This is a genomic window from Streptomyces sp. SM10 (assembly GCF_002910915.1).
GTDB lineage: Bacteria > Actinomycetota > Actinomycetes > Streptomycetales > Streptomycetaceae > Streptomyces.
This window is the reverse complement of record NZ_NEUF01000126.1, coordinates 1-43,232: the sequence shown is the minus strand read 5'-3', so window position 1 is coordinate 43,232 and position 43,232 is coordinate 1. Positions and strand designations below refer to the sequence as shown.

The 43,232-nt window shown below is 71.2% G+C and carries 37 protein-coding genes and 3 pseudogenes; 16 read left to right on the top strand and 24 right to left on the bottom strand.

All coding sequences use genetic code 11. The features are described 5' to 3' along the window. Window positions 1-263 precede the first annotated feature (263 nt). Complete coding sequence (locus B9S57_RS20110) at window positions 264-1,904, bottom strand: ABC-F family ATP-binding cassette domain-containing protein (protein WP_103516945.1); 1,641 nt, start codon at window positions 1,902-1,904, stop codon at window positions 264-266. Between the two features lie 60 nt (window positions 1,905-1,964). On the opposite strand from B9S57_RS20110, the gene B9S57_RS20105 reads away from it, so the two are divergent. Further along, a complete protein-coding gene (locus B9S57_RS20105) occupies window positions 1,965-2,945 on the top strand; it encodes an FAD-dependent oxidoreductase (RefSeq protein WP_374935967.1) in 981 nt (326 codons plus the stop codon). A 13-nt stretch (window positions 2,946-2,958) separates the two neighbouring features. Here the strand turns inward: B9S57_RS20105 and B9S57_RS20100 are convergent, their stop codons facing one another. Beyond that, complete coding sequence (locus tag B9S57_RS20100; RefSeq protein ID WP_103516943.1) at window positions 2,959-4,698, bottom strand: BCCT family transporter; 1,740 nt, start codon at window positions 4,696-4,698, stop codon at window positions 2,959-2,961. 261 nt (window positions 4,699-4,959) lie between these two features. On the opposite strand from B9S57_RS20100, the gene B9S57_RS20095 reads away from it, so the two are divergent. Next, window positions 4,960-6,012: a LacI family DNA-binding transcriptional regulator gene (locus tag B9S57_RS20095; RefSeq protein WP_103516942.1), complete on the top strand. Its 1,053-nt coding sequence runs from the start codon at window positions 4,960-4,962 to the stop codon at window positions 6,010-6,012. A 54-nt stretch (window positions 6,013-6,066) separates the two neighbouring features. Here the strand turns inward: B9S57_RS20095 and B9S57_RS20090 are convergent, their stop codons facing one another. Beyond that, the gene (locus B9S57_RS20090) at window positions 6,067-6,951 is read right to left on the bottom strand and encodes an oxygenase MpaB family protein (RefSeq protein ID WP_103516941.1); all 885 of its coding nucleotides are present in this window, start codon (window positions 6,949-6,951) and stop codon (window positions 6,067-6,069) included. 307 nt (window positions 6,952-7,258) lie between these two features. Between B9S57_RS20090 and B9S57_RS20085 the strand changes: the two genes are divergently transcribed. Next, entirely contained in the window at window positions 7,259-8,143 is an 885-nt protein-coding gene (locus tag B9S57_RS20085) for an oxygenase MpaB family protein (protein ID WP_103516940.1), read from the top strand. A 137-nt stretch (window positions 8,144-8,280) separates the two neighbouring features. Here the strand turns inward: B9S57_RS20085 and B9S57_RS20080 are convergent, their stop codons facing one another. Beyond that, window positions 8,281-8,913, bottom strand: coding sequence for a TetR/AcrR family transcriptional regulator (locus tag B9S57_RS20080; protein WP_103516948.1), 633 nt, complete (start codon window positions 8,911-8,913; stop codon window positions 8,281-8,283). Window positions 8,914-9,085: 172 nt separating this feature from the next. On the opposite strand from B9S57_RS20080, the pseudogene B9S57_RS36455 reads away from it, so the two are divergent. After that, window positions 9,086-9,235, top strand: a pseudogene (locus B9S57_RS36455) (acyl-CoA dehydrogenase family protein); the annotation flags it as partial. A gap of 18 nt (window positions 9,236-9,253) precedes the next feature. On the opposite strand, the pseudogene B9S57_RS20070 reads toward B9S57_RS36455, so the two are convergent. After that, window positions 9,254-9,496, bottom strand: a pseudogene (locus B9S57_RS20070) (Appr-1-p processing protein); the annotation flags it as partial. A 215-nt stretch (window positions 9,497-9,711) separates the two neighbouring features. Between B9S57_RS20070 and B9S57_RS20065 the strand changes: the two are divergent. Further along, window positions 9,712-10,338 (top strand): hypothetical protein, encoded by a 627-nt coding sequence (locus B9S57_RS20065; protein WP_146057777.1) that lies wholly within the window; start codon window positions 9,712-9,714, stop codon window positions 10,336-10,338. On the opposite strand, the gene B9S57_RS36450 is transcribed toward B9S57_RS20065, so the two are convergent. After that, window positions 10,316-10,828, bottom strand: coding sequence for an AMP-binding protein (locus B9S57_RS36450; protein ID WP_374935968.1), 513 nt, complete (start codon window positions 10,826-10,828; stop codon window positions 10,316-10,318). The two genes, B9S57_RS20065 and B9S57_RS36450, sit on opposite strands and share 23 nt — an antisense overlap. A 65-nt stretch (window positions 10,829-10,893) precedes the next feature. On the opposite strand from B9S57_RS36450, the gene B9S57_RS20055 reads away from it, so the two are divergent. Next, entirely contained in the window at window positions 10,894-11,634 is a 741-nt protein-coding gene (locus tag B9S57_RS20055; protein ID WP_103516935.1) for a MerR family transcriptional regulator, read from the top strand. Window positions 11,635-11,655: 21 nt separating this feature from the next. Here B9S57_RS20055 and B9S57_RS20050 read toward each other — a convergent pair whose 3' ends face one another. Genes B9S57_RS20050 through B9S57_RS20030 form a run of 5 tightly spaced genes read right to left on the bottom strand, consistent with a single transcriptional unit; the run spans window position 11,656 to window position 18,444 of the window. After that, window positions 11,656-13,827 carry a 3-hydroxyacyl-CoA dehydrogenase NAD-binding domain-containing protein gene (locus B9S57_RS20050; RefSeq protein WP_103516934.1) on the bottom strand — a complete coding sequence of 724 codons (2,172 nt, stop codon included), beginning with the start codon at window positions 13,825-13,827 and terminating at the stop codon, window positions 11,656-11,658. A gap of 36 nt (window positions 13,828-13,863) precedes the next feature. Next, the gene (locus B9S57_RS20045) at window positions 13,864-15,078 is read right to left on the bottom strand and encodes an acetyl-CoA C-acetyltransferase (RefSeq protein ID WP_103516933.1); all 1,215 of its coding nucleotides are present in this window, start codon (window positions 15,076-15,078) and stop codon (window positions 13,864-13,866) included. 36 nt (window positions 15,079-15,114) lie between these two features. Continuing rightward, the gene (locus B9S57_RS20040) at window positions 15,115-16,257 is read right to left on the bottom strand and encodes an acyl-CoA dehydrogenase family protein (RefSeq protein ID WP_103516932.1); all 1,143 of its coding nucleotides are present in this window, start codon (window positions 16,255-16,257) and stop codon (window positions 15,115-15,117) included. A 1-nt stretch (window position 16,258) separates the two neighbouring features. Next, entirely contained in the window at window positions 16,259-17,293 is a 1,035-nt protein-coding gene (locus B9S57_RS20035; RefSeq protein WP_103516931.1) for an LLM class F420-dependent oxidoreductase, read from the bottom strand. Further along, complete coding sequence (locus tag B9S57_RS20030) at window positions 17,293-18,444, bottom strand: CaiB/BaiF CoA-transferase family protein (RefSeq protein WP_103516930.1); 1,152 nt, start codon at window positions 18,442-18,444, stop codon at window positions 17,293-17,295. The genes B9S57_RS20035 and B9S57_RS20030 overlap by 1 nt, the downstream gene beginning before the upstream one ends. A 205-nt stretch (window positions 18,445-18,649) precedes the next feature. Here B9S57_RS20030 and B9S57_RS20025 point away from each other — a divergent pair, with 205 nt between their 5' ends. Next, window positions 18,650-19,840 carry a trans-acting enoyl reductase family protein gene (locus B9S57_RS20025; RefSeq protein ID WP_103516929.1) on the top strand — a complete coding sequence of 397 codons (1,191 nt, stop codon included), beginning with the start codon at window positions 18,650-18,652 and terminating at the stop codon, window positions 19,838-19,840. Window positions 19,841-19,866: 26 nt separating this feature from the next. Here B9S57_RS20025 and mmpA read toward each other — a convergent pair whose 3' ends face one another. Both mmpA and B9S57_RS20020 read right to left on the bottom strand, forming a co-directional pair. Then, window positions 19,867-20,013, bottom strand: coding sequence for a morphogenic membrane protein MmpA (gene mmpA / locus B9S57_RS35610; RefSeq protein WP_374935966.1), 147 nt, complete (start codon window positions 20,011-20,013; stop codon window positions 19,867-19,869). A gap of 83 nt (window positions 20,014-20,096) precedes the next feature. Beyond that, the gene (locus B9S57_RS20020; RefSeq protein ID WP_103516928.1) at window positions 20,097-20,774 is read right to left on the bottom strand and encodes an endonuclease V; all 678 of its coding nucleotides are present in this window, start codon (window positions 20,772-20,774) and stop codon (window positions 20,097-20,099) included. 36 nt (window positions 20,775-20,810) lie between these two features. Here B9S57_RS20020 and B9S57_RS20015 point away from each other — a divergent pair, with 36 nt between their 5' ends. Next, window positions 20,811-21,113: a YciI family protein gene (locus B9S57_RS20015; protein WP_103516927.1), complete on the top strand. Its 303-nt coding sequence runs from the start codon at window positions 20,811-20,813 to the stop codon at window positions 21,111-21,113. A 118-nt stretch (window positions 21,114-21,231) separates the two neighbouring features. Here B9S57_RS20015 and B9S57_RS20010 read toward each other — a convergent pair whose 3' ends face one another. The 3 genes from B9S57_RS20010 to B9S57_RS20000 all read right to left on the bottom strand — a co-directional run bounded on the left by B9S57_RS20010 (window position 21,232) and on the right by B9S57_RS20000 (window position 23,350). Then, window positions 21,232-21,519, bottom strand: coding sequence for a hypothetical protein (locus B9S57_RS20010; RefSeq protein ID WP_103516926.1), 288 nt, complete (start codon window positions 21,517-21,519; stop codon window positions 21,232-21,234). Between the two features lie 81 nt (window positions 21,520-21,600). After that, window positions 21,601-22,206, bottom strand: coding sequence for a sugar O-acetyltransferase (locus tag B9S57_RS20005; RefSeq protein WP_103516925.1), 606 nt, complete (start codon window positions 22,204-22,206; stop codon window positions 21,601-21,603). Between the two features lie 58 nt (window positions 22,207-22,264). Further along, window positions 22,265-23,350, bottom strand: coding sequence for a WD40/YVTN/BNR-like repeat-containing protein (locus B9S57_RS20000; RefSeq protein WP_374935965.1), 1,086 nt, complete (start codon window positions 23,348-23,350; stop codon window positions 22,265-22,267). Window positions 23,351-23,531: 181 nt separating this feature from the next. Between B9S57_RS20000 and B9S57_RS19995 the strand changes: the two genes are divergently transcribed. From B9S57_RS19995 to B9S57_RS19980, 4 genes are all read left to right on the top strand, one after another. After that, window positions 23,532-23,948 (top strand): SsgA family sporulation/cell division regulator, encoded by a 417-nt coding sequence (locus B9S57_RS19995; protein WP_103516924.1) that lies wholly within the window; start codon window positions 23,532-23,534, stop codon window positions 23,946-23,948. 191 nt (window positions 23,949-24,139) lie between these two features. After that, complete coding sequence (locus B9S57_RS19990) at window positions 24,140-25,786, top strand: ABC-F family ATP-binding cassette domain-containing protein (protein ID WP_181011412.1); 1,647 nt, start codon at window positions 24,140-24,142, stop codon at window positions 25,784-25,786. Between the two features lie 155 nt (window positions 25,787-25,941). After that, entirely contained in the window at window positions 25,942-26,919 is a 978-nt protein-coding gene (locus B9S57_RS19985; RefSeq protein ID WP_103516923.1) for an acyl-ACP desaturase, read from the top strand. Between the two features lie 146 nt (window positions 26,920-27,065). Next, a complete protein-coding gene (locus B9S57_RS19980; protein WP_103516922.1) occupies window positions 27,066-27,956 on the top strand; it encodes a chitosanase in 891 nt (296 codons plus the stop codon). A gap of 153 nt (window positions 27,957-28,109) precedes the next feature. Here B9S57_RS19980 and gap read toward each other — a convergent pair whose 3' ends face one another. From gap to B9S57_RS19960, 4 genes are all read right to left on the bottom strand, one after another. After that, window positions 28,110-29,105 carry a type I glyceraldehyde-3-phosphate dehydrogenase gene (gene gap, locus B9S57_RS19975; RefSeq protein ID WP_103516921.1) on the bottom strand — a complete coding sequence of 332 codons (996 nt, stop codon included), beginning with the start codon at window positions 29,103-29,105 and terminating at the stop codon, window positions 28,110-28,112. 102 nt (window positions 29,106-29,207) lie between these two features. Beyond that, window positions 29,208-30,167 (bottom strand): GlxA family transcriptional regulator, encoded by a 960-nt coding sequence (locus B9S57_RS19970; protein WP_103516920.1) that lies wholly within the window; start codon window positions 30,165-30,167, stop codon window positions 29,208-29,210. Window positions 30,168-30,317: 150 nt separating this feature from the next. Further along, entirely contained in the window at window positions 30,318-30,560 is a 243-nt protein-coding gene (locus B9S57_RS19965) for a WhiB family transcriptional regulator (protein WP_103516919.1), read from the bottom strand. A gap of 108 nt (window positions 30,561-30,668) precedes the next feature. Further along, a complete protein-coding gene (locus tag B9S57_RS19960; RefSeq protein WP_103516918.1) occupies window positions 30,669-31,457 on the bottom strand; it encodes a VOC family protein in 789 nt (262 codons plus the stop codon). A 189-nt stretch (window positions 31,458-31,646) separates the two neighbouring features. On the opposite strand from B9S57_RS19960, the gene B9S57_RS19955 reads away from it, so the two are divergent. After that, the gene (locus tag B9S57_RS19955; RefSeq protein WP_103516917.1) at window positions 31,647-33,827 is read left to right on the top strand and encodes a DEAD/DEAH box helicase; all 2,181 of its coding nucleotides are present in this window, start codon (window positions 31,647-31,649) and stop codon (window positions 33,825-33,827) included. 6 nt (window positions 33,828-33,833) lie between these two features. Here the strand turns inward: B9S57_RS19955 and B9S57_RS19950 are convergent, their stop codons facing one another. After that, a complete protein-coding gene (locus tag B9S57_RS19950) occupies window positions 33,834-34,823 on the bottom strand; it encodes a multicopper oxidase domain-containing protein (protein ID WP_103516916.1) in 990 nt (329 codons plus the stop codon). Between the two features lie 232 nt (window positions 34,824-35,055). On the opposite strand from B9S57_RS19950, the gene B9S57_RS19945 reads away from it, so the two are divergent. Both B9S57_RS19945 and B9S57_RS19940 read left to right on the top strand, forming a co-directional pair. Then, window positions 35,056-37,554, top strand: a complete 2,499-nt coding sequence (locus B9S57_RS19945) for a ThuA domain-containing protein (protein ID WP_258036471.1) — start codon at window positions 35,056-35,058, stop codon at window positions 37,552-37,554. Then, window positions 37,551-39,791 (top strand): OmpL47-type beta-barrel domain-containing protein, encoded by a 2,241-nt coding sequence (locus B9S57_RS19940; RefSeq protein WP_103516914.1) that lies wholly within the window; start codon window positions 37,551-37,553, stop codon window positions 39,789-39,791. The genes B9S57_RS19945 and B9S57_RS19940 overlap by 4 nt, the downstream gene beginning before the upstream one ends. Window positions 39,792-39,803: 12 nt before the next feature. On the opposite strand, the gene B9S57_RS19935 is transcribed toward B9S57_RS19940, so the two are convergent. Both B9S57_RS19935 and ligD read right to left on the bottom strand, forming a co-directional pair. Then, window positions 39,804-40,883 (bottom strand): hypothetical protein, encoded by a 1,080-nt coding sequence (locus B9S57_RS19935; protein WP_103516913.1) that lies wholly within the window; start codon window positions 40,881-40,883, stop codon window positions 39,804-39,806. Next, window positions 40,880-41,890, bottom strand: a complete 1,011-nt coding sequence (gene ligD, locus B9S57_RS19930; protein WP_103516912.1) for a non-homologous end-joining DNA ligase — start codon at window positions 41,888-41,890, stop codon at window positions 40,880-40,882. The genes B9S57_RS19935 and ligD overlap by 4 nt, the downstream gene beginning before the upstream one ends. A 94-nt stretch (window positions 41,891-41,984) precedes the next feature. Between ligD and B9S57_RS19925 the strand changes: the two genes are divergently transcribed. Next, complete coding sequence (locus B9S57_RS19925) at window positions 41,985-43,046, top strand: ATP-dependent DNA ligase (RefSeq protein WP_103516911.1); 1,062 nt, start codon at window positions 41,985-41,987, stop codon at window positions 43,044-43,046. A gap of 3 nt (window positions 43,047-43,049) precedes the next feature. Here B9S57_RS19925 and B9S57_RS19920 read toward each other — a convergent pair. Continuing rightward, window positions 43,050-43,232, bottom strand: a pseudogene (locus B9S57_RS19920) (hypothetical protein); the annotation flags it as partial.

The following is a 43,232-nucleotide window of genomic DNA, read 5'->3' as shown; positions in this document are numbered from 1 at the left end:
ACACCGTGACAGGACGGCTGAACCGGCCGCGGCTGACCATGGTCGCCATGCCCACGGCTCCGGCCGGGCGGACGGCGGTCGACCTCCTGATCCAGAGGGTCGAGACGGAGAGCACCAGACGAGCGGCGCGCCCAGCAAGATCGGTTCGGGCGCCGACAGCACGAACTGCCTCTGCTCCTCGTCCGACATCGGCTACGTCGACTGAGGCGCCCGGTACACCTGACGCCTGCCCGTCCCGTTCCCGGGGCGGGCAGGCGTTCGTGTCAGTCGGACTCGGTGACCTTGCCGTCGGCGACCTCGACCCGGCGGGTCGTGCGGACCGCCTCCAGCATCCGCCGGTCGTGCGTGACCAGCAGCAGCGTCCCGCTGTACGCCTCCAGCGCAGCCTCCAGCTGTTCGATCGCCGGAAGGTCCAGGTGGTTCGTCGGCTCGTCCAGGACCAGCAGGTTGACGCCCCTGCCCTGGAGGAGGGCGAGGCCGGCCCGGGTGCGCTCGCCGGGCGAGAGCGTGGTGGCGGGGCGCAGCACATGGGCGGCGCGCAGGCCGAACTTGGCGAGCAGGGTGCGCACCTCGGCGGGCTCGGTGTCGGGGACCGCGGCACAGAAGGCGTCCAGCAGGCTCTCCGTGCCGTGGAACAGCTTGCGTGCCTGGTCGACCTCGCCCACCACCACGCCCGAGCCGAGCGAGGCGTGGCCCGCGTCGAGCGGAAGCCGGCCGAGCAGAGCGGCGAGCAGGGTGGACTTGCCGGCGCCGTTGGCGCCGGTGATGGCGACCCGGTCCGCCCAGTCCACCTGAAGGGTGGCCGGGCCGAAGGAGAAGCCGCCCCGGACCACGGCGGCATCGCGCAGCGTGGCCACGACGGAGCCGGAGCGCGGTGCGGAGGCGATCTCCATCCGCAGCTCCCACTCCTTGCGGGGCTCCTCGACGACGTCGAGGCGCTCGATCATGCGCTGCGTCTGTTTCGCCTTCGCGGCCTGCTTCTCGCTGGCCTCGCTGCGGAACTTACGGCCGATCTTGTCGTTGTCGGTGGCCTTGCGGCGGGCGTTCTTGACGCCCTTGTCCATCCAGCCGCGCTGCATCTGGGCCCGGCCCTCGAGTGCGGAGCGCTTGTCGGCGTACTCCTCGAACTCCTCGCGGGCATGCGTACGGGCGCGTTCACGCTCCTCCAGGTAGGAGGCGTAGCCGCCGCCGTAGAGGTTGATCTGCTGCTGGGCGAGATCCAGCTCCAGGACCTTGGTGACCGTGCGCATCAGGAACTCGCGGTCGTGGCTGACCACGACCGTGCCCGCCCGCAGTCCGGACACGAAGCGCTCCAGACGCTCCAGGCCGTCGAGGTCCAGGTCGTTGGTCGGCTCGTCCAGCAGGAAGACGTCGTAGCGCGAGAGCAGCAGCGAGGCCAGGCCGGCGCGGGCCGCCTGGCCGCCGGAGAGGGCCGTCATCGGGAGGTCGAGGCCGACGGTCAGGCCGAGGTCGGCGGCGACCTCCACGGCACGTTCGTCCAGGTCGGCGCCGCCGAGGGAGAGCCAGCGCTCCAGCGTCTCGGAGTACGCGTCGTCCGCGCCGGGTGCTCCGTCGACCAGGGCCTGGGTCGCGGCGTCCATCGCGGCCTGGGCGTCGGCGACCCCGGTGCGGCGGGCCAGGAACTCCCGTACGGACTCCCCCGCCCGGCGCTCGGGCTCCTGCGGAAGGTGTCCGACGGTGGCGGTGGGAGGGGAGAGGCGCAGCTCGCCCTCCTCCGGCCGGTCGAGCCCCGCGAGCAGGCGGAGCAGCGAGGATTTGCCCGCGCCGTTGGCTCCGACGAGACCGATCACGTCGCCGGGCGCGACCACGAGGTCGAGTCCCGCGAAGAGTGTGCGGTCGCCGTGACCGGCGGCGAGTTCCTTGGCGACGAGAGTGGCAGTCATCAGGGTGACGATCCTAACGACTCCCGGGGGCCGTCCTCGCCCCGGACCTCGGATGCGACGATGGCCGGTCCCGTCCCACGACGGGGGCGGGAGCACAGGGAGACTGGGGTGAGCGCGGTGGCGGACGCGATCGTGGTGGGTGGCGGTGTCAGCGGGCTGACCACGGCACTGCTGCTGGCGGAGCGCGGTGTGCGGGTGCGGGTCTGGTCCAAGGACCCGGCGTCGGCGACGACCTCGGCCGTGGCGGGTGCACTGTGGTGGCCCTACCGGATCGAGCCCGCGGCTCTGGTCGGCGGGTGGTCGCTGGAGACTCTCCGGGTGTACGAGGAGCTGTCGGCGGACCCCGGGCGGACCGGTGTGCGCATGGTCGCGGGGGTGCACGGGGGCGAGCGCCTGGCGGCGCTCGGCCCGTGGGCCCGCCGGCTGGAGGGCGCGACCGAGGTGGCCGGGGGGCTGCGGGTGACGCTGCCGCTGATCGACATGCCGACCCATCTGCGCTGGCTGGAGGACCGGCTGGCCGAGGCAGGTGGCGTGGTCGAGCGGCGTGCGGTGACCGGCTTCGCCGAGGCGGCCGCCGAGGCGCCGGTGGTGGTCAACTGCGCCGGGCTCGGTGCCCGCGAACTGGTCCCTGATTCCGGGGTGCGGCCGGTCAGGGGCCAGCTCGTGGTGGTGGAGAACCCGGGCGTCGACGAGTGGTTCACCCTGGCGGATCCCGCGTCGAGCGCCACGACGTATCTCTTCCCGCAGCCGGGCGGGCTGGTGCTGGGCGGCACGGCGGAGGTGGACGATCCGCGGACCGCACCCGATCCCCGGACGGCCGAGGAGATCCTGGCGCGTTGTGCGCGGGTGCGGCCCGAGGTCGCGGGAGCTCGGGTCATCAGCCACCGGGTGGGGCTGCGGCCGGCCCGGGACGCCGGGGTGCGGATCGAGGCGGAGCCGCTCCCCGGCGGCGGTCTGCTGGTGCACAACTACGGCCACGGCGGTGCCGGGGTGACGGTGGCCAGGGGCTGTGCGCGGGCTGCGGCCCAGCTGGTGGGCTGAGCCGCAGCTCCGGTCAGGCCGGGGGATCGTGCTTGTGGCGCTCGTCCGACGTGACCTCCGCGGGCCCGGGTCCGATCCGGATCTCGAAGTCCCCGTCGTACTTCGCGTGCCCCTGGATGACCGCGCTCTCGACGGCCTCCACGCCGAACTCCCTGCGGACGATCATCGGGTCCTGGCGCAGGTCCCTCATCAGGGACACACACATGCCGATCATGACGATGGTGAAGGGCGCGGCCACGAGAATGGTCAGGTTCTGCAGCCCGGCGAGCGCGTCGCCCTGGCCGTCGCCGATCAGCAGCATGACGGCCGCCACGGCGCCGGTGACGACGCCCCAGAAGATCACGACCCACCTGGCGGGTTCGAGGACACCCTTCTGGGAGAGCGTGCCCATGACGATCGACGCGGCGTCGGCACCCGAGACGAAGAAGATGCCGACCAGGACCATCACCAGGATGCTCATGAGTGTGGCGACCGGGAACTGCTGCAGGACACCGAAGAGCTGCGCCTCCGGGGTGTCCCCCACGTCGCCGAGCCGGCCCGCCTCCTCGAGCCGGATCGCCGAACCGCCGAAGACGGCGAACCAGATCAGGCTGACCGTGCTGGGGACCAGGATCACTCCGCCGACGAACTGACGGATCGTCCGGCCACGGCTGATCCGCGCGATGAACATGCCGACGAAGGGCGTCCAGGAGATCCACCACGCCCAGTAGAAGACCGTCCAGCTGGCCAGCCAGTCGGCCACGTCCCCCTCCCCGGTCGCCTCCGTGCGCCCGGCGAGCTGGGCGAGGTCGCCGAAGTAGGCGGCGATGGAGGTGGGCAGCAGGTCGAGCACGATGATGGTCGGTCCCGCGATGAAGACGAAGACCACCAGGACCAGGGCCAGCACCATGTTGATGTTGGACAGCCACTGGATGCCCCTCTCGACCCCGGAGACGGCGGAGGCGACGAAGGCGACCGTCAGTGCGGCGATGATGGCCACGAGCAGGCCGGTGCCGGTCTTCTCCATCCAGTTGAGCTCCTGGAAACCGCTGCCGATCTGGAGCGCGCCGAGCCCGAGTGAGGCCGCTGAGCCGAAGAGGGTCGCGAAGATGGCGAGGATGTCGATGATCCTGCCGGCCGTCCCGTGGGCGCGCTTCTCCCCGATGAGCGGTACGAAGACGGAGCTGATCGTCTGCCTGCGGTGCCTGCGGTAGGCGCTGTACGCGATGGCGAGCCCGACGACCGCGTAGATCGCCCAGGGGTGCAGGGTCCAGTGGAAGAGGGTGGTCGCCATCGCCGTCTGCATCGCCTCGGCGGCGTCCTCGGGGCGGGTGCCCGGCGGCGGGTCGACGAAGTGCGCCAGCGGCTCGCTGACGCCGTAGAACATCAGGCCGATCCCCATGCCGGCGCTGAACATCATCGCGACCCAGGAGATCGTACGGAACTCGGGCTTCTCGCCCTCCTGACCGAGCGAGATGTTCCCGTAGCGGCTGATCGCGAGCCAGAGGGCGAAGACCACGAAACCGGAGGCCGCCAGCATGAAGGCCCAGCCGCCGTTGTGGATGAGGCCGTTGAGCAGCGTGCTGGAGGCGCTCTCCAGCGAGTCGGTGGCTGTGGCGCCCCAGACCACGAAGGCGACGGTGAGCACCGCCGTGACGCCGAAGACCACCCGGTCGGTCGTGGCGCGCCGGCCATGGTGCGGATCGCCGGGTAGCTCGGCCGTGACGGGGAGATAGTCCCCCCGCCCGCCGGTTCCCTGCTCGTCGTGTGACACAGATGGCACCTTTCACGCAGTGCGAAATTTCGCTCTCCGTAGGCAGTACCACACGCGGCGTGTGTCTCGCGGGACCAACAAGCCGTTCCGCATTGTCCGCATATGCAGCGATATGGCACCGGTCCCGGGGGATCGTCCGTCCGGGCTCCGTGACCGGGCGGTTAGGCTGACGGCGTTCGCGCCGAACCCGCGGGTCCGTCCGCGCCGAACCCGCCAGTTCCAGCCGTTCCCCGACGGGGCGCGCGTGTCCGAGGAGCACTCTTGCCCGACCTGATCCCCGATCCGCAGCGTGACGTCCGGCCCACCCTGGAGGCCGTGGCGGCCCGTGCCGGCGTGTCCAGGGCGACGGCCTCCCGTGTGGTCAACGGCGGTGCGGGGGTGCGGCAGCCCTTGGTGGACCAGGTGCGCAAGGCGGTCGACGAGCTCGGCTACATCCCGAACCACGCGGCACGGACACTGGTCACCCGGCGCAACGGCGCGGTGGCCGTGATCATCGACGAGCCCGAGTTCCGGATCTTCTCCGACCCGTTCTTTTCCCGCCAGATCCGCGGGATCAGCCGGGAGCTCAACGCCCACGACGCGCAGCTGGTGCTGCTCCTCGTGGAGGGGAGCGGTGACTTCGAGCGGGTCACCCGCTACCTGGCCGGTGGCCATGTGGACGGCGTGCTCGCCTTCTCGCTGCACACCGACGACGAACTGCCCGCGATCATCCGGCGCTTCCGTGTCCCGACGGTCTACGGCGGCCGGCCGGAACGCTCCGCGGCCGAGGCCGGGGACGTGCCGGAGGTGCCGTACGTCGACTGCGACAACCGCGGGGGCGCCCGCGAGGCCGTGAGCCACCTCGTCTCGCTCGGGCGGCGTCGCATCGCGCACATCGCCGGTCCCCGTGACCAGACCTCGGCGCTCGACCGGATCGGCGGCTACCACGACGTGCTGCCGGGCGCGGGGCGGGAGCTGATGGCCGAAGGGGACTTCACCGTCGAGGGCGGGGCGCGGGCCATGGGCGAGCTGCTGGACGCCTGCCCCGACCTGGACGCCGTCTTCGTGTCCAACGACATGATGGCCTCGGGTGCGCTGCGGGTACTGCGCGAGAGGGGCGTCCGGGTGCCGGAGGACGTGGCCGTGGTCGGATTCGACGACATGGCGTCGGTGGCGGAGGCCACCGAGCCGCCGCTGACGACGATCCGTCAGGACGTGGAGGGCATGGGGCGGCTGATGGTGCGGCTGCTGATGGAGCGCCTGAACAGCGGCACGGGGGCCTGGCCGGAGTCCGTCGTCACCCCGACCCGACTGATCCGCCGGGCCTCTGCCTGAGGCCGAGGCCTTCCGGTTCCGCACCCCGATCCGCCGGCCGCGGGACCGTCCCGTTCATCCCGGCGCGTCGACCCCTCCTCGCCCGCCCCGGGCTGCCCGCCACTCGGCCCGCGCCGCCCTGGCCCTCGGCAGATAGCGCAGCCGCTCCGGGAGCAGCGGCACGATCCGCCGCACCACTGCGCCGAGGCGCCGCAGGCGCCGCTCCTGCTCCGGGGTCCAGTCGAGCCCGATGGCCTCACGGGCGTCGGGCGGCATCAGCCCGACGGTGATGAAGCCGCGGAACCGGGCCAGTGGCGGGAGAAGCACCGGCCACAGCGCCTTCAGGAGCAGCCTCAGGGGACGGGGCCCCCGGTCGGGCGGGGGCACGGGGCTGTCCGTGGCCACCAGCTCCCGTACGACGACGGTCGCCTCCACCTCGTCGGCGAGCATCGCGCGGTAGTAGGGCCAGAACTCCTCGATGGTCTGCGGCATGTCCCGGTCGTGGATGCCCAGGATCCGGCCGACCTGGAGCCACTCCCGGTACAGGGCGCGCTCCTGGGCGCCGGTGAGGGGGCGGACGAGGTAGCGCGACGCGTGCCGGTAGACGGGGAAGCCGGTGGCGTGCACCCACGCGTAGTTCGCGGGCGTGAGCGCGTGGTAGCTGCGGCCCCGGGTGTCGGTGCCCTGGATGGTGCGGTGCAGCTTCCGGAGCCTGCGCCCCTCCTCGGCGGCCGCCTCTCCCCCGTACACCCAGAGCTGGAGCGACCTCAGGGAGCGCTCGCCGCGCCCCCAGGGGTCCGTACGGAACACGGAGTGGTCGTCGACACCGGCGCCGACGGCGGGGTGGGCGACCTGGAGGGTGAGGGCGGCGGGCAGCATCAGCAGTCCGCGGATGTCGCCGGCGAGGGTCCACAGGACACCGCCGGGCGGGGGCGGTGAGGGCTCTGCTGCATGGGTCATGCGGGTGCTCCCGGGGATCGGCGAGTGCTCGGACGGTGCCGGGCCCGTGTGTGTTCCATTATGCGATCACCCCGGTGACGCCTATCTGTGTCGGCACGGTTGACGCACCTGGTGAAACAAGTCAATAGTATTTGTAACTTTGACTCTCTTGGGGAGAGAGGGCCTTCACATGCCTGGTGCGACAGGGGAGTTGAGCCCTGAGGCCGGGCCGGACCCTCGTCGCTACCGGCCGTGGCCACCCCCGCGGCCTCGCCGCGACCCCCGGCACGGAGAAAGCCCGTCCCCACCACAGAGGAGGTCGCACAGCATGGGCCGCTACAGCCGACTGCGCGAGATCCGCCGGATGGATCCCTCTCGCGACTACGCCGAGATACTCCGGCTGATGTCCCAGTACGAGTTCCCCTGGGACTACCGGCAGGGCGTCAGCGTCGCGTTCCTGCGCGACTACGGCGTGCCGCGCATCTCCGTACTGCTCGACCGCACCCAGGAGTTCGAACGCAACGGCCAGAAGCGCTACGACGACACCGTCCTGTTCGGATACGAGATGGCCGCCGAGGGATTCGATTCGGAGCGGGCCCACGCAGCAGCCCGCCATCTCAACCGCATCCACGGGAAGTACCGCATCCCCAACGAGGACTACCTCTACGTGCTGGCCACCACGGTCGTCGGCCCCAAGCGGTGGATCGACCGCTTCGGCTGGCGGCCCCTCTGCGCCCAGGAAACGGCGGCGCTCGCGGAAGTGGGGCGGCGGATGGCCGACCTGATGGGCATCGAGGGCGCTCCCGGCACGTACGAGGAGTTCGAGGAGCTGCTCGACTCCTACGAGGCGCGGATGTTCGCGTACGACCCGGCGAACCGCCGTGTCGCCAACGCCACCTTCCGTGTCATGGCCGCGTGGTACCCGGCCCCGCTGCGCCCCCTGATCGCCAGGCTCTCCCTCGCGCTGCTGGACGAGCCGTTACTGCGGGCGCTGGGTTTCCCGGCACAGCCCCGGTGGGTGCGCGAGGCCGCCGTCCGCGTGGTGCGCGCCAGGTCGCGCGGCGTACGCCTGCTGCCGGCCCGGCCCCGGTGGCTGCCCTCCCGCCCACGGCTCCGCAGCTACCCCTTCGGATACCGGCTCGACGATCTCGGTCCGCACTGGGCGCAGAGCCGTCCGCTGGAGCCCCTGCCCCTCCCCCTGGAGAAGCCATGACGACCCGGACCGACCGCCCGGAGCGCAGCCTCGACGACATCCACCCCCCGGTGGCGCGGGCCAGGAGCGCCGGCCTGGGCCGGGCCGCGCGGGCGGTCGAGTCCGACAGGAAGCTGCACGCCCGGTTCCGAGCGCGGTCACCCGACGCCGAGCAGGGGCACCAGACAGCGGCGGGCGAAGGCACCCACCTGCTCGTCGTCGTCCAGCTCGAAGCAGCTGACCGGATTGAGAAGGAAGGAGACGGTGATCCGGACCATCAGCTCGGCGACCGGTGTCGGGTCCGTCTCCGGGAGCCCTTCCGCGCGCTGCGCGTGGCGGAGCCGGTCCGAGAGGTACTCCCGCATGGCGAGGAAGGCGGGGCCGCTCTCCAGCGTGAGGAAGGGGAGCATGATCTCAGGCTCCAGCCTCAGCAGCCCACCCACCAGCGGGTGTTCACGGATGTGCTTGAGGACGGCGACGAAGCCCGCGACGAGCCGGTCCTCGATGGTGGGCAGCGGGGCCACCGCCTCGTCGACGTCCGCGACGAATCTGCGGTACTCCCGCAGGAGGCAGGCGGAGACCAGGCTGTCCTTGTTGCCGATCCGCCGGTACACCGTGACCCGCGAGACCTTGGCCCGCTTGGCCACGTCGTCGACGGTCGAGCGGCGCAGCCCGAACGTCATGAACTGCTCACGCGCCGCATCCAGGATCTGCTCGCTCAGCGCGTCGGACGACGGTGTCTCGACGAGCGCCCTGGCCAGCAACGCCTCGCCGGTGTCAGGTGCCGCCATGAGCCCTCCCCGTTCGGTGCACTCACTCAACCATACCGACCGCGCAACAGTGTTACCCGATGTGTCTCTTTGCCTCTCGCGTCCTGAGGGTATTCCTGGCGGCAGTCCGGCCGCCCCGCCGGCTCGTTCCAGGCACGGCGGCAGAGCTTGGCCGGCCACCGGGAAGGCCAGGCACACGGCGCTGGAGGGCATGCAGATGATGGGCGGCTACGCGACCGAGCACGGCATGGAGCGCCGGCTGCGGGGGGTCGTCGTGTCGACGGTCCACAGCGGGACGAGCGAGATCCAGTGCGACATCATCGGCCGGAGCCATGGCCTCTGAGGGTGCCCCGGGCGGCCCTCATCCGTAGTCGTACACCGTCACACCGATGCCCCGGCCCACGAGCCGCTCGGTGACGAGGGGTTCGACCCTGGACCAGGTGCCGCCCGCCAGCCCGCAGCCGATCCTCGGCATGTGGACGGACGCGCCCAGCTCGGCGGCACGCACCGCCACCTTCCGCAGCCCCTCGTCGATCGCCTCGTAGCGGACGGGCACGCCCTTGCTGCCGGTGCGTATCCCCCGCTGCCCCACGACGTTCGCCAACAACGGCCCGTCGTTCGGCCCTGGCCCCGTATACGCGTAGCATGTGCGGCATACACATTCTTGATGACCTCACCGTGTCACCCCGACTCCGCGACTTCCTGGTACCACGAGCGCGTCGATACGCGCCTACGCCTCCCGATCGGATCAGGCGGTACGCCACGGTTGTCGACGACGCAGGCTGCGAGCATTCCCCGGATCCCGACATCGTGGACGCGATGATCCGGTTCGAGGAGCGGTACGGCGGTCTGTGCTACTCACCGCGAGGCGACGACGACCACGAATACGGCCTGTTCGGGCATCCGACCGCCCACCGGACATCCCACGGCCTGGCCTTCTCCGGGATCCTTGACGGCTGCTGGACCCGCCGTGTGGCTGTGCTCGCGGACGGCCGCACCGCGATGCCCGTGCCCGGACTGGCGCACAGAGTGATCAACAGGAGCATCGATCAGCGGCTGGAGGCCGACGCGCTGTTGGCAGGCGTGTACCGGTGGCCTCACCTCGTCCTGCGAACCACCACCGGCGTCGGAGTGGATCCCTCAGTGGCCGAGGAGCACCTGCCGCCTCGCGCACACGAAGCGACCGGCCCCGCCGACATGTGGTGGTTCGACGGCACGTCAGCCGTCAACCTGCGGCTTCACTCATGGTGGACGACACTCCGGCGCGACACCTGGATCGTGCGCTGCTTCGTCCCGGACGGCGGCACACTCGACCGAACCGCCTCCGCTGTGCGGGCCGCGGTCCCGGACCTGGCCACAGCCGTGGACGACTGGTGTTCCCTGTGTGCTCGCTTCATAGGCCAGGGCCGGGCCTGTCCACCCGTCACGTCCACAGCGGCACAGTGACATCAGGCGCGTCCGGAGCGGATGTCGCGCATCCGGTCGTGACACCCGGCGGACGAACAGGAGTGCCGGGCGGATCCACCCTCGGATGCCGACGGACTCTTGATCGCGAGTCTGGCGGGATCGCGGGGCCGACGGTGGTGGCGACGTTCGAGTCCGGCCTCGGGATGGGTGAGCGGGGCGCCCTCGATGCCGCGGCCCAGGCGGGCGCCTTCTCCGTGTCGAGCACGAGCGGGGCGTTGACCACGACGCTCCGGCGGGTGACCGGGACGGCCTTCGGGTCGCCGGTGGTGCCCGAGGTGCAGACGACCGTCAGCGGGTCCTCGGCGCGGATCTCCCGCCAGGTGCGGTCCCGGGTGGAAGTCGCAGGATCGTGGTCACGGCCGCCTCCTGTCCGTTCGGCCGGGCCGTGCGGGTCCGTACCGGGGCGGGACTGCGCTTCGATGGTGCCGGACACTTTCACAACAGTGGTGAGACAGCAATACTGTTGCATCTGATGGGGGCGCAGGCCCGGCACGGGCCCAGACCCCGGCACGGGCCCAGCAACGAGGAGCGGACATGGCGACCGGGACCGACGAACCGACGCTGACCGTCGACGAACTGGCGGCACGTGCGGGCGTCACCGTGCGCACCGTGCGCTTCTACAGCACCAGAGGCCTGCTGCCGCCCCCGGTGATCGGGCCCCGGCGGGTCGGGCACTACGGGCATGACCATCTCTCCCGGCTGGCCCTCATCGAGGAACTGCAGCACCAGGGCATGACGCTGGCGGCCATCGAGCGCTATCTCCAGCAGCTGCCGCCCGACCTGAGCGCGCAGGACCTGGCGATCCACCGCGCCCTGGTGGCGTCCTGGGCCCCGGACTCGGCCGAGGACATGGAGCGCGCCGAACTGGAGCGGCGCGCGGGCCGGCCCCTCAGCGAGCAGGACGTCGACCGGCTCGCTGCCATGGGCGTGCTGGAGCGTCCCGGGACGCCCGGGAGTCCCTTCCCGGTGGACCCGGGGCTGCTGCGGCTCGGGGTGGAGCTCCTGGACGTGCCGATCGCGCACGAGACGATCCTGGCCGCGCGCACGGTCCTGCTGGAGCACACCCGCTCGGCCGCGCACGAGCTGACCCGGCTGTTCCGGGACGAGGTGTGGAACCCCTACCGGGAGCGGGAGTCGGACCCGGAACACGTCAGGGCGATGAAGTCGCTCTCCGCCCATATGCAGCCGATGGTGCTCCAGGCGCTGCTGACGGCCTTCCAGAGGTCGCTCAAGGAGGAGCTGCGGGCCGCGTTCGACGCCGATGAGCAGGAGTGAACACGGCCCGCACGGGTGCCGTCAGTCGTGGAAGGTCTCGCCCTTCTCCGCCTTCTCCAGCAGGAGAGCGGACGGCAGGAAGCGGTCGCCGTAGCGCTCGGCGAGCTGCCGGGCCCGCGCCACGAAGCCGGGCAGGCCGCCCTCGTACCCGTTGATGTACTGGAGCACGCCGCCGGTCCACGCGGGGAAGCCGATGCCCATGATGGAGCCGATGTTGGCGTCGGCGACGGTCATGAGGACGTTCTCCTCCAGGCAGCGGACGCTGTCCAGTGCCTCGGAGAAGAGCATCCGCTCCTTCATGTCCTCGAACGGGATCTCGGTTCCCGGCTTCGTGAAGTACTCACGGAGCCCCGGCCACAGCAGGCCGCGCCCGCCGTCCTCGCCGTACTCGTAGAAGCCCGCTCCGCCGCTGCGCCCGGGCCGCCCGAACTCGTCGACCATCCGGTCGATGACCGCGTCCGCCGGGTGCGTGTTCCAGGTGCCGCCCGCCTCCTCGACGGCGCGCCGGGTCTCGTTGCGGATCTTGCGCGGCAGGGTGAGCGTCAGTTCGTCCATGAGGGAGAGCACCTTGGCCGGGTACCCCGCCTGCGCCGCCGCCTGTTCGACCGACGCGGGCTCGACGCCCTCGCCGACCATCGCGACACCCTCGTTGATGAAGTGGCCGATGACGCGCGAGGTGAAGAAGCCGCGCGAGTCGTTGACGACGATCGGGGTCTTCTTGATCCGGCGCACCAGGTCGAAGGCGCGGGCGAGGGCCTCGTCCCCGGTCTTCTCGCCCTTGATGATCTCGACGAGCGGCATCTTGTCGACGGGCGAGAAGAAGTGCAGCCCGATGAAGTCCACCGGCCGCTCCACGCCCTCGGCGAGCACGGTGATGGGCAGCGTCGAGGTGTTGGAGCAGAGCAGCGCGTCCGGCTCGATGACGCCCTGGATCTCCTGGAACACCTTGTGCTTGAGCGCCGTGTCCTCGAAGACCGCCTCGATCACGGCGTCGCAGCCCGCGAGGTCGGCGGGGTCACCGGTCGGGGTGATGCGGGCCAGCACCTCGTCCCGCTTCGCCTCGGTCGTCCGGCCCCGGGAGAGCGCCTTGGCGAGGAGCTTCTCGCTGTACGCCTTGCCCTTGGCGGCGGCCTCGGTGGAGACGTCCTTCAGCACGACGTCGATACCGGCGCGTGCACAGGAGTAGGCGATGCCGGCGCCCATCATCCCGGCGCCGAGGACCGCCACCCTGCGGACCTGGCGCTCCTGGACGCCGTCCGGGCGGCTGGCGCCGGAGTTGACGGCCTGGAGGTCGAAGAAGAAGGCCTGGATCATGTTCTTCGCGACCTGGCCGGTGACCAGCTCGGTGAAGTAGCGCGCCTCGATGGTCTGCGCGGTCTCGAAGTCGACCTGTGAGCCCTCGACCGCGGCGGCCATGATGTTGCGGGGCGCGGGCATGGGCGCCCCCGCGAGCTGCTTCTTCAGATTGGCGGGGAAGGCCGGCAGGTTGGCGGCGAACTTCGGGTTCGACGGGGTCCCGCCGGGGATGCGGTAGCCCTTGACGTCCCAGGGCTGCTGCGACTCGGGGTGGGCGTCGACGAAGGCGCGGGCCTTGTCGAGCATCTCCTCGCGGGTGGCGGCGACCTCGTGGATCAGACCGTTGTCGAGCGCCCGCCGCGGGGTGTACTGGGTGCCCTGGAGAAGGACCTTCAGCAGGGCGTCGGCGATGCCCATCAGCCGTACGGTGCGGGTGACTCCGCCGCCGGCGGGGAGCAGGCCGAGGGTCACCTCGGGCAGGCCGATCCGGGATCCGGGGGCGTCGAGGGCGACGCGGTGGTGGGCGGCGAGCGCGATCTCGTAACCGCCGCCGAGCGCGGCGCCGTTGATGGCGGCGACGACCGGCTTGCCCAGGGTCTCGATGCGGCGCAGCGACCGCTTGATCGAGGTGCCTGCCTCGAAGGCGTGGTGGGCGTTGTCCGGACCGATCCGGATCATGTCCTTGAGGTCGCCGCCGGCGAAGAAGGTCTTCTTGGCGGAGGTGTAGATGATGCCGCGGATGGATTCCTGCTCGGCCTCCGCACGGTCGGCGACGGCCTCGATGGAGTCGCGGAAGGCCTGGTTCATCGTGTTGGCGGACTGGGCGGGGTCGTCGAGTACGAGGGTGACGACGCCGGTCTCGTCCTGTTCCCAGCGGATGGTCGTGCTCTCGGTCATTGCTGTCTTCTCCGTAAGCAGGGGGGCCGGGGACGGTCAGAGACGCTCGATGACGGTGGCGACGCCCATGCCGCCCCCGACGCAGAGGGTGGCGAGTCCGTAGCGCTTGTCCTGGCGCTCCAGCTCGTCGATGAGCGTGCCGAGGATCATGGCGCCGGTGGCGCCGAGCGGGTGTCCGAGCGCGATCGCGCCGCCGTTGACGTTGACCTTGTCGAGGGAGAGGCCCATGTCCTTGACGAAGCGCAGGACGACTCCGGCGAAGGCCTCGTTGATCTCGACGAGGTCGATGTCGTCGATGGTGAGTCCGGCCTTGGCCAGCGCCTTGCGGGTGGCGGGGGCGGGACCGGTGAGCATGATGGTCGGCTCGGAGCCGGAGACGGCCGCGGAGGCGATCCGGGCGCGCGGGGTGAGGCCGAAGCGCTCGCCGGTCTCCTTGGACCCGATCGCGACGAGGGCGGCACCGTCCACGATGCCGGAGGAGTTGCCCGCGTGGTGGACGTGGTCGATCTTCTCGACCCAGTGGTACTTCTGGAGGGCCACCGCGTCGAAGCCGCCCATCTCGCCGATCGTGGCGAACGAGGGCTTGAGGGAGGCGAGGGAGTCGGCGGTGGTGCCGGGGCGCATGTGCTCGTCGTGGTCGAGGACGAGCAGGCCGTTGCGGTCCCTTACGGGGACGACGGAGCGCGCGAAGCGCTCCTCCTTCCAGGCGATGGCGGCGCGCTCCTGGGAGAGGGCGGCGTACTCGTCGACGTCCCGGCGCGAGAAGCCCTCGACGGTGGCGATGAGGTCGGCCCCGATGCCCTGCGGGGCGAAGCCGGTCTCGAAGCTGGTCATCGGGTCCATGGCCCACGCACCGCCGTCGGAGCCCATCGGTACGCGGGACATCGACTCGACGCCGCCGGCCAGGACGAGGTCCTCCCATCCCGAACGGACCTTGGCGGCGGCCAGGTTGACGGCTTCGAGACCCGACGCGCAGAAGCGGTTCTCCTGCACCCCGGCCACGGAGTCGGGGAGCCCCGCGGCGATCGCGGCGATCCGGGCGATGTCGGAGCCCTGGTCGCCGAGCGGGCTGACGACACCGAGCACGATGTCGTCGATGGCCGCCGGGTCGAGGCCGGGGAACCGGTCACGGATCTCGTGGATGAGGCCGACGACGAGGTCGATCGGCTTGGTGCCGTGCAGGGCGCCGTTGGCCTTGCCTCGGCCGCGCGGAGTGCGGATCGCGTCGTAGACGTACGCTTCGGTACTCAAGACAGCAGCCTTTCGGGGTGGTTGTGCAACGGGAGGTCAGGCGAGCAGCGAACGGCCGATGATCTCCTTCATGATCTCGGTCGTCCCGCCGTAGATGGTCTGGATACGGCCGTCGGTGAAGGCCTTGGCGACCCGGTAATCCGTCATGTATCCGTATCCGCCGTGGAGTTGGAGGCAGCGGTCGGCGACCCGCTTCTGCAGCTCGGTGGCCCACCACTTGGCCATGGAGGCGTGGACGGCGTCGAGGGTGCCCTCGGAGTGGTCCACGATGCACCGGTCGAGGAAAGCACGGGTGACGGCGCACTCGGTGGCCATCTCGGCGATCTCGAAGCGGATGTGCTGGAGCTTGGAGAGCGGGCGCCCGAAGGCCTCACGCTCCTTGACGTACCGGGTGGTGATCTCCACGAGGTGTTCGGCGGCGGCGATGCCGGCGACCGCTATCCCCATCCGTTCCTGGGCCAGGTTGGTCATGAGGTGGAGGAAGGCGCCGTCGAGCTCGCCGAGGAGGTTCTCCTTGGGGACGCGTACGTCGTTGAAGAACAGTTCGGCGGTGTCCTGCGACTTCTGGCCGATCTTGTCGAGGTTGCGGCCCCGTTCGAAGCCCTCGGCGCCCCGCTCGACGACGACCAGCGACAGCCCCTTCGCCCCTCCCTCGGGCGAGGTCTTCGCGACGACGATCACGAGGTCGGCGAGGATGCCGTTGGAGATGAAGGTCTTCGAGCCGTTGAGGAGCCAGTGGTCGCCCTTGTCCTCGGCGGACGTGCGGACGCCCTGGAGGTCGGAGCCCGCGCCGGGTTCCGTCATGGCGATGGCGGTGATGGTCTCGCCGCTGCAGAAGCCGGGCAGCCAGCGGCGCTTCTGCTCCTCGGTGGCGAGCCCGGTGAGGTAGGGGCCGATGATGTCGTTGTGCAGGCCGAGAGCGAGCCCGGAGACCCCGGCCCGTGTGAACTCCTCGGCGAGGACGGCGCTGTAGCGGAAGTCGGTGTTGCCCCCGCCCCCGTACTCCTCGGGTACGGCGAGGCCTAGCAGCCCCTGGCGGCCGGCCGCGAGCCACGCCTCGCGCGGGACGATGCCGTCCTCCTCCCACTGCTCGTAGTGCGGGAGGACCTCCTTGGCCAGGAAGGTGCGGACGGTCCCGCGGAACGCCTCGTGCTCGTCGGTGAAGATCTGCCGCTGCACTTCAAGCCCCCTGGAGCCAGTTCTTGACGGTGGAGATCAGCCGCGCCGGCTCGGGGCCGACGGGCGTCACGTTGAGCATGGTGACCCCGGCCTCACGGAAGGCGTCGAGCCGTTCGCGCACGTACCCCTCGGGGCCGCAGAGCGTCATGAGCTCGCAGAATTCGTCCGGTACGGCGGCCTCGGCCTCCCGCTTCTTCCCGGAGAGGTAGAGCTCCTGGATGGTGGCGGCCTCCTTCCCGTAGCCGTAGGCGACGGCGAGGTCGTTGTAGAAGTTCTTGCCGGGCGCGCCCATGCCGCCGACGTACAGCGCGATCTGCGGGCGGGCGAGGTCCCGGACGGCGGCGGCGTCGTCGCCGATGGCCAGCAGGCCGCCCGCGACGGTCTGCAGGGGGCCGAGGGCCGGGTCGCGCTTCGCCGTCCCCTCGGCCAGGGCGGTGCCCCAGACCTGCTGTGCCTTCTCCGGGATGTAGAGGGTGGGCAGCCAGCCGTCGGCGATCTCGGCGGTGAGCCGGACGTTGGCGGGGCCGAGGGAGGCGACGTAGAGGGGGATGGTGTCGCGGACCGGCCGGGTGAGGATCTTCAGCGGCTTGCCGAGCTTGCCGCCCTTCTCCTTCGGCAGCGGCATGTCGGTGATGCCGTGGTGGTCGATGACCTCGCGGCGCCAGATCCGGCGGCAGAGCTCGACGGTCTCACGCGTCCGGCCGAGCGGCCTGTCGTAGGGCCTGCCGTGCCAGCCCTCCACGACCTGCGGGCCCGAGGCGCCGAGTCCGACCAGGGCGCGGCCGCCGGACACGGCGTCGAGTCCGGCACCGGTCTGCGCGATGAGGGCGGGGGTGCGGGAGTAGACGTTGAGGATCGCCGCGCCGATCTTCATGCGTTCGGTGCGGGCGGCGAGGTACCCCATGAGGGTGGGCGAGTCGAAGCCGTACGCCTCGGCGACCCAGACGGCGTCGAGGCCGGCGGATTCGAGCGCGGCGACCTCGTCGCACGCGGCGCGCGGGTCGCCGGAGTAGGCCAGCGGCAGGGAGAGTTCCATCAGCCGGTCGCTTCCTTCCCGGTGGTCAGCAGGCCCGGCAGGTCCCAGTCGGCCGCGACGGACTCGGTGTCCGCGCCGGGCAGCGCGGGTGCGGTGCGCACCGAGACGGGGGTCGCGGAGAAGCGGGGCGCGGGGGCGGGCTGGGTGAGGCCGCTGTGGTCCACGTAGGTGGAGCGGGCGGTGAGGTGGGGGTGTCGGGGTGCCTCACGGAGCGAGAGGACGGGGGCCACGCAGGCGTCCGTCCCCTCGAAGACCTCGGTCCATTCGGCGCGGGTACGGGTGCTGAAGCGGTCGGCGACCAGGGTGCGCAGCTCTTCCCAGCGTCCGAGGTCGTTGCGGTCGGGGGCCTCGTCCCCGAGGCCGAGGAGCGCGGTGAACTCCTCGTAGAAGCGCGGCTCCAGGGCCCCGACCGCCATGTACCCACCGTCCGAGGTCTCGTAGGAGCCGTAGAAGGGGCAGCCGCCGTCGAGGAGGTTGGCGCCGCGCCGGTCCTGCCAGCTGCCTGCCGCCAGCATGCCGTGGATCATCGTGGCGAGGTGGGCCGCGCCGTCGACGATGGCCGCATCGACGACCTGCCCGGTCCCGCCCGGCGTACGGGCGTGCTGGAGGGCGGCGAGTACGCCGACGGCGAGGTAGAGGGAGCCGCCCGCGTAGTCGCCGACCAGGTTGGCGGGCACGGTGGGCGGTTCGCCGGATCTGCCGATCATGGACAGTGTGCCGGTCAGGGCGATGTAGCCGATGTCGTGTCCCGCCCGGTCGGCCAGCGGCCCGTCCTGGCCCCATCCGGTCATCCGCCCGTAGACGAGCCGGGGGTTGCGCTCCAGGCAGGCGCCGGGACCCACGCCGAGACGCTCGGCGACGCCGGGCCGGTAGCCCTCGATGAGCACGTCGGCGCGCTCGACGAGATCGAGGACCTGCCCGGCTCCGCCTTCGGCCTTGAGGTCGACGACGACCGATCGTTTGTTGCGGTTGGTGAGGTCGAAGGCCGGCTCGATACCGATCACCGAACCCCCGGGCCGGTCGACGCGCACCACGTCCGCGCCGAGGTCGGCGAGGAGCATCGCGGCGAACGGCCCGGGGCCGATGCCCGCGAGTTCGACGACGCGCACCCCGGTCAGCGGGCCGTGCGCCCCCTGTCCTGTCGTTGCCATCAAGCCCCCAGCGGTGTGACACAACCGATGTAACATCGATGATGCTAAGAACGCACCGCGCTCCGCACAACCCTTTTGGCCGAGCAAGCGCTTAGCTCCTTCCCCTGGATCCTCTCGCACCGGAGCCTGCCCGGCCGCACGGCACCACGGAGACCTCGGCTACCCTCTGCCTGCCACATCGGCACCGGCGTCCTCGGAGGCACTCATGAACAGGCAGAACGGGGCAGAACGCCCTTATGACGTCGTCCTTTTCGGGGCCACCGGCTTCGTGGGGGCGCTCACGGCCGAATATCTCGCCGCCCATGCGCCGGAAGGCTGCCGTTGGGCCCTGGCCGGGCGGAACCGACGCAGGCTGGAGGAGCTCCGCGACCGCCTCGCCGCGAAGAACCCGCACTGTGCGGATCTGGCCCTCCTGACGGCCGACGCGGACGACGCGGACGCCCTGCGCGCACTCGCCGAGTCCGCGCACGTGGTGGCGTCGACGGTCGGCCCGTACGTCTGGTACGGCGAGAAGCTGGTCGCCGCCTGCGCGGAGGCCGGGACCGACTACACCGACCTCACCGGTGAGGCGGAGTTCGTCGACCGGATGTATCTGGAGCACGACGGCCGGGCCCGTGAGACGGGGGCCCGCCTCGTGCACGCGTGCGGCTTCGACTCCGTACCGCACGACCTCGGCGCCTGGTTCACCGTGCGGCAGCTGCCGGAGGGCGTCCCGCTGACCGTCGACGGCTACGTCCGCACCAACGCCGTCTTCTCCGGCGGCACCTTCGCCTCGGCGCTCACCGCGCTGGGCCGCGGCCCGCAGATGGTGCGGGCCGCGAAGGAGCGCCGGATGCACGAACCGCGGCTGGTCGGCCGCCGGGCTCGCGCACCGCAGGGATCACCGCACTTCAGCCCGGAGACCGGGACCTGGGCGCTGCCGCTGCCGACCCTGGACCCGCGTGTCGTGGAACGGTCGGCCCGGGCACTGGAGCGCTACGGCCCCGATTTCCGCTACCGGCACTTCGCCTCGGTGAAGCGCCTGCCGATGGCGCTCGGTGGCGTGGGGGCGGTCGGCCTGCTGGCGGGCGCCGCCCAGATCCCGGCCGCGCGTCACTGGCTCTCGGCCCGGGTGGAGCCGGGCACGGGCCCCGGTGTGCAGCGCAGGGGGCGCAGCTGGTTCACGGTCCGCTTCGTCGGGGAGGGCGGCGGACGGCGGGTCTTCACCGAGGTGTCGGGCGGCGACCCGGGCTACGACGAGACGGCCAAGATGCTGGCCGAGGCGGCTCTGGCGCTCGCCCTCGACGACCTGCCGGCGACGTCGGGTCAGGTCACGACGGCCGTGGCGATGGGCGAGGCACTGCTGGAGCGGCTGACTGCGGCCGGTCTGCGCTTCCGGGTGGCGGCGGTGCGCTGAACCCAGGGGGCCCGTCTCCCCGCCGGTCAGAGCATCCAGGTCGCCAGCGTGACGACCATGGACACGGTCCAGGCACCTCCTGCGAGGACGCCCAGGGTCATGCCCACGGCGACGCCGCGCTGGGAGAGGTGTACGGTTCCGGCGCTCATGCGAGGTGCGTGGTGGTCGATCATGCGTACCAGCCTGCCCCCGATGTTCGACGAACAACATCCGTGCATGTACTCAGTTCGCAACAGATCACCGAGTGGGCCCGGGATCAGCCGAGCGCTTCCCGGAGCGCGGACCGGCACAGGGCGTCCGCCCTGCGTGTGGTCTCCGGCTGGCGGAAGTCCCGGGCCAGCGCGAGCGTCTGGGCGCAGGCGTTGTCCAGACCGGTGCGGTGACCGACGGAGACGAAGACGGGCTTGGTGTCGTCCTGCGTGCGCAGGGCCCGGCCCACTTCCTCGTCCCCGTCCATCAGCGGGGTGAAGTCGCCCCGCCGGGGGCCGGGTTGTTCGTAGCGGAAGGTGAAGGGGTTCTTCGCGACGCCGATGACCGGCAGGCCGGTGAGGACACCGAGATGGCTGGCGAGCCCGAATCTGCGCGGGTGGGCCCGCCCGTAACCGTCGCAGACGACGAGCCCCGGATCCACCGGCAGGCCCTCCAGGGCGTCCACGACGGCCGGGATCTCCCGGAAGGCGAGCAGCCCGGGGACGTACGGAAACGTCACCCGTCCCTCGGCGGTCGACTCGGCGATCACCTCCAGGGTCGCCGCGTCCAGGACGACGGCCGCCGCGACGACGAGGTCGCGCTCCTCGTCGTAGGCGACGTCGACCCCGGTCACCCTGCCGGTCCCGGGCGGTGGCCCGGGCTCGTCCAGCACCACCCGCGCACGCAACGCGTCCTGGACGGCACGGGCTTCGGCTTCGTCGGCGGGCATCCGGAAAGTCGTCATGACGGGTCAGTCTAGGCAGCCGGTAGCCTGGCGATCATGTTCGTTCTCGAGTTGACCTACACCGCACCGGTCGAGCGCGTCGACGCCCTCATGACGGAACACATCACCTGGCTGGACACGCAGTACGCGCAAGGGGTGTTCATCGCCTCGGGCCGCAAGAACCCCCGCGACGGCGGTGTGATCCTGGCCGTCGGGGACGACCGCGACGCGATCGAGGGGATCGTGGCCTCCGACCCGTTCGCGGCGCACGGGGTGTGTGCCTACCGGATCACGGAGTTCATCGCGACGAAGACCTCGGACGCGCTCGCACCGTACCGGCAGCGACTGCCCGGTCAGTAGCCGTGTCGGCCGGGCCCACCACGCCGTGACGGGGCGCCGCGCAGGAGGATATCCCTCCGGGCCCCGCCGTGAGGGCGCGGTCCGGACTGCCGCCACCCCGCTTCGCGTCGGACCGGGCTCAGCCGAGACCACGATGAGCGGCCCACAATGCCCCGGCACGGCCGGCGGCGCTGTCGATCAGGGCCGCCAGTTCGGGTCTGTCCGGGACGGGGAACGAGACGTACGCGCCGCGGCCACCGCCGACCGGCCGGCCGTAGGCCTTCGCGGCGAGGCGGCCGTCCGGGAGGAGGCGGACGTTGAGCGTGGTCAGCGTGAACGCCTCACCGCGTCGGGTGTCCGTCCAGCGGAGCACTTCCGGGATCGTGACGTTGATCGCCAGAGCACTTACTTCCAGGTCGCCACTCATGGACGGATAGTCTACCCGCGTCGCTGCGGGCGGCCACCGCCGAATGTCGCAGCGGGAGTCCGGTCACGGGTCACCGCGTCCTCAGTGTGCGGGCGCACGTGCGGTGAGGTCCTCGTCCGTGATGGAGCGGACCACACGGCACGGCGTTCCGAGCGCGACGGTCATCGGGGGGATGCTGCGGCTGACGACACTGCCGGCACCGATGACCGACCCGTATCCGATCCGGACGCCGGGCAGGACCACCGCGTTGCTGCCGATCCACACCTTGTCCTCGATGAGGATCGGTTCGGAGAACCGGCCGAAGTCGGCGCGTCTCGCGGGATGTACCGGATGTCCCGTGGTGGTCAGCGTCACGCTGGGAGCGATCATGACGTCGTCGCCTATGCGGATGTCCACGTCGTCGACGAACGTCAGGTTGACGTTCCCGAAGAAGTCGTCGCCGATGTGGACGTTGCTGCCGAACGCGGCGCTGAACGGCGGCAGGAGTACGGTGCGTTCACCGGCCGAGCCGAGAATCCCGACGAGCAGCGAGCGGCGTCTGTCCTCCTGGCCCGGCGGTGTCCGGTTGTACTCGAAGATCTCCTCCGTGCGGCGCCGGGGAGCCAGGAAGGCCGCCTCCGACTCGGTGTAGACGAGCCCTTCGGTGATCCGGGCCAGAACTGCCTCGTCGGTGTGGGCATCTGTCACAGTGTTGCGTTCCCTTGCTTCCTCGGAGCGGGCATCACGTCTTCCCTGCGCAGGGCGGCTACCGTAGTCGCGCGACCCGTCCCTTCCCGCCCGAGGCCCAGCAGCCGCCGTCCGGTGCGCAGTCGACCGTGTCGTAGGAGCCGGTGTCCACGGTCCTCCAGGTGTGTCCGCCGTCCCGGGTGACGTCGGTGCCGGTCGGGCCCACGGCGATCGCCGACGCCCTGCCGTGCGGCAGCCAGGCCGCAGCGGAGCGGTAGGCGGGCGGCGGGGTGGCCGCACCCCGCCAGCTCCGGCCCCCGTTCCGGGTGACGGAGGCGGCGTCCGGCGACGCCTGGTCCGCCCGGTAGTCGCCGCCCACCGCGATACCGTGCGTGCGGTCGCGGAAGGCGAGGCCGAACACGCCGCGCGCCGGATCTCCCGCGGGGATCGGCGCGGCGGCCTGCGTCCAGGTCAGGCCGCGGTCCCCGGAGTGCAGCACCCGGGCGGTCTCCGCGCCGCCCGTCGCGAGCCAGACGTCCTTGGCGCCCGCGCTGACGAGGCACTGGCCGCTCGCCGCGAAGCCGGCCTCACCGGGCTGCGCGGCGGGCATCCCTGCGTCGGGCAGCACCCGCCAGCTCCGCCCGCCGTCGGAGGTCGACAGGATGCGGAACCTCCCGTCCACCGGGTCGCTCATCGCGAGTCCGTGACGGCTGTCGAAGAAGGTCAGACAGTCGTAGAAGGCCCGGGTGTCGGCGTTGCGGAAGGACTCCGTCCAGCTCACCCCGCCGTCCTCGGTACGCAGGACCCGTGACGCCTCGCCCTCGCCGATGGCCAGGGCGACCGCCCGGTTCCGGTCGAACGCCTCGATGTCACGGAACTCCAGCCCGGAGGCACCTGCCGGCGAGACGTCCCGCCAGTGCCGTCCGCCGTCCGTGGTGCGCAGTACCGTGCCGCCGGAACCCGCGACCCAGGCGGCATCGCGGCCGACGGCGGCAAGGCCGCGGAAGCGCGCATCCGTTCCTGTCCCGGTGAGCGCCCATTCCGGGTCCCTGCCCTGATGCCCGGCCTGCCCTGCCTGTGCGGCCGGTGCGGCCAGTGCGGCGGCCACCGCCGCGCCGCAGAGTCCCAGTGCCATCACCCGTCGCGTCTTCCCCATGGCCCTCATGGCGCTGGAAGCTAACCCACCCGTGGAGCGGCGTCCAGGGTGCGCCGTGCGAAACGGGGCAGTTGATCAGAGAGGCGGTGCGGTGACGCAGCTCACGCGGCCCGCCAGTGCACGGATGGAGGCGTTCCGTCGTCTACTCCAATGCCGGGAACCGTTCGTCCGAGGCGAGAGGGAGCAGGTCTTGTCCAGCGTTATCGAGCAGTCCGTGCAGGCCCGTATGGTCGCGTCCGCACCGCGTATGGAGACCCTGCCCGCCACTCTGCACTACGACCGCAAGGACCCCTTCGCTGTCCGCATGGCGTTCCCCGGGCCGGCGACCCTCGAAGGCACCGAGGTGTCCTGGGAGTTCTCCCGTGAGCTGCTCGCCACGGGAATGGACGGGCCGGCCGGGGTCGGAGACGTGCGGGTCCGGCCGTTCGGATACGACCGTACGGTGCTGGAGTTCCACGCCGTCGAGGGCATCGCCATGGTGCATGTCCGGACGTCGGAGCTGCGGCGCTTCCTGAAGCGGGCGCAGGAACTGGTCCCGGTGGGCGACGAGTACCGCTTCATGGATCTGGACGGCGACCTGACCGACCTGCTGGGCGGGTCCGCCTGAATCGGTTGCGCCCGTACGCGCCCGCTCGTAACGTCACCGGTGCCCCTGTTGCCGTCGGATCGGAGAAGGACGTTGCTCCACATCTGAGGTGTCCGCACACCCGCGCCACGCGCCCCCGACGGGCGTGTGCCCCTGTGCGACCCCAGTGTCCGAGCCGTTCTCCGCGATTCTCGACGCCATCGGGAGACTTCGTGCCCGCATCTGCCACACACATCCTCTGCTCCTCCCTCTCCTTCGCCTGGCCGGACGGGACGGGCGTCTTCGACGACTTCCAACTGGCCGTGGGGGCGGGCCGGACCGGGCTGATCGGCCTCAACGGCTGCGGCAAATCGACCCTGTTGCGCCTGATCGCTGGCGAACTCATCCCGGCGTCGGGGCACATCACCACAGCAGGTGACATCGGACACCTCCCCCAGGACCTGGCCCTGGACACCGCGCTGCGGGTGGACGAGGTACTGGGTGTGGCCGCGACCCGGGCGGCGCTCCATGCCATCGAGGCGGGCGATGCGGGCGAGGAGCACTTCGCCGCGGTCGGGGAGGACTGGGACGTCGAGGAACGCGCCCTCGCCGTGCTCGACCAGCTGGGGCTGGCGGGTGCCGGCCTCGACCGGACCATCGGTGAGCTGTCCGGCGGCGAGTGCGTGCTGCTCGGCCTGGCCGCGCTGCTGCTGGCCCGCCCTTCCGTCCTGCTGCTCGACGAGCCGACCAACAACCTCGACCTGCGGGCGCGGGGCCGGCTGTACGACGCCGTCGACGCCTGGACGGGCGTGCTGGTCGTCGTCAGTCACGACCGGGAGCTGCTGGAACGGGTGGACCGGATCGCCGACCTCCGCGACGGCGCCGTGACCTGGTACGGCGGCAGCCTGTCGGCCTACGAGGAGGCGCTGGCCGTGGAGCAGGACGCCGCCGAACGGATGGTGCGGGTCGCGGAGGCCGACGTGCGGCGGCAGAGGCGCGAACTCGCCGAGGCGCTCGTCAAGCTGGACCGGCGCAGGCGATACGGGCAGAAGATGTGGGACACCAAGCGCGAGCCGAAAGCCGTGATGGGCCAGCGCAAGCAGACCGCCCAGGAGTCGGCCGGTAGGCACCGGGTCATGCACAGCGAGCGGCTGGCCGGGGCGGAGGAACGTCTCGACGCGGCGGTCGGGGCGGTGCGGGACGACGAGACGATCCGGATCGAGCTGCCGCACACCCAGGTGCATCCGGGCCGTGGCGTACTGGTGCTGCGGGATCTCGAACTCGCCCACGGGGTACGGGTCCCGGGCGAGTGGGACCTGCGCGGCCCGGAGCGGATCGCCCTGGTCGGCCGTAACGGCGCGGGCAAGACGACGCTGCTGCGCACGATCGCCGGCGACCTGGACCCGGTGTCGGGCGAGGTGTCCGCCCAGGTGCCGGTGGGCTTCCTCCCCCAGCGTCTCGACGTCCTCGACGACGCGCTGTCCCTCGTGGAGAACGTCGCACAGGTCGCACCGGGCGCCACGGCCAACGGCATCCGGGCGAGGCTGGCACACTTCCTCTTCAAGGGGGCGCGCGCCGACCGCGCCGCCGGTACGCTCTCGGGCGGTGAGCGCCTCCGGGCCACGCTGGCGGCCCTGCTGTGCTCCGAGCCCGCTCCCCGCCTGCTGATGCTCGACGAACCGACCAACAACCTCGATCTCTCCGGTGTGCGCCGGCTGGCGTCCGCGCTGGAGGCGTACGAAGGAGCGTTGATCGTGGCCGGCCACGACCTGCCCTTCCTGCGGTCGCTGGAAATCACCCGGTGGCTGCTGCTGGACGAGGGCGGGCTCCGGGACATCGACCCTGGTCAGCTGCCGTGGACAGGGAGCGAGGACGCCTGACTTGTCCCCCTTGTAGCGCCACTGACCTGCACGTATGACACAGGGTGAGTGCACACCGCGACGACTGGGCTTGGCTATGGCCTTACTGCCGCCTTAACCTACGGTCACGTAACCTACGAAGCCGTAGGTAATTCTCCCGTCCCCCAGGAGCCCCCGTGACGATCGCCTCTCCCCAACTCGGCAGTTCGAAGGCGTGGACAGACGCCCAGCTGCTGTACGCGCTGGAAGAGGTGGTGGAGAAGGAACTCAACCGCCATCTCAAGGTCGCCAAGGACTGGATGCCCCACGAGTACGTACCGTTCTCCGACGGCCGGAACTTCCCCGGCATCTTCGAGGACGGCGAGGCGTGGGAGACCGGCCAGTCCAAGGTCACCGACATCGGCCGGATCGCGCTCGTCGTGAACCTGCTGACCGAGGACAACCTCCCCAGCTACCACCACGAGATCGCCTCCCTCTTCGGACGCGACGGCGCCTGGGGCACCTGGGTGCACCGCTGGACCGCGGAGGAGGGCAGGCACGGCATCGTGATGCGTGACTACCTGCTCACCTCGCGCGCCGTGGACCCGGACAAGCTGGAGCAGTTCCGCATGGCGCACATGGCGGAGGGCTTCGAGTCCGACAACCGCCACTCCATGCTGCACTCGGTCGCGTACGTCGCCTTCCAGGAGCTGGCGACCCGCGTCTCGCACCGCAACACCGGCCATCAGTCGGGCGACCCCGTCTGCGACCGGATGCTGGCGCGGATCGCGACCGACGAGAACCTGCACATGGTCTTCTACCGCAACCTGCTCGGTGCGGCCTTCGACCTCGCCCCGGACCTCACGATGCAGTCCGTGCGGGACGTCGTCGTCAACTTCCGGATGCCCGGACACGGCATGCCGGGATTCGAGCGCGCCGCCGCGCAGATGGCGATCGGCGAGATCTACAACATGCGCATCCACCACGACGACGTGATCCAGCCCGTCCTGCGCTACCTGAAGGTCCTCGACATCGACGGGCTCGGCCCGGAGGGCCTCAAGGCACAGGAGGAGCTCGGGCTGTACATGAACGGCCTGGACAGCGAGGCGTCCAAGTTCGACGAGAAGCTGGCGGCGCGCAAGGCCCGCCTGGCAGCCCGGGCAGCCCAGGGCTGATCACCTCCCGATCCGCCCCGGCGGGGTCGGGATCCGCTCCCCGATCCGCCGGACAGTGGCGNCGCACGCCTCACGCGTGCGCCGCCACTCTCCGTTCGGTCTGACCCCACAGCTTCGCGGAACGTACTCTGTGCCGGGTGAAACCTGTGACACGTCTCGTTCTTTTCGGTGCGCCGATTGCCATCGCCGCTTCGATCTTGTTCAGCGGTGGTGATTCGGAGCCGCCCACGCTCACTCAGCAGGCGGCCGGCCCCGGGAAGACCGGCACGGCGAAGCCGGAAGCGGCCGAACAGGTCGAGGAGCGCGACGAGGAGATCGACGCGCTGCCGCCGGGTCTCGCCGCTCCCGCGATGAAGGAGACCGCGTCCCGGCTGGTGGCCAGCGCGGAGGCCTCCACCCTGGACTGGCGCAGCCAGTACGGGGCGATCGAGGACGTCGGCGACGGCGCCGGATACACCGCCGGGATCGTCGGTTTCTCGTCCGGTACGAACGACATGCTGCAGCTGGTGGAGTCCTACACCGAGGACGCCCCGGACAATCCGCTGGCCCCGTTCCTCCCCGCCCTGCGCGCGGTGGACGGCACCGACTCGCACGAGGGGCTCGATCCGGGCTTCACCGACGCCTGGCACCGCGCTGCGGAGGACCCCGCGTTCCGGGAGGCCCAGGACGCCACTCGCGACAGGCTCTACTTCGAGCCCGCGGTCCGGCTGGCGAAGCTGGACGGTCTCGGCACCCTGGGACAGTTCGTCTACTACGACGCGATGGTGCTGCACGGGCCGGGTGTCGAGGCGGACGGCTTCTACGGCATCCGCGACGCCGCGATGGCATCGGCGGACACGGCAGCGGAGGGCGGCGACGAGACCGCGTATCTGGAGACCTTCCTCGACGAGGGCCGGTCGGCGATCAGGGCCCGGAAGGTGCAGCGCGACACGACCCGCATAGACACCGAACAGCGGGTGTTCCTCCGCGAGGGCAATCTGGGGCTGACGAAGCCGCTGGTGTGGCAGGTGTACGGCGAGACCTTCCGCATCACATGACGGCAAGGCGTGACGGCACCACGTGACGTCAGCGCGTAACAGGAGGTTCGTCGCCGCAGGCCCGGTGGCCGGGCGCGCCTGCGGCGACGGCCCGCCCGGTCACCGGAGCGCGAGGGACGTCCTCCGGAGGTGGGGCCGCCCCGGCGCTTCCGGTCAGCCGGCGAGGAGTTCGAGCGTGTCGATGACACGGTTCGAGAAGCCCCACTCGTTGTCGTACCAGGCGACCACCTTGATGTGCCGGCCGTCGACGCGGGTGAGGGCCGAGTCGAAGATCGACGAGGCCGGACTGCCCGTGATGTCGGACGACACGAGCGCGTCGTTCGAGTATTCGAGGATGCCGGCGAGCGGCCCCTCCGCCGCCGCCCGGTACGCCGCCAGCACGTCCTCACGTGTCACGTCGCGGGCGACGGTCGTGTTGAGCTCGACGATCGAGCCCACCGGAACCGGCACACGGATCGAGTCGCCGGACAGCTTTCCTTCGAGGTTCGGCAGCACGAGGCCGATGGCCTTGGCGGCGCCCGTCGTGGTCGGCACGATGTTGACAGCCGCGGCGCGGGCGCGGCGGGCATCGCGGTGCGGACCGTCCTGCAGGTTCTGCTCCTGCGTGTAGGCGTGCACCGTCGTCATGAAGCCGTGCTCGATGCCGGCCAGTTCGTCGAGCACCGATGCCAGCGGCGCGAGCGCGTTGGTCGTGCACGAGGCGTTCGAGACGACCGTGTGCACCGCCGGGTCGTAGGCGCCGGTGTTGACGCCGAACGCGAGTGTGACGTCGGCACCGTCGGACGGCGCGCTGACGAGCACCTTCCTCGCCCCCGCGTCGAGGTGGGCGCGGGCGGCCTTGGCCGACGTGAAGCGGCCGGTCGCCTCGAGGACGATGTCGACGCCCAGCTCGGCCCACGGCAGCCGCGCCGGTTCGCGCTCGGCGAGCACGGCGATGCGACGGCCGTCGACGACGAGGGCGTCCCCGTCGGCGGTCACCGGGCGCCCGAGCCGGCCGGCGGTCGTGTCGTAGGCGAGCAGCCGGGCGAGCGTGGCGGGCTCCGTGAGGTCGTTGACGGCGACGACCGCGAGGGCGCTGTCGCGTTCGAGCAGTGCGCGCAGCACGTTGCGGCCGATGCGGCCGAATCCGTTGACGGCGATGCGAGTCATGAGTGGTGTCCCTTCAGATCGCCACCAGCCTCGCGCGCCGAGTCCGCCCGTGACAGCGGCGTGATCGCCACTGCTCGAAAGGATCGCGCCACGCCGTGCGGGCTACTCACCCCGTGCGAACGTGCGCCGGTACTCGCTCGGGGTGGTGCCGAGGATGCGCTGGAAATGCAGCCGCAGATTCGCCCCGGTGCCCAGACCGACGTCGCCGGCGATCTGCTCGACGCTCAGCTGCGAACGCTCGAGCAGCTCGCGGGCCAGGTCGATGCGCGCGCGCATGACCCACTGCATCGGCGTGTATCCCGTGTCGTCGGCGAAGCGGCGGGAGAACGTGCGGGGTGAGACCGCCGCGTGCCGGGCGAGCACGTCGAGGGTGAGGGGCTCGCCGAGCCGGTGCAGCGCCCACTCCCGGGTGGCGGCGAACCGCTCCCCCAGCGGCTCGGGCACGCTGCGCGGCACGTACTGTGCCTGACCGCCGCTGCGGTACGGAGCCGCGACCAGGCGTCTGGCCGCATGGTTGGACGCGGCGACCCCGAGGTCACCGCGGAGGATGTGCAGGCACAGGTCGATGCCGGAGGCCGCGCCGGCCGACGTCAGCACACTGCCCTCGTCGACGAACAGGACGTTCTCGTCGACCTGGGCGAGCGGATGCTTCGCCGCGAGGGCGCGCGTGTAGTGCCAGTGCGTCGTCGCGCGCCGGCCGTCGAGCAGCCCCGTGGCGGCGAGTGCGAAGGCGCCCGTCGAGATCGCGGCGAGACGCGCGCCCCGGTCGTGGGCGGCGATCAGCGCGTCGGTCACGGCCCGCGGCGGGTCGTCCCGGTCGGGGAACCGGTATCCCGGGATGAAGACGATGTCGGCCCGGGCAAGTGCGTCGAGCCCGTGGGCGACGTGGTAGGAGAGGCCGTCGCCGCCGGTCACGAGGCCCGGGGCCGCGCCGCACATCCGGACCTCGTACGGCATGCTGGCGCGCGTCGTGAACACCTGTGCGGGGATACCGACATCGAGCGGTTTCGCACCCTCCAGCACGAGGACGGCGACGCGATACAGGCCGGGGGCCACGGGCATCAGGGTACGCGGCGGCGCGGGAGCACGTTCCGGTACGGTCGATCCGCGTGCTCGGTCACCGGGAGAGGCTGCCCGGGGCGGGGACGCAGCTGCGCACGCCCGCCCTCCGCCGCGGCGGGCCCGCGGCCCGGCAGGTGTTCGCAGCTGAGGCTACCGGGCACCTCTGCGCATCCTCTCGCGCTCCTTCTCGGAGAGCCCGCCCCAGACTCCGAAGCGCTCGTCATGGGCGAGTGCGTACTCCAGGCAGGCGACCCGGCCCTCGCAGGCGTTGCACAGTTGCTTGGCCTCCCGGGTGGAGCTGCCCGGAGCCGGGAAGAAGAACTCGGGCCCGGCCTGCGCGCACAACGCGGTCTCCTGCCAGGCGAGCTCGTCGGTCATGGTGTTGGTCGGCATGAGGCACACGGTGCCCGGTCGCGATAAACAAGTGATCAACGACCGTTCAACAGCCGGGCCGTCAGGGGCTCCCGCGCTCCTGACCGGCCCTGTGTCCGCGTCCGCGCGCTACATCGGAGCCGGCTTGATGACGGCGAAAGCCGCTCCCGCGGGGTCGGTGAAGGTGGCGATCCGGCCGACCTCCGGCAGATCGGTGGCCTCCATGGTCACCCCGCCGCCCAGGCGCCGCACCGTCGCCTCCGTGGCGTCGGTGTCGTCCACGGCGAAGTACGGCAGCCAGTGCGGCCCCGCCGCCGCCTGGGCGGGCGCCCCGTCGACCGGGACGATGCCGCCGAAGGAGGAGTCGTCGCTCTCACCGTCGGCGGGACGGATGACCGTGTAGGAACCGCTGGGGTAGGCGATGTCCTCGGTCCGCCATCCGAAGACCGTGTGGAAGAACGCGGCCGCGGCCGGCACGTCAGGGGTGTACAGCTCGGACCAGATCAGCGCGCCCGGTTCCATGATCATGCCGAGGCCGGTGACCGTCCCGGGCTGCCATACGCCGAAGTACGCGCCGGCGCTGTCCGTGAAGCCGCCCATGCGCCCGTAGTCGAGCACGTCCATCGGGGGAAACGCCGCGGAACCGCCGGCCTGCTCGACCGTCCGGGCCGTGGCGTCGGCGTCGGGTGTCTGGAAGTACACCGACCACGCGGGCTTCCCCTGGTCCTCGGGCACGGTCATGACGCCTGCGACGGTCCTGCCCCGCAGCTGGTACATCCCGTAGCCGCCGGTCTCGGGGCCACCGGGCACCAACTCCCAGCCGAAGAGGCCGTCGTAGAACGTCGTGGCGGCGTCGATGTCGGGGGTGCCGAGGTCGATCCAGTTGGGGGCGCCGGTGACGAATGCGGGGTCGGGCATGGTGTGCTCCTTCAGCGAGTCCCGTTGTCTCGCTCGTCGTGTCGGACGGGGAGGTGACGCACTTCTCCGAGTCTTGCACCAGGCACTGACAACCGCAGTTCGCGCCGTGGCGTGCGGGCCGGGGCGCGGCGCGTGGGACGATGGGCCCGGTCGTGGCGGGGCCGCGGTGGCGGGGACAGAAGGACGTAGATGACTCAGGCCGGACCCACGGACGGGGCGCCCACGGGAAGAGCCGCACGTGAGCTGCTCGAGAACGCCCAGGCACTCGCCTCGGCCGCGCGGACCGTGCTGGAGGACCACCACGGCGCCGTCGAGACCGCGCGCACCGCGCTCACCCCCTTGCTGGACGCCCTGGTGGACCACGAGCTCGCCTCCATCCCCGTCTCCCGGCTCGCGGACGTGACGGAGGGCCGGCTACGGCTCGGCGCGCTGGAGCAGGCGGACTACGCGACGGTGGGCCGGGTCCACGGAGCCGGGCGCTACGAGCTCCGCCAGATCCCCGGAGTCGGTGCGCAGACGGCCGACCAGGCCCTGGCGGCCGCACGGCAGATCGCGCACGCGGTCCGGGACACGGTCGCCGTGCGGATAGACATGGACGCGTCGGACGCGGCCACGACCACACTGCTCGTCGCCCTCCACCGGCTGGTGGAGGGCGGGCCCGACGTGCGCCGGGCGGTCGACGCGGCCCGTCGTCTGGCCGAGGAGCTGGAACCGCTGCTCCTGGCCGCTGCGCCGGCGCGGAGCCGGCTGCGGATGCTGTTCACGGGGCGGACGGCCGGTGCCCGTGTCCAGGCCGCCGTCAGCTCCGTGCGGGCGGTGGCGCGGGACGCGGCGGTGCGGGATCTCCGGACCCTGTTCGGGCAGGTGTCCGTCGACCTGCTGCGGGGCCCCGCCTCGGAGGCGGAGGCCTGGGTCGACTTCGAGCTGCGCTCCGCGGAGTACTACGGCCTGCTCGCCGAGCTGTCCGGCAGCGGACCCGACCGGGACGCGGCCGAGGGGTTCCTGCCCTCCGGGATCGCCGACCGGGTCCGTGGGCTGCGGCTCGACGACACGTGCCTGCGGGTCTCGCTGCGCGGCTACCAGTCCTTCGGAGCGCGCTTCGCGCTGGCCCAGAAGCGGGTGATCCTCGGGGACGAGATGGGACTCGGCAAGACCGTGCAGGCCATCGCCGCGCTGGCCCACCTCGCAGCGGGGGGCGAGACCCACTTCCTGGTGGTGTGTCCGGCGAGCGTCCTCATCAACTGGCGGCGGGAGGTCGCCGCCCGTTCCGTCCTGCGGGCCGTTCCGGTGCACGGTCCGGAGCGGCTGGAGGCCTTCGGCGAGTGGCGCGAGCGGGGCGGGGTCGCCCTGACCACCTTCGACGCCCTGGCCACCCTGCCGGACGGGCCCGGGTCGGGCGTGAGGCCCGGCATGGTGGTGGTGGACGAGGCCCACTTCGTGAAGAACCCCACGACCCGGCGCTCCCGGGCCGTGGGCGGCTGGACGGGGAACACGGAACGGGTGCTGTTCCTGACCGGCACACCGATGGAGAACCGGGTCGAGGAGTTCCGAAGCCTCGTGCGGCAGCTGCGGCCCGAGCTGGCCCCGCTCGTCACCTCCACGCACGGCGTCGCCGGCTCGCACGCGTTCCGCAGGGCCGTCGCCCCCGCCTATCTGCGCCGCAACCAGGCCGACGTCCTGGGCGAACTCCCGGCGCTGGTACAGGCCGACGAGTGGGAGGAGTTCTCCCCCGCCGATCTGGAGGCCTACCGCGAGGCGGTCGGCTCGGGGCACTTCATGCGGATGCGCCGGGCCGCGTACGCCCGGCCGGAGACGTCGGCGAAGCTGATCCGGCTGCGCGAGCTCGTCGCGGAGGCCGAGGGCAACGGACTCAAGGTCGTCGTCTTCTCCTACTTCCGTGAGGTCCTGCGGACCGTGCAGGACGCCTTGGGCGAGGGGGTGTTCGGCCCCGTCTCCGGCCGGCTCCCGGCCGCCCGCCGGCAGGAGCTCGTGGACTCCTTCGGCGCGGTGGACGGGCACGCGGTGCTGCTCAGCCAGATACAGGCCGGGGGCGTCGGTCTCAACATCCAGGCGGCATCGGTCGTCATCCTGTGCGAGCCGCAGATCAAGCCGACGATGGAGCACCAGGCGGTGGCCCGCGCGCACCGCATGGGGCAGATACGGAGCGTGCAGGTCCACCGGCTCCTCGCGGCGGACAGCGTGGACCAGCGGATGCTGGAGATCCTGGCGCGCAAGGACCGGCTCTTCGACGCCTACGCGCGCCGCAGCGACGTCGCCGAGGCGACGCCGGACGCCGTCGACGTGTCGGACGGCGCCCTCGCCCGGCGCATCGTCGAGGAGGAGCAACGGCGTCTCCGGGCCGGGGTGTGACCGCCCTCAGTGCTCGTGGGTCTCCGCCGCGCCCGCCACGTGGTGCGGCGGGTCGTACCCCGGGACGGTGCCGTCCGCCTTGGCGACGAGCAGCAGGCCCGCCATCCCCATGTCGGAGTGGCTCTGGACGTGGCAGTGGTACATCCAGGCGCCGGCTCCCACGTGTTCGCCCGCGATGATCTGGAAGCCGAAGGATTCGGCGGGTCCGCAGATCTTCGTGTCGACCACGCGGCTGGGGTCGTCGGGGCCGGTGAGCAGGCCCGTCCTGTTGTCCGCCCAGCGGTGCCCGTGGATGTGGAACGTGTGGTAGTACTCACCGTGCGTGATCATGACGACCTCGACCCGGTCGCCCACCGTGGCCTCGAAGTCGGGGCTCTCGTGCGCCGCCTTGTTGTTGATCGTCATGTCGTTGAAGACGATCGTGATCGTCTTGTCGGGCAGGACGTCGCCCTTGCGGCGCACGACGAGCGGCCCGTACAGGCCCTTGCGGATGCCGCCTGTGCCGTGGTCCGTGCCGACGACGTGGTCGTGGTAGTGCCAGTAGCCCGCGCTGCCCGCCTGCCAGGTGCCGTCCTTGCGACGCCCCGGGGCATGGGTGCGCCAGGTGTACGTGCGGGTGCCGCCGGGTTCGACGTGGCTGCGGTTCATCCGGGTGCCGTCGCTCGCGATGTCGTAGTCGACGCCGTGGACATGGAGGCTGGCGTCGACGTCCGTGGTGTTCTCGAATTCGATGTGCAGCGTGTCGCCCTCGGTGATCTCGATGAGCGGCCCGGGTACCGACGCCTTTCCCTTCTCGAAGCCGTAGCCCATCGAGCCGTCGGCCAATGTCTCGGCGTACAGCTTGAGATGGCGGACGACTCCTCCCGCGGGGGCCGTCTTCACGGGGTTCTCCGCGGAGGTGGCCTGCACCGCTCCCAGTGACATCGATGTCACGCCGGTCACCGCCGCCACTGACCCGCCGACCAGCATCCGGCGGCTGAAGGTCCTTCGGTCCATGTCGAACTCCCCACTGCGAGAAGGAAACTGACGCGCTGCTCCCCTGGACGGCCCACACCGTAGCCGGGGCCTCCGCGTTTATCCACACTCAGGACAAAGTTCGTTCGATTGCTGCCGTACCTATTGGCGAGTCACGAAAAGAGGTCTAGCTTCGTGCGCTGTCGACGTGACCACAGAGGTGCGATGACGAGAGAAGTGACCGGAGAAGTGACCCAGAGGGGTGGGTGACCACATGCAGCGCACACCACATCACAGGTCCAGATCGCGCCGCGGCATCGCGGCGGCCGTGGCGGTCGGCGGCCTGACCGCGTCCCTGCTCGGGGGCAACGCGGCCACCGCGAGCCCTTATCCGGATCCGGGGCTGAAGGAACGGATCGCGACAACGTTGTCCCTGCCCACGCCGCCCGGCGGGGCCGACGTCAAGGTGCTGGTCTTCCACGCCTCGGCGGGCGAGGAGTCGCCGACCGTCGACGCGGGCATCGCCGCCGTCGAGAAGATCGGGCTCAGCGGCCCGGAGGCCGGGCGGTTCAAGACCGTGGCCACCGACGACGCCGGTGTCTTCACCAACGGCAGGAAGCTCGGCAGGTACAACGCCGTCGTCTTCCTGACCGGCGGCGGTGACGTGCTCGACCCGGAGCAGGAAGCGGGCCTGGAGGCCTACATGGAGGCCGGCGGCGGCTTCCTCGGCATCCACGACGCCGCGCGCACCGAGCCGTACTCCGACTGGTTCACCGGCCTGGTCGGCGCCCGCCCCGCGGCGGACAGCCCGACGGCCGTCCAGCGCGCGACGGTGGAGATCGGCGACCGGCAGCACCCGGCGACGAAGAACCTCCCGCTGGAGTGGAAGCACCCGGACAAGTGGCTCAACTGGAAGGACAATCCGTCCGGCGACGTGCACACCGTGGCACGGGTCCGCGAGATCACCTACTCCCCCGGCGCGAGTGCCAACGGCTGGGACCACCCGGTCTCCTGGTGCCGTGACTACGACGGCGGGCGGTCCTTCTACACCGCCATGGGCGGTACGGCCGCGAGCTTCGCGGAGACCGACTTCCGCGACCACCTGCGCGGCGCGCTGGCCTGGACGAGCCGCATCTCGCAGGCCGACTGCAAGGCCACGATCGACTCCAACTACACGGCGGAGCGGCTCACCCAGCCCAACCAGCCCGGACAGAACGACCAGATAGGCGAACCGCACGGCCTGGTCACGGCGGAGGACGGCCGCGTCTTCTACATCGGGCGCGGCGGCGCGGACAGCAGCGTGCCGGTGGTCACCGACTGGAACGATCCGGACGTCGGCAAGGGCGAGGGCGAGATCCACGTCTACGACCCCGCGACCAAGAAGGTCACCCTCGCCGGCAAGCTGAGCGTCTTCGGCAACAAGGGCGGCGGCGACGAGCTGGTCAAGGTGGAGGAGGGGCTGCTCGGGATCGAGCTGGACCCGGACTTCGCGACCAACGGCTGGGTGTATCTGCACTACACCCCGCACGCGAAGATCGACCGCGACAAGCAGATGGCGGTGCGCCAGGTCTCACGCTTCACCTTCGACCACGCCACGAACAAGCTGGATCTGGCGTCCGAGAAGGTGCTGCTCCACTGGCCGGTCCAGATCCACAGCTGCTGCCACGCGGGCGGCGGCATGGCCTGGGACTCGAAGGGCAACCTGTACGTCGCCACGGGTGACAACAACTCCTCGGGCTTCAGCGACGGATACTCGGGCAACAACCCGGAGCCGGACTACAAGGGCGTCTCCTTCGCCGACGCCCGCCGCACCGCGGGCAACACCAACAACCTCAACGGCAAGATCCTCCGGATCCACCCCGAGGACGACGGCACCTACACCCTGCCGTCCGGCAACCTCTTCACCGGCGAGGAGCCGGACGAGGGCGGCGGCAAGACCCGCGGCGAGATCTACGTGATGGGTGTCCGCAACCCGGCACGCATCTCCGTCGACACGTCGACGGACACCCTGTACGCGGGCTGGGTCGGCCCCGACGCCGGTGAGCCGAGCACGACCTGGGGTCCCGCGAAGTACGACACGTTCGCCGCGATCACCAAGGCCGGCAACCACGGCTGGCCGTACTGCATGGGCAACAAGCAGCCCTATCGGGACCGCAACCTGCCCGACCCGTCGAAGCCGCTGGACTGGTACGACTGCGACGCGCCGAGGAACGAGTCGCCGAACAACGACGGCCTGGTCAAGCTGCCGCCGGTGACCGGCAACACCATCTGGTACTCCCCGCAGGGCGGCGGTGTCGACTACCCGCGCGACGCCGACGGCATCCCGAGCTACAAGGTGGAGGACCAGAAGGAGCTGCTGCCGTGGCTCAAGGGCGGCGGCCAGGCCACGATGAACGGCCCCGTCTACCGCTACGACGCGGCGAGCACGAGCGAGGCCAAGTGGCCGGCGTACTGGGACGGCAAGTGGTTCGTCGGTGACTTCTACGACGGCACCCAGCCGCGCCACGCCGTACTGACCGACCCGAAGACGGTCGGCAAGGGCGGTCTGCCCACGCACGCCGAGTCCCTGAAGAAGATCATCCCGGTCGGGGCGGACGGCATCCGCAACCTCATGGACTGGAAGTTCGCCCCGGACGGTTCGCTCTACGTCCTGGACTACGGACGCGGCTTCTTCACCTCCGACTCCAAGTCCGCGCTGTGGCGCGTGACGTACGAGGGCGGCGGTCCGACCCCGGCCGCCGCAGACCTGGCCAGGAAGGCGGCAGCGCAGTGAGACACCCTTCACTCCTCGCGCGACGGCGGTACGGGCCCGCCCGGTGGTGGCTGGCCCTGCTCGGTTCGTTCCTCATGGTCCTCGGGCTGGCGTCGACCGCCGCCTACGGCCGCGACGACGACCGTGCGGCGGCAGCCGCCGACCAGGTGCTCACCTGGACCGCGGGCGACCCCATCGACCACTACCTGACGGCGCCCAGGACGGCGGTGGCCGGCGCAGCGACCATCGTCTTCGAGAACAGCGCGGCCACCGGCAACACCTCGGGCATGCCGCACACGCTGACGTTCAGCGTGTCGGACCCGGAGTTCAACAGCGACGTCCCGGTCAACATCCTGGCCAACCCCAGTGACAGCGAGGGTGGCAAGCACAGCGTCGAGGTCACCCTCACGCCTGGCCGGTACTTCTACCACTGCACGATTCCCGGCCACGGCTCGATGCAGGGCATCCTCACGGTGACCGAGGACGGCGGCGGTGGCGAGGACACCACCGCTCCCGAGACCTCGGCGACCGTGGACGGCGACAAGAACGCCGACGGCGCGTACATCGGCCAGGCGACCGTCACCGTGGCGGCCACCGACGCCGGTTCGGGTGTGGACACGGTCGAGTACGCCGTCGGCGCGGACGGCGCCTGGCAGCCGTACACCACGCCCGTCGTGGTGAACGAGGTGGGGACCCACACCGTCCGCTACCGCGCCACCGACAAGTCGGGCAACGCGGCGGCCGAGAAGTCGGTCGACTTCGCTGTCGCAGCGCCTCCGACCGACGACGAGACCCCGCCGGAGACCTCGGCGACGGTGTCGGGCGAGAAGGACGACGCGGGCGCCTACCTGGGCATGGCGACGGTCACGGTGACCGCGTCGGACACCGGGTCGGGCGTCAACACCATCGAGTACGCGATCGGGGCGGACGGCGCCTGGACGGCGTACACCGCACCCGTGATGGTGCACGAGGTCGGGACGCACACCGTCCGCTACCGCGCCACCGACAGGTCGGGCAACGCGGCGCCCGAGAAGTCCGTCGACTTCACCGTCGTCGAACCGCCGTCCCAGGACAAGACGCCGCCGGAGACCTCCGTGGTCGTGGCGGGCGACAAGAACTCGGACGGCGCGTTCATCACCAGCGCCGAGGCCACGGTCAAGGCGACCGACGCCGATTCGGGCGTGGAGAAGGTCGAGTACTCCCTGGACGGCGGGCCGTACCTGGCCTACTCCTCCCCCGTCATCGTCGACCGCGTCGGCCGCCACACGCTCGCCCACCGGGCGACGGACAAGGCGGGCAACACCTCCGAGGCGAAGCAGTCCTCGTTCACCATCGCGGAGAGCGGCGGTGTGCCGGCGCCCAACTGCCCGGAGTACGACGTACGGCTCACGGTGATCGTCGGCACCGTCGACACGGGGATTCCCAACCGGCTCACCGGCAACCGCTGCACGATCAACGAGCTCATCGAGGACGAGAAGGACTGGTCCTCCCACGCGCTCTTCCTCAAGCACGTCGACGAGGTCCTGGACAAGCTGCTCGCCGACGGGGTCGTCGACGCCCGTGAGCACAAGAAGATCTACAGGGCCGCCAAGCAGTCCGGCATCGGCACGCCGGGCCAGGACGAGGGCTACCGCAAGCTCTTCGACGGCACCGCCGCCTCGCTCGCCAAGTGGGAGCAGGTCGGCGGCGGGAAGTTCGGGCTGAACACGGAGGACGGCTCGATCACCAGCTCCACCACCGTGGACGGCATGGGGATGCTGTGGTTCCCTGCCCGGCAGTACGGGGACTTCTCGCTGAAGCTCCAGTGGCGGGACGACGCCCCCGGCGCGGGCAACGCCAACGGCGGGGTCTTCGTCCGCTTCCCGAACGTCCACGACCACCCGGAGGAGTCCCGTCCGGAGTGGGTCGCCATCGACTACGGCCATGAGATCCAGGTCAACGACCGGCCCGACGGCGACATGTACAAGACCGGTTCGCTGTACGGCTTCGACCGGGTCGGTCTCGGCGGCGCCGGGGTCACCCCCAAGGGCACCTGGAACGACTACGAGATCAAGGTGGTGGACCAGCACTACGCGGTCTACCGCAACGGTGTCCTGATCAACGAGTTCGACAACACCGGCGGTCAGCTCTTCGAGCCGCCGCGTGACGGCGACCCGGGCACCGACGGCCGGCGGTACGCCTCCGGCTACATCGGGCTCCAGGTCCACAGCACCACGGACGTGATCTCCTACCGCGACATCCGCATCAAGGAGTTGTAGGGCGGGACACGCTCAGGAGGCCGTGGCCGCATGCTGGGGCATGTGACCGCGGCCTCCTGGGTGCCGGTGGCGCCACACCCAGAAGACCGTGCAGGAGACCAGCGCCCAGGCCGTCAGCACCAGGAACGGGAAGGCGTACTGGTGACCCTGGTAGTAGACCGCCGTGTGCTGGGCGTTGACCGAGGCGCCGGGCGGCAGCCAGCGCCCGATGTGCCCGAGCGCCGAGGGGAGCAGCGGCCAGGACACCGCGCCGCCGGACGACGGATTGCCCAGCAGCACCATGAGCCCCCACGTGGGCAGCATGGCCCAGCGCCCCATGATGGTGTTGAACATGGTGAAGACCATGCCCGAGGCGAACATCGTGAACGCCAGGATCAGCCAGGACTCGACGAACGGCAGATCCAGCGCGCCGATCAGCCAGTCCACGACGGCGGCGATCGCGAAGCCGCCGAGCAGCGCGTAGGCGAGGGTGAAGCCGATCCGTTCGAGCGGGTCGAGCGCGCGGGCGTGCACGCTCAGCTGGATGGCTCCGACGAAGCCGATGATGACGGCGGCCAGCGAGATGTAGAACAGCGCCAGCCCGCGCGGGTCGCCCCGCTGGAGCGGCTTGACGTCCGTGATCGTCACCGGAATCCCGGTGGCCTTCGCGACCTTCGCCCCGGTCTCGGCGAGCAGCTGGGCGACCGTGGCCCCGCCGGCCCCGGCGATGTCCATGGCCACCCCGCTCTTCCCCGGCCTCACGGTCACGAAGACCTTCTGCTCCTCCATGGCCTGGCGAGCGGCGCCCCGGGTGGCGTACGGGTGCAGCCGGAGCGAGGCGTCGAGGGCCTTCTCCATCCCCGCGATGAACTCCTCGCCCCGGTCCCCGACCCCGCTGACCACGGCGGCCGGGATCCGGCGCGGCGTCGGGTCCGCCATCGTGTACGTGTACGAGCCGGCGAAGAGCCCTGCCGCCGCGGCGAGGATGAAGACCAGCACGAAGGCGGGGACGTGCGGCGACTGCTTGTACGAGGCCCACTTCTCGGCCCGCGTCGGGGGCCTGCCGTGCGCGCCGTGCACGGGGGGCTCCGTCGTCCCGTCGGCGTCGCTCACGCGCCGTCGCCGTCGTCGTGCCGGGCGCGGCTGGGCTGCACGCGCTTGGGCTCCCCCGGCATCTTGGGGTACTCCGGCGGGTAGGGCAGGTCGCCGAGCTCGTGTTCGTGCTCGTCCCGCCGCGCCAGTTCCAGCAGCTGGTCGAGGCGGAAGGCGTGGTCGTCCATGTCGGCGTGCAGGTCGCCCACCTCGGCGTACCGCTCGGGCATGGTCCTCAGGTCGAAGTCGCGGGGCTCCGCCTCGTCGATCTCGTCCCAGCGCAGCGGGGCGGAGACCGGGGCGTGCGGGAAGGGGCGCACGGAGTAGGCGGAGGCGATGGTGCGGTCGCGGGCCGTCTGGTTGTAGTCGACGAAGATCCGCTCGCCCCGCTCCTCCTTCCACCACGCGGTGGTCACCCGGTCCGGCATCCTGCGCTCCAGCTCGCGCCCCACCGCGATGGCGCAGCGTCTGACCTGGGTGAAGGTCCACTCCGGGACGATCGGCACGAAGACGTGGATGCCGCGCCCGCCGGAGGTCTTGGGCCAGCCTCGCAGTCCGTGGTCCTCCAGCACCGCACGCAGTTCGTGGGCCGCCCTCACCGCATCGGCGTAGTCGGTGCCGGGCTGCGGGTCGAGGTCGATGCGCAGCTCGTCGGGGTGGTCGGTGTCGGCCCTGCGCACCGGCCAGGGATGGAAGGTCAGGGTGCCGAGATTGGCCGCCCAGAGTACGGCGCCCAGCTCGGTGGGGCACATCTCGTCGGCGTGGCGGCCGCTGGGGAATTCGATACGTGCCGTGGGGGTCCAGCCGGGGAGGTTCTTCGGCGCCCGCTTCTGGTAGAAGAAGTCGCCCTCGACGCCGTCGACGAAGCGCTGGAGGGTGGTGGGCCGCTCGCGCAGGGCGCGGAGGATCCCGGGCCCCACGGCCCGGAAGTAGTCGGCCACGTCCCTCTTGGTGTAGCCCTTCTCCGGGAAGTACACCTTGTCCGGGTTGGACAGACGCACGGCCCGTCCGTCCACGTCCAGCTCCACCGCTGCTCCTGCTCCCATGTCGGACACCGTAGGCCGGGCCCACATCTGCCGCATTCCGGAGGACGTGTGCCGGAGGCCGGGCGAGAATCGGGCCATGGACCTGCCGGTGATGCCGCCTGTGAAACCGATGCTCGCCAAGTCCGTCTCCGCGATTCCGCCCGGCATGCAGTACGAGGCGAAGTGGGACGGATTCCGGGCGATCGTGCACCGGGACGGCGACGAGGTGGTGATCGGCAGCCGGACGGGCAAGCCGCTCACCCGGTACTTCCCCGAGGTGGTCGCCGCCGTCCGGGAGAGTCTCCCGCCGCGCTGCGTGGTCGACGGCGAGATCGTCCTGCCGTACGAGGGCCGGCTCGACTTCGACCGGCTGAGCGAACGCATCCATCCGGCCGACTCCCGGGTCCGGATGCTCGCCGAGCGGACCCCGGCGGGTTTCGTCGCCTTCGACATCCTCGCCCTGGACGACACCTCCCTGCTGCCGACCGTGCAGAGCGAACGGCGGACGGTCCTGGAGGGTGCGCTGGCCGGCGTCTCGGCCCCCGTCCACCTCGCCCCGTCCACCACTGATCCGGCCCTCGCCCTGGAGTGGTTCGAGCGGTACGAGGGCGCGGGACTCGACGGCGTGGTCGCCAAGCCGCTCGACCTGCCCTACCGCCCGGACGTGCGCTCCATGTACAAGATCAAGCACGAGCGGACGGCCGACTGCGTGGTGGCGGGGTACCGCTTCCACAAGAGCGGGCCCGTCGTCGGCTCGCTGCTGCTCGGCCTGTACGACGCCGAGGGCGCCCTGCAGCATGTGGGCGTGTGCGCGGCCTTCACCATGAAGCGGCGTGCCGAACTCCTGGAGGAGCTGGATCCGTTGCGTGTCGAGCCCGCCGATCACCCCTGGGCGGCCTGGGCGGACGCGGCGGCGCACGAGGGGTCACGGCTGCCCGGGGCGCCGAGCCGCTGGTCGGGCAAGAAGGACATGTCCTGGGTGGCCCTCGCGCCGGAGCGGGTGTGCGAGGTGGCGTACGACCACATGGAGGGTGACCGCTTCCGGCACACGACCCAGTTCCGGCGGTGGAGGCCGGACCGCGCCCCCTCCGGCTGCACGTACGCGCAGCTGGAGGAAGTGGTGCGGTACGACCTCTCCGAGGTGCTCGGCGCCGGCTGACCGTCAGGCGGTGGGTGTGGCACAGGGCTCGCCGGAGGGCGCGTCGGTGGAAGCCGCCGGATCGGGCTCCGCCGAGGGGGTGGGGCAGCCGGGGGCGGTGGTGCCGGGATCCGGGTCGGGGGTCGTGGTCGGGTCGGGGGTCGTGGTCGGGTGCGGTGTCGGGTCGGGCGTGGTGGTCGGGTCCGG

Coding starts and splice junctions, on each gene's coding strand:
- B9S57_RS20110 (WP_103516945.1), bottom strand. CDS start 1,904: ATGACTGCCACTCTCGTCGCCAAGGAACTCGCCGCCGGTCACGGCGAC.
- B9S57_RS20105 (WP_374935967.1), top strand. CDS start 1,965: ATGGCCGGTCCCGTCCCACGACGGGGGCGGGAGCACAGGGAGACTGGG.
- B9S57_RS20090 (WP_103516941.1), bottom strand. CDS start 6,951: ATGACCCATGCAGCAGAGCCCTCACCGCCCCCGCCCGGCGGTGTCCTG.
- B9S57_RS20085 (WP_103516940.1), top strand. CDS start 7,259: ATGGGCCGCTACAGCCGACTGCGCGAGATCCGCCGGATGGATCCCTCT.
- B9S57_RS20080 (WP_103516948.1), bottom strand. CDS start 8,913: ATGGCGGCACCTGACACCGGCGAGGCGTTGCTGGCCAGGGCGCTCGTC.
- B9S57_RS20065 (WP_146057777.1), top strand. CDS start 9,712: ATGATCCGGTTCGAGGAGCGGTACGGCGGTCTGTGCTACTCACCGCGA.
- B9S57_RS36450 (WP_374935968.1), bottom strand. CDS start 10,828: ATGCAACAGTATTGCTGTCTCACCACTGTTGTGAAAGTGTCCGGCACC.
- B9S57_RS20055 (WP_103516935.1), top strand. CDS start 10,894: ATGGCGACCGGGACCGACGAACCGACGCTGACCGTCGACGAACTGGCG.
- B9S57_RS20050 (WP_103516934.1), bottom strand. CDS start 13,827: ATGACCGAGAGCACGACCATCCGCTGGGAACAGGACGAGACCGGCGTC.
- B9S57_RS20035 (WP_103516931.1), bottom strand. CDS start 17,293: ATGGAACTCTCCCTGCCGCTGGCCTACTCCGGCGACCCGCGCGCCGCG.
- B9S57_RS20030 (WP_103516930.1), bottom strand. CDS start 18,444: ATGGCAACGACAGGACAGGGGGCGCACGGCCCGCTGACCGGGGTGCGC.
- B9S57_RS20025 (WP_103516929.1), top strand. CDS start 18,650: ATGAACAGGCAGAACGGGGCAGAACGCCCTTATGACGTCGTCCTTTTC.
- mmpA (WP_374935966.1), bottom strand. CDS start 20,013: ATGATCGACCACCACGCACCTCGCATGAGCGCCGGAACCGTACACCTC.
- B9S57_RS20020 (WP_103516928.1), bottom strand. CDS start 20,774: ATGACGACTTTCCGGATGCCCGCCGACGAAGCCGAAGCCCGTGCCGTC.
- B9S57_RS20015 (WP_103516927.1), top strand. CDS start 20,811: ATGTTCGTTCTCGAGTTGACCTACACCGCACCGGTCGAGCGCGTCGAC.
- B9S57_RS20010 (WP_103516926.1), bottom strand. CDS start 21,519: ATGAGTGGCGACCTGGAAGTAAGTGCTCTGGCGATCAACGTCACGATC.
- B9S57_RS20000 (WP_374935965.1), bottom strand. CDS start 23,350: ATGAGGGCCATGGGGAAGACGCGACGGGTGATGGCACTGGGACTCTGC.
- gap (WP_103516921.1), bottom strand. CDS start 29,105: ATGACTCGCATCGCCGTCAACGGATTCGGCCGCATCGGCCGCAACGTG.
- B9S57_RS19970 (WP_103516920.1), bottom strand. CDS start 30,167: ATGCCCGTGGCCCCCGGCCTGTATCGCGTCGCCGTCCTCGTGCTGGAG.
- B9S57_RS19965 (WP_103516919.1), bottom strand. CDS start 30,560: ATGCCGACCAACACCATGACCGACGAGCTCGCCTGGCAGGAGACCGCG.
- B9S57_RS19960 (WP_103516918.1), bottom strand. CDS start 31,457: ATGCCCGACCCCGCATTCGTCACCGGCGCCCCCAACTGGATCGACCTC.
- B9S57_RS19955 (WP_103516917.1), top strand. CDS start 31,647: ATGACTCAGGCCGGACCCACGGACGGGGCGCCCACGGGAAGAGCCGCA.
- B9S57_RS19950 (WP_103516916.1), bottom strand. CDS start 34,823: ATGGACCGAAGGACCTTCAGCCGCCGGATGCTGGTCGGCGGGTCAGTG.
- B9S57_RS19945 (WP_258036471.1), top strand. CDS start 35,056: ATGCAGCGCACACCACATCACAGGTCCAGATCGCGCCGCGGCATCGCG.
- B9S57_RS19925 (WP_103516911.1), top strand. CDS start 41,985: ATGGACCTGCCGGTGATGCCGCCTGTGAAACCGATGCTCGCCAAGTCC.